This window comes from Klebsiella sp. A-Nf5, assembly GCF_002810545.1.
Lineage (GTDB): Bacteria > Pseudomonadota > Gammaproteobacteria > Enterobacterales > Enterobacteriaceae > Klebsiella > Klebsiella variicola.
Map to the genome: position 1 here is coordinate 1 of NZ_PIOG01000165.1, position 49,567 is coordinate 49,567.

The 49,567-nt window shown below is 58.8% G+C and carries 47 protein-coding genes, 2 tRNA genes and 2 pseudogenes; 29 read left to right on the forward strand and 22 right to left on the reverse strand.

Features of this window, described 5'->3' with window-relative positions; all coding sequences use genetic code 11:
* Positions 1-251 (forward strand): hypothetical protein (locus CWM53_RS31720; RefSeq protein ID WP_206062628.1); only part of this gene is annotated, 251 nt, incomplete at its 5' end.
* Here the strand turns inward: CWM53_RS31720 and CWM53_RS17925 are convergent.
* The 5 genes from CWM53_RS17925 to nifH are packed head-to-tail and all read right to left on the reverse strand — an operon-like array spanning position 248 to position 5,143.
* Positions 248-910, reverse strand: a complete 663-nt coding sequence (locus CWM53_RS17925; protein WP_100630818.1) for a NifB/NifX family molybdenum-iron cluster-binding protein — start codon at positions 908-910, stop codon at positions 248-250. The genes CWM53_RS31720 and CWM53_RS17925 overlap by 4 nt on opposite strands.
* A gap of 10 nt (positions 911-920) precedes the next feature.
* A complete protein-coding gene (gene nifT / locus CWM53_RS17930; RefSeq protein WP_100630817.1) occupies positions 921-1,139 on the reverse strand; it encodes a putative nitrogen fixation protein NifT in 219 nt (72 codons plus the stop codon).
* Positions 1,140-1,178: 39 nt separating this feature from the next.
* Positions 1,179-2,741 (reverse strand): nitrogenase molybdenum-iron protein subunit beta, encoded by a 1,563-nt coding sequence (nifK, locus tag CWM53_RS17935; protein WP_008804133.1) that lies wholly within the window; start codon positions 2,739-2,741, stop codon positions 1,179-1,181.
* Between the two features lie 55 nt (positions 2,742-2,796).
* Positions 2,797-4,245, reverse strand: coding sequence for a nitrogenase molybdenum-iron protein alpha chain (nifD, locus tag CWM53_RS17940; RefSeq protein WP_061153957.1), 1,449 nt, complete (start codon positions 4,243-4,245; stop codon positions 2,797-2,799).
* Positions 4,246-4,261: 16 nt separating this feature from the next.
* Entirely contained in the window at positions 4,262-5,143 is an 882-nt protein-coding gene (gene nifH, locus CWM53_RS17945) for a nitrogenase iron protein (protein ID WP_004203553.1), read from the reverse strand.
* 403 nt (positions 5,144-5,546) lie between these two features.
* Between nifH and nifJ the strand changes: the two genes are divergently transcribed.
* Positions 5,547-9,062 (forward strand): pyruvate:ferredoxin (flavodoxin) oxidoreductase, encoded by a 3,516-nt coding sequence (gene nifJ, locus CWM53_RS17950; protein WP_100730336.1) that lies wholly within the window; start codon positions 5,547-5,549, stop codon positions 9,060-9,062.
* A 16-nt stretch (positions 9,063-9,078) separates the two neighbouring features.
* Here nifJ and CWM53_RS17955 read toward each other — a convergent pair whose 3' ends face one another.
* Complete coding sequence (locus CWM53_RS17955) at positions 9,079-9,387, reverse strand: ArsR/SmtB family transcription factor (protein WP_008804136.1); 309 nt, start codon at positions 9,385-9,387, stop codon at positions 9,079-9,081.
* Between the two features lie 240 nt (positions 9,388-9,627).
* On the opposite strand from CWM53_RS17955, the gene fusA reads away from it, so the two are divergent.
* Positions 9,628-11,730, forward strand: a complete 2,103-nt coding sequence (gene fusA, locus CWM53_RS17960; protein ID WP_004203548.1) for an elongation factor G — start codon at positions 9,628-9,630, stop codon at positions 11,728-11,730.
* A 223-nt stretch (positions 11,731-11,953) separates the two neighbouring features.
* On the opposite strand, the gene sbcB is transcribed toward fusA, so the two are convergent.
* Positions 11,954-13,378 carry an exodeoxyribonuclease I gene (gene sbcB, locus CWM53_RS17965; RefSeq protein ID WP_100730335.1) on the reverse strand — a complete coding sequence of 475 codons (1,425 nt, stop codon included), beginning with the start codon at positions 13,376-13,378 and terminating at the stop codon, positions 11,954-11,956.
* Between the two features lie 180 nt (positions 13,379-13,558).
* Here sbcB and dacD point away from each other — a divergent pair, with 180 nt between their 5' ends.
* The 6 genes from dacD to cobT all read left to right on the forward strand — a co-directional run bounded on the left by dacD (position 13,559) and on the right by cobT (position 19,169).
* Positions 13,559-14,722, forward strand: a complete 1,164-nt coding sequence (gene dacD, locus CWM53_RS17970; protein ID WP_165785095.1) for a serine-type D-Ala-D-Ala carboxypeptidase DacD — start codon at positions 13,559-13,561, stop codon at positions 14,720-14,722.
* Between the two features lie 177 nt (positions 14,723-14,899).
* The gene (sbmC, locus tag CWM53_RS17975; protein ID WP_074385348.1) at positions 14,900-15,373 is read left to right on the forward strand and encodes a DNA gyrase inhibitor SbmC; all 474 of its coding nucleotides are present in this window, start codon (positions 14,900-14,902) and stop codon (positions 15,371-15,373) included.
* 98 nt (positions 15,374-15,471) lie between these two features.
* A complete protein-coding gene (locus CWM53_RS17980; protein ID WP_004203544.1) occupies positions 15,472-16,530 on the forward strand; it encodes an FUSC family protein in 1,059 nt (352 codons plus the stop codon).
* 167 nt (positions 16,531-16,697) lie between these two features.
* Positions 16,698-17,021, forward strand: a complete 324-nt coding sequence (locus tag CWM53_RS17985) for a DUF496 family protein (RefSeq protein WP_002911883.1) — start codon at positions 16,698-16,700, stop codon at positions 17,019-17,021.
* Between the two features lie 312 nt (positions 17,022-17,333).
* A complete protein-coding gene (cobS, locus tag CWM53_RS17990; protein WP_100681265.1) occupies positions 17,334-18,074 on the forward strand; it encodes an adenosylcobinamide-GDP ribazoletransferase in 741 nt (246 codons plus the stop codon).
* A 27-nt stretch (positions 18,075-18,101) separates the two neighbouring features.
* Positions 18,102-19,169, forward strand: a complete 1,068-nt coding sequence (cobT, locus tag CWM53_RS17995) for a nicotinate-nucleotide--dimethylbenzimidazole phosphoribosyltransferase (protein ID WP_100730333.1) — start codon at positions 18,102-18,104, stop codon at positions 19,167-19,169.
* Between the two features lie 45 nt (positions 19,170-19,214).
* On the opposite strand, the gene CWM53_RS18000 is transcribed toward cobT, so the two are convergent.
* Positions 19,215-20,324 carry an adenosylhomocysteinase gene (locus CWM53_RS18000; RefSeq protein WP_074385350.1) on the reverse strand — a complete coding sequence of 370 codons (1,110 nt, stop codon included), beginning with the start codon at positions 20,322-20,324 and terminating at the stop codon, positions 19,215-19,217.
* 195 nt (positions 20,325-20,519) lie between these two features.
* Between CWM53_RS18000 and CWM53_RS18005 the strand changes: the two genes are divergently transcribed.
* Positions 20,520-21,251, forward strand: a complete 732-nt coding sequence (locus CWM53_RS18005) for an HPP family protein (RefSeq protein ID WP_100730332.1) — start codon at positions 20,520-20,522, stop codon at positions 21,249-21,251.
* A gap of 22 nt (positions 21,252-21,273) precedes the next feature.
* Here CWM53_RS18005 and CWM53_RS18010 read toward each other — a convergent pair whose 3' ends face one another.
* On the reverse strand, positions 21,274-21,663 hold the full coding sequence (locus CWM53_RS18010) for a tautomerase family protein (protein ID WP_008804146.1): 390 nt from the start codon (positions 21,661-21,663) through the stop codon (positions 21,274-21,276).
* A gap of 115 nt (positions 21,664-21,778) precedes the next feature.
* Between CWM53_RS18010 and CWM53_RS18015 the strand changes: the two genes are divergently transcribed.
* On the forward strand, positions 21,779-22,735 hold the full coding sequence (locus CWM53_RS18015; protein WP_100730331.1) for a LysR family transcriptional regulator: 957 nt from the start codon (positions 21,779-21,781) through the stop codon (positions 22,733-22,735).
* On the opposite strand, the gene CWM53_RS18020 is transcribed toward CWM53_RS18015, so the two are convergent.
* Positions 22,695-23,435, reverse strand: coding sequence for a lipoyl protein ligase domain-containing protein (locus CWM53_RS18020; RefSeq protein ID WP_100730330.1), 741 nt, complete (start codon positions 23,433-23,435; stop codon positions 22,695-22,697). The genes CWM53_RS18015 and CWM53_RS18020 overlap by 41 nt on opposite strands.
* Positions 23,436-23,481: 46 nt before the next feature.
* Positions 23,482-24,801, reverse strand: coding sequence for a shikimate transporter (gene shiA, locus CWM53_RS18025; protein ID WP_100730329.1), 1,320 nt, complete (start codon positions 24,799-24,801; stop codon positions 23,482-23,484).
* Positions 24,802-25,107: 306 nt separating this feature from the next.
* Here shiA and CWM53_RS18035 point away from each other — a divergent pair, with 306 nt between their 5' ends.
* Both CWM53_RS18035 and CWM53_RS18040 read left to right on the forward strand, forming a co-directional pair.
* Positions 25,108-25,605, forward strand: a complete 498-nt coding sequence (locus CWM53_RS18035; RefSeq protein WP_061153970.1) for a molybdopterin-dependent oxidoreductase — start codon at positions 25,108-25,110, stop codon at positions 25,603-25,605.
* A 10-nt stretch (positions 25,606-25,615) separates the two neighbouring features.
* Entirely contained in the window at positions 25,616-27,526 is a 1,911-nt protein-coding gene (locus CWM53_RS18040; RefSeq protein ID WP_012967625.1) for a putative bifunctional diguanylate cyclase/phosphodiesterase, read from the forward strand.
* On the opposite strand, the pseudogene CWM53_RS31725 reads toward CWM53_RS18040, so the two are convergent.
* Positions 27,523-27,651: pseudogene (locus CWM53_RS31725) on the reverse strand (hypothetical protein). The gene CWM53_RS18040 and the pseudogene CWM53_RS31725 sit on opposite strands and share 4 nt — an antisense overlap.
* Before the next feature lie 97 nt (positions 27,652-27,748).
* Between CWM53_RS31725 and CWM53_RS18045 the strand changes: the two are divergent.
* Complete coding sequence (locus CWM53_RS18045; RefSeq protein ID WP_061153971.1) at positions 27,749-28,081, forward strand: DUF1971 domain-containing protein; 333 nt, start codon at positions 27,749-27,751, stop codon at positions 28,079-28,081.
* Positions 28,082-28,087: 6 nt separating this feature from the next.
* A complete protein-coding gene (locus CWM53_RS18050) occupies positions 28,088-28,423 on the forward strand; it encodes a DUF1869 domain-containing protein (protein ID WP_074385354.1) in 336 nt (111 codons plus the stop codon).
* Between the two features lie 5 nt (positions 28,424-28,428).
* Here CWM53_RS18050 and CWM53_RS18055 read toward each other — a convergent pair whose 3' ends face one another.
* Complete coding sequence (locus tag CWM53_RS18055; protein WP_100730328.1) at positions 28,429-29,343, reverse strand: LysR substrate-binding domain-containing protein; 915 nt, start codon at positions 29,341-29,343, stop codon at positions 28,429-28,431.
* Positions 29,344-29,474: 131 nt separating this feature from the next.
* On the opposite strand from CWM53_RS18055, the gene CWM53_RS18060 reads away from it, so the two are divergent.
* The 3 genes from CWM53_RS18060 (at position 29,475) to CWM53_RS18070 (ending at position 32,248) form a co-directional block, all read left to right on the forward strand.
* Positions 29,475-30,056, forward strand: a complete 582-nt coding sequence (locus CWM53_RS18060; protein ID WP_100730327.1) for a hypothetical protein — start codon at positions 29,475-29,477, stop codon at positions 30,054-30,056.
* Positions 30,057-30,234: 178 nt separating this feature from the next.
* Positions 30,235-31,071 carry an alpha/beta fold hydrolase gene (locus tag CWM53_RS18065; RefSeq protein ID WP_064323654.1) on the forward strand — a complete coding sequence of 279 codons (837 nt, stop codon included), beginning with the start codon at positions 30,235-30,237 and terminating at the stop codon, positions 31,069-31,071.
* A gap of 205 nt (positions 31,072-31,276) precedes the next feature.
* Positions 31,277-32,248, forward strand: a complete 972-nt coding sequence (locus tag CWM53_RS18070; protein ID WP_061153976.1) for a sensor domain-containing diguanylate cyclase — start codon at positions 31,277-31,279, stop codon at positions 32,246-32,248.
* On the opposite strand, the gene CWM53_RS18075 is transcribed toward CWM53_RS18070, so the two are convergent.
* Positions 32,245-33,345, reverse strand: a complete 1,101-nt coding sequence (locus CWM53_RS18075; RefSeq protein WP_100730326.1) for an AarF/UbiB family protein — start codon at positions 33,343-33,345, stop codon at positions 32,245-32,247. The genes CWM53_RS18070 and CWM53_RS18075 overlap by 4 nt on opposite strands.
* Before the next feature lie 528 nt (positions 33,346-33,873).
* Between CWM53_RS18075 and CWM53_RS18085 the strand changes: the two genes are divergently transcribed.
* Together CWM53_RS18085 and CWM53_RS18090 are read left to right on the forward strand one after the other, a co-directional pair.
* Entirely contained in the window at positions 33,874-34,131 is a 258-nt protein-coding gene (locus tag CWM53_RS18085; RefSeq protein ID WP_074385359.1) for an antitoxin, read from the forward strand.
* Complete coding sequence (locus CWM53_RS18090) at positions 34,132-34,464, forward strand: type II toxin-antitoxin system PemK/MazF family toxin (RefSeq protein ID WP_074385360.1); 333 nt, start codon at positions 34,132-34,134, stop codon at positions 34,462-34,464. It abuts the gene before it with no gap.
* A gap of 53 nt (positions 34,465-34,517) precedes the next feature.
* Here the strand turns inward: CWM53_RS18090 and CWM53_RS18095 are convergent.
* Positions 34,518-34,593 (reverse strand) — tRNA-Asn (locus CWM53_RS18095).
* Positions 34,594-34,598: 5 nt separating this feature from the next.
* Here CWM53_RS18095 and CWM53_RS32405 point away from each other — a divergent pair.
* The 3 genes from CWM53_RS32405 to CWM53_RS18105 all read left to right on the forward strand — a co-directional run bounded on the left by CWM53_RS32405 (position 34,599) and on the right by CWM53_RS18105 (position 36,427).
* Positions 34,599-34,778 carry a DUF5951 family protein gene (locus CWM53_RS32405; protein ID WP_219163281.1) on the forward strand — a complete coding sequence of 60 codons (180 nt, stop codon included), beginning with the start codon at positions 34,599-34,601 and terminating at the stop codon, positions 34,776-34,778.
* 8 nt (positions 34,779-34,786) lie between these two features.
* A complete protein-coding gene (locus tag CWM53_RS18100) occupies positions 34,787-36,223 on the forward strand; it encodes an EmmdR/YeeO family multidrug/toxin efflux MATE transporter (protein ID WP_165784170.1) in 1,437 nt (478 codons plus the stop codon).
* Between the two features lie 128 nt (positions 36,224-36,351).
* Positions 36,352-36,427: transfer RNA gene (locus tag CWM53_RS18105), tRNA-Asn, on the forward strand.
* 301 nt (positions 36,428-36,728) lie between these two features.
* On the opposite strand, the gene CWM53_RS18110 is transcribed toward CWM53_RS18105, so the two are convergent.
* Both CWM53_RS18110 and CWM53_RS18115 read right to left on the reverse strand, forming a co-directional pair.
* Positions 36,729-37,031 (reverse strand): helix-turn-helix domain-containing protein, encoded by a 303-nt coding sequence (locus CWM53_RS18110; protein ID WP_061153979.1) that lies wholly within the window; start codon positions 37,029-37,031, stop codon positions 36,729-36,731.
* Positions 37,032-37,035: 4 nt separating this feature from the next.
* Complete coding sequence (locus tag CWM53_RS18115; RefSeq protein ID WP_074385362.1) at positions 37,036-37,389, reverse strand: type II toxin-antitoxin system RelE/ParE family toxin; 354 nt, start codon at positions 37,387-37,389, stop codon at positions 37,036-37,038.
* A gap of 605 nt (positions 37,390-37,994) precedes the next feature.
* Here CWM53_RS18115 and CWM53_RS31205 point away from each other — a divergent pair.
* Positions 37,995-38,153, forward strand: a complete 159-nt coding sequence (locus CWM53_RS31205; protein ID WP_165784169.1) for a hypothetical protein — start codon at positions 37,995-37,997, stop codon at positions 38,151-38,153.
* Between the two features lie 88 nt (positions 38,154-38,241).
* Here CWM53_RS31205 and CWM53_RS18120 read toward each other — a convergent pair whose 3' ends face one another.
* Positions 38,242-39,696 (reverse strand): AMP nucleosidase, encoded by a 1,455-nt coding sequence (locus CWM53_RS18120; protein WP_061153980.1) that lies wholly within the window; start codon positions 39,694-39,696, stop codon positions 38,242-38,244.
* A gap of 129 nt (positions 39,697-39,825) precedes the next feature.
* Complete coding sequence (gene pmrD, locus CWM53_RS18125; RefSeq protein WP_074385364.1) at positions 39,826-40,071, reverse strand: signal transduction protein PmrD; 246 nt, start codon at positions 40,069-40,071, stop codon at positions 39,826-39,828.
* Between the two features lie 270 nt (positions 40,072-40,341).
* On the opposite strand from pmrD, the gene CWM53_RS18130 reads away from it, so the two are divergent.
* Positions 40,342-41,964 (forward strand): alpha/beta hydrolase, encoded by a 1,623-nt coding sequence (locus CWM53_RS18130; RefSeq protein WP_100730325.1) that lies wholly within the window; start codon positions 40,342-40,344, stop codon positions 41,962-41,964.
* On the opposite strand, the gene CWM53_RS18135 is transcribed toward CWM53_RS18130, so the two are convergent.
* The 3 genes and pseudogenes from CWM53_RS18135 to CWM53_RS18145 all read right to left on the reverse strand — a co-directional run bounded on the left by CWM53_RS18135 (position 41,875) and on the right by CWM53_RS18145 (position 44,604).
* Positions 41,875-42,807: a nucleoside recognition domain-containing protein gene (locus CWM53_RS18135; protein WP_012967638.1), complete on the reverse strand. Its 933-nt coding sequence runs from the start codon at positions 42,805-42,807 to the stop codon at positions 41,875-41,877. The genes CWM53_RS18130 and CWM53_RS18135 overlap by 90 nt on opposite strands.
* A gap of 118 nt (positions 42,808-42,925) precedes the next feature.
* The gene (locus tag CWM53_RS18140; RefSeq protein WP_226682286.1) at positions 42,926-43,888 is read right to left on the reverse strand and encodes an MDR family oxidoreductase; all 963 of its coding nucleotides are present in this window, start codon (positions 43,886-43,888) and stop codon (positions 42,926-42,928) included.
* A pseudogene (locus CWM53_RS18145) lies at positions 43,779-44,604 on the reverse strand (TetR/AcrR family transcriptional regulator). The gene CWM53_RS18140 and the pseudogene CWM53_RS18145 overlap by 110 nt, the downstream one beginning before the upstream one ends.
* A 561-nt stretch (positions 44,605-45,165) precedes the next feature.
* On the opposite strand from CWM53_RS18145, the gene CWM53_RS18150 reads away from it, so the two are divergent.
* The 4 genes from CWM53_RS18150 to CWM53_RS18165 all read left to right on the forward strand — a co-directional run.
* A complete protein-coding gene (locus CWM53_RS18150) occupies positions 45,166-46,800 on the forward strand; it encodes a Na+/H+ antiporter (RefSeq protein ID WP_061153985.1) in 1,635 nt (544 codons plus the stop codon).
* Positions 46,801-47,255: 455 nt separating this feature from the next.
* Entirely contained in the window at positions 47,256-48,185 is a 930-nt protein-coding gene (gene epsC, locus CWM53_RS18155) for a serine O-acetyltransferase EpsC (RefSeq protein WP_008804177.1), read from the forward strand.
* A 64-nt stretch (positions 48,186-48,249) separates the two neighbouring features.
* A complete protein-coding gene (locus CWM53_RS18160; protein WP_100730347.1) occupies positions 48,250-49,155 on the forward strand; it encodes a PLP-dependent cysteine synthase family protein in 906 nt (301 codons plus the stop codon).
* Positions 49,148-49,567 (forward strand): Mov34/MPN/PAD-1 family protein (locus CWM53_RS18165; RefSeq protein ID WP_100750820.1); only part of this gene is annotated, 420 nt, incomplete at its 3' end. The genes CWM53_RS18160 and CWM53_RS18165, both read left to right, overlap by 8 nt.

Genomic DNA, 49,567 nt, shown 5'->3' on the forward strand with positions numbered 1-49,567 from the left:
ACCCCCCGCTGTTACTTTTGTCCCTGTCCTGCGGCGCTTGCCTTGCTGAAAGAAAGGATGCCCCTGCGGGGGCAAAAAAAGCCCGCGGGGTCGGCGGGGAGCAAGCTCAACATTTCCTGATGCGCCCAACCCCCGGCTGTTACTTTTGTCCCTGTCCTGCGGCGCTTGCCTTGCTGAAAGAAAGGATGCCCCTGCGGGGGCAAAAAAAAGCCCGCGGGGTCGGCGGGCAACAAGTAAAACGCAACGATTAAAAAACACGTTCCTCCAGAGGGTTATCCCGGTTGAGGCGCTTCGCCAGCCACGGCGGCAGCCGGCCGGCCAGCATCGCGCTCACCGCCTCGCACTGCGCCTGAATCGTCGTGCCCGGCGGCGCTTTCATCGGATGGATCTGATGGCGGATCAACCTCGCGGCGGCAGGCCCGCCAATCTCCTGACAAAACAGCAGATGGCAATCCTCCAGCAGCCTGGCGCGCATCTCGCTGGCGTCCGACGCCGCAGAAGAAGAGGCATAGCGGCGCAGATCCGCCAGCCAGCCGCCCTGGTCATCGAAGGCATAGATAAAAAACAGCCGGTTCTGGCCAAAATGACCATTGATGGCCAGACCATCCTGCGAGCAAAAAGCGACCCGCAGCTGCGGCGTTCGCTGAGGGTGGCGGGCGATGCGCAAATGGCCGGGCAGCACCCCCTGCAGGCAGGCGATGACCCGCGCCCAGCGGGCCGGGGACATCACCGCCGTCGCCGAAGGAAAGCTGGCGGCCAGCTGAGGCTGCGTCAGGGTGGTTAACCGTGCCGGGGTCAACGTTTCGCCGCACTCCTGCGCCAGCCAGTCGACGACTTGCACCGGCTGCAGCTCCGGCAGCGTCTGGAACAGCGCCAGCAGACGCCAGAAAAGGGTATCGTTGTCGGACATTTCCAGCTCCTTATAGCAGCGTGCTGCGGGTGGCGCGCAGGCTTATCGGGAAGACGGGGCGCCCCGGCTGCGGATTGACGTAGTAGCGACGTCCCCCTTCAAGGGCAATCGCGCCGCCCCAGCGCTCCGTCTCGTCATGTTCGACCTGGAGCACCCGGGCCTCCAGATCCTGTTTGGCGATATAGGCATACAGCGCCTCGCCGCGCTCACGGAAAATCACGATGGGCATACTCCCTCCTGGCCCCGCCTGCGGCGGGGCGCCTGATGGTTAACGAACGAGGTCGAAGCTGTAATCGGTTTTGCCCAACTGGCTGGTGTCGTGGTCCAGTTTTTCCAGCACGGCGTTCACCAGCGTCGTGACGATGTTCATTGCGCCTTCATAGCCCCATGTAGTCTGGCGGTGCAGGTGATGGCGGTCGAACAGCGGAAAGCCAAGACGGATCAGCGGTACTTCGAAGGCTTTGCCCTTCGCCAGGGTATCGCGCTGGATAAACTTGCCGTAGGAGTTACCGATCATAAAGTCCGGCTGACGGGTGAACATCAGCGACCGGAAGTGCCACAGGTCGCAGTTGATGAACACTTCGCTTTCCTGACCGTACGGCGAGGCATCAAGCATTTTCTTCATCGCTTTTTGCCAGCGTTTATTGGCGTTATGGCTGAGGATCACCGTCGGCTCGCAGCCCAGCTCCAGCAGGAAGCGCGTCAGCCCCATCACGAAATCCGGATCGCCGTAGAGACCGAATTTTTTGCCATGCAGCCAGGTGTGGGAGTCCAGCATCATGTCGACCAGCCGGCCGCGCTCCAGGGTCAGGGCATCGGCAATCGGTTTGCCGGTCAGCTGACTGACGGTCATTAGCAGCGCATCGGTGGCGGCCAGGCCCAGCGGAACGGCCACCTCGGTGGCGGGCTGGTTCCACATCTCCTGAACCACCTTTTTGCTTTTCACCAGTTGCCACGGCTGCAGCAGCAGGGTGTCAATGGCGTCCGGCGCGGTTTTGATCTCCTGCTGGCTGGTGCCGCCGGCATACATCCGGTAATGGCCGTCGGCGGGGGTGTCGAGTACCTCTGAAGGGTCGGAGAGCAAGCTGCACGGGACATCCATCTGCGCCATCATCCGCTTCAGCACGCGGAAGTTGCCGAGATAGGTCTCAAATCCGGTCACCAGATTGAGCTTTTGCTGTTTGCCCGGCTGCCCGGCGTAGTCAGCGGTAAAGGTCTTCGCGAATCCTTCAAACATATTGTCCCAGCCGGTGACATGGCTGCCGATAAAGCTGGGGGTATGGGCGTAAGGAATGGCGATGCTGTCGTCAACAAATCCCTCTTTTTTGGCGTTGGCGATAAACGCCTGCAGATCGTCACCGATCACCTCGGCCATGCAGGTGGTGGAGACGGCGATAATCTCGGGTTTATACAGCGCGCTGGCATTCTGCAGGCCCAGATTCATGTTGTTGTTGCCGCCGAACACCGCCGCGTCCTCGGTCATGGAGTCGGAGACGCAGGCGACCGGCTCTTTAAAATGGCGGTTAAAGTAGGTGCGAAAATAGGCGACGCAGCCCTGGGAGCCGTGCACGTAGGGCAGGGTGCCGGCGAACCCCAGCGCGCAGAGTACGGCGCCGAGCGGCTGGCAGGCTTTGGCCGGGTCGACGGTCAGCGCCTCGCGCTGGAAGTTTAGCGCTTCATACTCGGCGGTGGTGGTCCAGGCAAAAACCTCCTGCACACGCTGCGCGTCGTGCGCCTCTTCAAGGGTCTTTTTATTCTGGAACAGGGTCTGGTATTCATCCTGTTCAAACAGCGGATAACAGCTGTGAATTTTATCGATCGTTTGGCTCATGGTGTTCTCCTCCCGCGCCACAAATCGGTGGACTGACGGGACAGTGAAGGGGCAATCACGCAGACTTCAGCCACGGGGCAGTCAGTTCGTTCCACGCCGGATTGTTCAGGGTCATATCCATATCGCGGGCAAAGATGGCGAAGCCGTCATAGCCGTGATAGGGGCCGGAATAGTCCCAGGAGTGCATCTGGCGGAACGGCACCCCCATTTTCTGAAAGATATATTTCTCTTTGATCCCGGAGCCGATGAGGTCAGGTTTCAGCGCTTTGACGAAGGCCTCCAGCTCATAGCTGCTGGCATCGTCAAACAGCAGGGTGCCCTCTTTCAGGTCCGGCAGGGTGCGGTCGTAATCATCGTTATGGGCAAACTCGTAGCCGGCGGCGATGATCTCCATCCCGAGATCCTCATAGGCGCCGATGACGTGACGCGGCCGCAGCCCCCCCATGTACAGCAGCACTTTGCGTCCCTCCAGCCGCGGGCGATATTTGGCGATGATGGCCGCCATCTGCCCCTCATATTTGGCGATCACCGCTTCCGCATTGGCGCGAATGGTGTCATCAAATTGATCGGCGATCTTGCGCAGCGATTCGGCGATTTTGGTCGGGCCGAAGAAGTTATATTCCATCCACGGGATCTGATGTTTCTCCTCCATATGGCGGGCGATATAGTTCATCGAACGGTAGCAGTGGACGAGGTTGAGCTTAACGAATGGGGTGTTCTCCATCTCCACCAGGGTGCCGTCGCCGGACCACTGCGCCACTACGCGCAGCCCCATCTCTTCCAGCAGAATGCGCGAGGCCCAGGCGTCGCCGCCAATGTTGTAATCGCCAATGATGGCAACATCGTACGGGGTGCTGGCAAACGGCTGCCCTTCGCGATTGTTCAGCACCCAGTCGCGCACCACGTCGTTGGCGATATGGTGGCCCAACGATTGCGATACGCCGCGAAAGCCTTCGCAGCGCACCGGGATCACCGGTTTATCCAGCGCCTTGCTGCTGGTGTTGGCCACGGCGCTGATGTCATCGCCGATCAGGCCCACCGGGCACTCCGACTGGATGGTGATCCCTTTGGTCAGCGGGAACAGCAGCTCCATCTCTTCGATCAGTTTGGTCAGCTTTTTATCGCCGCCGAAAACAATGTCGCGCTCCTGAAAATCAGAGGTGAAGTTCAGGGTGCCGAAGCTGTCGACACCGCTGACGCCGGTAAAGTAGTTGCGTCGTCCGGCGCGCGAGTACTGGCCGCAGCCGATGGGGCCGTGCGAGATATGGGCCATGTCTTTGATTGGCCCAAACACCACCCCTTTCGAGCCCGCGTAGGCGCAGCCACGTACGGTCATCACCCCGGGCTGCGATTTACGGTTCGAGATAATGCACTTGCCGACGCTCTCCATCTGCGGATCGCTGATCATCATGTGCTTTCTGCGCTCTTTGCGCGCGGTTTCGGGAAACACCTCCAGGACTTCCTGGATGAGCGCAAGGTTACGTTCGCCTGTTGCGTTGGTCATGGTGAGGATCCTGTGCTCAGGCCGCGTTTTCTTCAGCGGCGGTTTTACCAATGATGCTGGTGTCTTCTTCTTCCATGATGCCGAACTCCATCAGCAGCGATTCCAGCTCGTCCATGGTGCACGGCGTCGGCACCACTTTTTTGGTGTTATTGACGATCTTCTGCGCCAGTTGACGATATTCGTTGGCCTGCTGACAGGTCGGGTCGTACTCGATCACCGTCATCCGGCGGATCTCCGCGCGCTGCACAATGTTGTCGCGGGGAACGAAGTGGATCATCTGCGTGCCAAGCTTCTCCGCCAGGGCGATGATCAGTTCGTCTTCCCGGTCGGTTTTGCGCGAGTTACAGATCAGGCCGCCGAGGCGCACCTTGCCGGATTTGGCGTACTTCACGATCCCTTTGGAGATATTGTTGGCGGCATACATCGCCATCATCTCGCCGGAGCAGACGATGTAGATCTCCTGAGCTTTGTTTTCGCGGATCGGCATAGCGAAGCCGCCGCAGACCACGTCGCCGAGGACGTCATAGAAGACGAAATCCAAATCTTCTTCATAGGCGCCTTCTTCCTCGAGGAAGTTGATGGCGGTGATCACCCCGCGTCCGGCGCAGCCGACGCCTGGCTCCGGGCCGCCGGATTCGGCGCAACGGACATCGCCATAGCCGATTTGCAGAACGTCTTCGAGCTCCAGATCCTCGACCGAGCCCACTTCCGCCGCCATCTCCATGATGGTGTTCTGGGCTTTAGCGTGAAGGATCAGACGGGTGGAGTCCGCTTTCGGATCGCAGCCGACGATCATCACTTTCTTACCCATCTCGGCGAGGGCCGCGACGAGATTCTGGGTGGTGGTGGATTTACCGATACCGCCTTTACCGTAGATAGCGCATTGACGCATGGTCATGGTGACTTCTCCTGTTGTTGAGTGTTTGCCAGCAGAGAAGTGCAGGGAACGTACCAGCTGCGAATTTTTGATCAGTTATTTGATAAATAAATGTTTTTTGTAAACCGGCCGCGCCGGGAGGCTGAGCAAACGGCACAATAACGCCACCAAATGTGCGAAACAGAACAATTTCCCCCCACGGGCCCGGCGCGGCGCTTTGTCACCTGTTCAACAGCTTGTCGCGCACAGTGTCTTATTCCCCGCAATCCCGCCGGACGGGCCTGCGCGTTTCTTCCCTTAACCTGTTGAATTGATGAGTGACAGGCGGCAATTTGCGAGCTGGCACAGGCTGTGCTTGGAGAGGTGACAGGGTTTGCCGCGGGCTGCCGCGGTAAAGAGAACGCTCACCTTTGAGGATTGAACGATGTCCGGAAACATGAAAACAATGGATGGCAACACGGCGGCGGCCTGGATCTCCTACGCCTTTACCGACGTGGCGGCCATCTACCCCATCACCCCCTCCACGCCGATGGCGGAAAATGTCGATGAATGGGCTGCCAAGGGAAAAAAGAACCTGTTTGGCCAGCCGGTGCGCCTGATGGAGATGCAATCCGAAGCCGGTGCCGCCGGGGCGGTCCACGGCGCGCTGCAGGCGGGAGCGCTCACCACCACCTACACCGCGTCGCAGGGGCTGCTGCTGATGATCCCCAATTTGTACAAAATTGCCGGTGAACTGCTACCAGGCGTTTTTCACGTCAGCGCGCGGGCGCTGGCGACCAATTCGCTGAATATTTTTGGCGACCATCAGGACGTGATGGCGGTGCGCCAGACCGGCTGCGCCATGCTGGTGGAGAATAACGTTCAGCAGGTGATGGACCTGTCGGCAGTGGCGCACCTGACGGCGATCGCCGGGCGGATCCCGTTTATCAATTTCTTCGACGGCTTTCGCACCTCGCACGAAATACAGAAGATTGAGGTGCTGGCGTATGAGCAACTGGCGACGCTGCTGGACCGCTCGGCGCTGGAGCGCTTTCGTCGGCAGGCGCTGCACCCGGATCATCCGGTGATCCGCGGCACCGCGCAAAATCCGGATATCTACTTCCAGGAGCGGGAGGCCGGTAACCGCTTCTACCTCGCACTGCCCGATCTGGTGGAAAGCTATATGGCGAAGATCACCGCGCTGACCGGGCGGGAATATCACCTGTTTAATTACCACGGCGCGCCGGATGCCGAGCGGGTAATTATCGCCATGGGCTCAGTGTGCGACACCGTCCAGGAGGTGGTGGAGACGCTGAATGCGGCGGGGGAGAAGGTGGGGCTGCTCAGCGTCCATCTCTATCGGCCCTTCTCGCTGGCGCACTTTTTCGCGCAACTGCCCGCCAGCGTGCAGCGTATTGCCGTCCTTGACCGCACCAAGGAGCCGGGGGCGCAGGCGGAACCGCTGTGCCTCGACGTCAAGAACGCCTTCTATCAACGCGACGATGCGCCGCTGATTGTCGGCGGCCGCTACGCGCTCGGCGGTAAGGACGTGCTGCCCAACGATATCGCCGCGGTGTTTGACAACCTCAGACAGCCGCTGCCGAAGGACGGCTTTACCCTGGGTATTGTCGATGATGTCACTTTTACCTCGCTGCCCGCCCGGCAGGAACCGCTGGCGGTCTCCCATGCCGGGATCACCGCCTGTAAATTCTGGGGCATGGGCTCGGATGGCACCGTCGGGGCGAACAAAAGCGCCATCAAGATCATCGGCGATAACACGCCACTCTACGCCCAGGCCTACTTTTCCTACGACTCGAAAAAGTCCGGGGGGATCACCGTTTCGCACCTGCGCTTTGGCGACCGGCCGATCACCTCGCCCTACCTGATCCACCGGGCCGATTTTATCGCCTGCTCTCAGCAATCCTATGTCGACCGCTACGACCTGCTGGAGGGGCTGAAGCCGGGAGGCACTTTTCTGCTCAACTGCAGCTGGTCCGAGGCAGAGCTGGAGCAGCACCTGCCGGTCAGCGTCCGGCGCTATCTGGCGCAGGAAAAGATCGACTTTTATACCCTTAATGCGGTGGACATTGCCCGCGAGCTGGGCCTCGGTGGGCGCTTTAACATGCTGATGCAGGCGGCGTTCTTTAAGCTGACGGCGATTATCGATCCGCAAACGGCGGCGGACTATCTCAAGCAGGCGGTGGAGAAAAGCTATGGCAGCAAAGGGGCGAGCGTCATTGAGATGAACCAGCGGGCTATCGAGCTGGGGATGGCAGCGCTGCACCGGGTGACGGTTCCCGCTCACTGGGCGACCCTCGAGGTGCCGGCACCGCAGGCGAGCGCCCTGATGCCGGACTTCATCCGCGATATCCTGCAGCCCATGAACCGCCAGCGTGGCGACCTGCTGCCGGTGAGCGCCTTCGCCGGGATGGAAGACGGCACCTTTCCCTCCGGCACCGCCGCCTGGGAGAAGCGCGGCATCGCGCTGGAGGTGCCGGTCTGGCAGCCTGACGGCTGTACCCAGTGTAACCAGTGCGCCTTTGTCTGCCCGCATGCGGCGATCCGCCCGGCGTTACTGAGCGCTGAAGAGCAAGACACGGCTCCCGCCGGGCTGCTGAGTAAACCCGCCCAGGGGGCCAAAGACTATCACTATCATCTGGCTATCTCGCCGCTGGACTGCTCCGGTTGCGGCAACTGCGTGGAGAGCTGCCCGTCGCGCGGTAAGGCGCTGCAGATGGTCTCCCTCGACAGCCAGCGGGCGATGGCTCCGGTCTGGGATTACGCCCTGGGGCTGGCGCCAAAAGATAACCCGTTTCGTAAAACGACGGTCAAAGGCAGCCAGTTCGAAACGCCGCTGCTGGAGTTTTCCGGCGCCTGCGCGGGCTGTGGAGAAACGCCCTATGCCCGGCTTATTACCCAGCTGTTTGGCGACCGGATGCTGATCGCCAACGCCACCGGCTGCTCTTCGATCTGGGGCGCCAGCGCGCCTTCGATGCCCTATACCACCAACCATCGCGGCCACGGCCCGGCGTGGGCAAACTCGCTGTTTGAGGATAACGCCGAGTTCGGTCTCGGCATGATGCTTGGCGGCCAGGCTATCCGCCAACAGATCGCCGAGGAGCTGACCACCGCGCTGGCGCTGCCGGTCAGCGACGCGCTTCACGCCGCGATGCAGCAGTGGCTGGCGCAGCAGGATGAGGGGGAGGGGACCCGCGAGCGCGCGGACCGCCTCAGTGCGTTGCTGGCGGTGGAAAAAGAGGGCGTCCCGCTGCTGGAGCAGCTCTGGCAGAACCGCGACTATTTCGTCCGGCGTTCGCAGTGGATCTTCGGCGGCGACGGCTGGGCCTACGATATCGGCTTTGGCGGCCTCGATCATGTGCTGGCCAGTGGGGAAGACGTCAATATTCTGGTGTTTGATACCGAGGTCTACTCCAACACCGGCGGCCAGTCGTCCAAGTCGACCCCGGTGGCGGCGATCGCCAAATTTGCCGCTCAGGGGAAACGCACGCGTAAAAAAGATCTCGGCATGATGGCGATGAGCTACGGCAATGTTTACGTCGCCCAGATCGCCATGGGCGCCGATAAAGATCAGACCCTGCGGGCCATCGCCGAGGCCGAGGCCTGGCCGGGACCGTCGCTGGTGATCGCCTATGCCGCCTGTATCAACCACGGCCTGAAAGCCGGGATGCGCTGCAGTCAGCGCGAGGCGAAGCGGGCGGTGGAGGCGGGATACTGGCACCTGTGGCGCTATCATCCGCAGCGGGAAGCCGAGGGCAAAACGCCGTTTATACTGGACTCCGAAGAGCCGGAAGAGAGTTTCCGCGACTTTTTACTCGGCGAGGTGCGCTACGCCGCGCTGCACAAAACCACGCCGGATCTGGCGGACGCGCTGTTCCGGAAAACGGAGGACGATGCCCGGGCGCGTTTCAGACAGTATCAGCGGCTGGCGGGGGAGGAGTAGGCTGTCGGTTAGCGATTCACGGCTGCTGCATCACGTTCAGCAGCGTATCCAGCAGGCCGGGAAAACGGGCGTCCAGATCTTCCCGGCGCAGCGAAATCATGTTCTCCCGTCCCTGAGGCCGTTGCCAGATCACACCGCTGTCGCGCAGGACGCGCCAGTGGTGGGTCATGGTGGACTTGGCCACCTCTTCCTGGCGCAGAGCGTTGCAGCTCAGCTCGCTGCCGTCGGCCAGCGTGCGGATGATCTCCAGTCGCAGTGGGTTACCGAGCGCGGAAAGGACATTTTCCAGGCGAATTTGTTCTCGTTCGGGGTGATTGGCGATCATAATAATCCTGTGTCGGCGGTGGCGCGGCGCATGGTAGCCGCAGCCCATATCGGCGGCTGGCGGCTACTATACCCAAACTCCAGTTCTGATACCACGCGCGCCGCCGCAACCTGACCAATCGTAATAATAGCAAAAATAGTTCGAATATACTCGTACAGTTGTACTATGATAGGCGGCAGTTAAATGAACTGCGGATCATTCCGACCGCAGACTGACAGTCAAAATGACTAAGGACGCATCATGCCCCGACCCATCCCCCTCGAACGTTATCGCAACATCGGTATCTCCGCGCATATCGATGCCGGTAAAACCACCACCACCGAGCGCATCCTGTTTTATACCGGGATGAGCCATAAGCTGGGTGAAGTACACGATGGCGCGGCAACCACCGACTGGATGGCGCAGGAGCAGGAGCGCGGGATCACCATTACCTCGGCGGCGGTAAGCTGCTTCTGGCCGGGTATGGACCGCAGCTTCGAGCCGCACCGGATCAATATCATCGACACCCCGGGGCACGTGGATTTCACCATTGAGGTGGAACGTTCCATGCGCGTGCTCGACGGCGCGGTGATGGTGTATGACTCCGTCGGCGGGGTGCAGCCCCAGTCGGAGACCGTCTGGCGCCAGGCGAATAAATACCACGTTCCGCGGCTGGCCTTCGTCAACAAGATGGACCGCCCCGGCGCGGACTTCTTCCGCGTGGTGCAGATGATGATCGACCGCCTGAAGGCTAACCCGGTGCCGATTGTGATCCCCATTGGCGCCGAAGAGCATTTCACCGGCGTCGTCGATCTGGTGAAAATGCGCGCCATCCTGTGGGATGACGCCACCCAGGGCATGACCTTCAGCTATGGGCCTGTCCCTGACGATCTGCTGGCGACGGCCCGCGAGTGGCGGGAGAAAATGGTCTCGGCGGCGGCGGAAGCCAGCGACGCGCTGATGGATAAATACCTGGAAACCGGCGAGCTGGACGAGGCGGAGATCGTTGCCGGTCTGCGCCAGCGCACGGTGAAGGGGGAAATCCAGGCGGTGCTCTGCGGTAGCGCCTTTAAAAACAAAGGCGTGCAGCGCATGCTCGATGCGGTGGTGGAGCTGATGCCGTCGCCGCTGGATATTCCGGCGATACAGGGCGTTGATGAGAAAGGCCAGCCGGCGGAACGCCATCCGAGCGACGATGAGCCGCTGTCGGCGCTGGCGTTCAAACTGATGACCGACCCCTACGTCGGCCAGCTGACCTTTATCCGCGTCTACTCCGGGACGCTGAAGAAAGGCGATGCGGTGTGGAACCCGGTGAAGGGCAAGAAAGAGCGCATCGGGCGTATCGTGCTGATGCAGGCCAACGATCGCCACGAAGTTGACGAACTGCACGCCGGGGATATCGCGGCCTGCGTTGGGCTGAAGGATGTGACCACCGGTGATACGCTGTGCGATCCGGATGCGATCATTACCCTCGAACGGATGGAATTTCCGGAGCCGGTGATTTCGCTGGCCATCGAGCCGAAGACCAAAGCGGATCAGGAGAAAATGGGCATCGCGCTGCAGCGGCTGGCGGCGGAAGATCCGTCGTTCCGTCTGCATACCGATGAAGAGTCCGGCCAGACGATTATCTCCGGTATGGGCGAGCTGCATCTGGAGATCATTGTCGACCGGATGAAGCGCGAGTTTGGCGTTGAGGCCAACATTGGTCGTCCGCAGGTCACCTACCGCGAAACCCTGCGCAAGAAAGTGACGGACGTGGAAGGCAAATTTGTGCGCCAGTCCGGCGGCAAAGGGCAGTACGGGCACGTCGTGCTGACCCTGGAGCCGCTGGAGCCGGGCAGCGGTTTCGTCTTCGAGGACGCCACCAAAGGCGGCGTGGTGCCGCGCGAGTACATCCCTTCCGTGGAGAAAGGGCTGCGCGAAGCGATGGGCACCGGCGTGCTGGCGGGTTATCCGGTGGTTGACGTGAAAGCGACCCTGACCTTTGGGTCGTACCACGACGTGGACTCCTCGGAGATGGCGTTCCGCATGGCGGCGATATTTGGCTTCCGGGAAGGCGCGCGCAAAGCGGATCCGGTGATCCTTGAGCCGGTGATGCACGTCGAGGTGGAGACGCCGGAAGAGTACGCCGGGAATATTATGGGCGATCTTTCTTCCCGTCGCGGGATGGTGCAGGGGATGGAAGAGCGCTTCGGCAGCCAGATCATCCGCGCCGACGTGCCGCTGGCGGAGATGTTTGGTTATTCCACCACGCTGCGTTCGATGTCTCAGGGACGGGCAACCTACAGCATGGAGTTCCACCATTACGCGGAAGCGCCGCGCAATGTGGCGGATGAAATCATCGCCAGCCGCGCGAAAAGTTAAGCAACGTTCCCGGGTGCGACGCGAGGCGTCTTACCCGGGCTACTCTGGTACCAGCGCCCAGGCCCAGTAAGGCGAAGCCGCCACCGGGCAAAAAGGTAAGCACGAACTGGGGACGCAATGCCCGGCGGCGCTGCGCTTGCGCGGGCCTACGGTCAGGCGTCCTCCCCGGTCATCGTTTGTCGCCCGGGTAAGGCGTTAGCCGCAACCCGGGAATGTCAGCCAATCAGACAATATCCTGTGCGTACTGCCACAGCGCCTTCAGCTGCGCCAGCTTCTCTTTATCATCCGCATACTGCTGATACAGCATCTGCAGCTCATCGGCATAGGCTTGCAAAAACTCAGGCGTAAACACCTGACGACGGTGCTCTAACCAGCGCTGCTGCTCATGTTCATCGAGCGTGCCGGGGAAGTTGCGCGCCCGGTAGTTAAACAGCAGGCGTTCGATACGTTTGTCGGCGAAGGTAATATCCAGCGCCGGCAGATTGCGCGGTTCGGTTTCCAGCACGATTTTCATCGCCGCGCGGTCGGCATCGCTAAAGAACCCATTGTAAAGCTGGGCGTCGACGTTTTCGGACGGCACGAACGGCTCGGCTTCGGTATAGACCGCCACCACTTTCTCGCGCACCTGCGGATTCGCCCGCAGCAGCTGGGCATTCTCCAGACAGCGTTGAATAGAGATCCCCAGCCGGTCGGCATCCTGCGGGCGCAGGGTATTGGCCTGAGCCAGCACCGGGCATTTATTGAGATGCACCAGCTTGATCGGCGCCGCCGGCAGATCGCCAAGCTCGGCGCGCGGGGTGTAAAGCCGCTCGCGCAGGGCATCGGCATCGAGCTCCAGCAGCGGCGCCATATCGCCCGCCAGATCGACCATAATCACCGCATTGCGGTTTTCCGGATGCCAGGCCAGGGGCGCCACCAGGCTGGTGTTGCCGCGCGCGGCGCCAAACATGCCGGAGACATGCACCAGCGGTTTCATCTGCGGCACGTCGATGAGCGTCGCCAGCTTGCGCTTATTGCGGTGGCTGTAGAGATAATCAAACAGCCGCGGCTGCTGGGTTTTCACCAGCTTCGCCATGGCGATGGTGGCGTACACATCGGCCATCGCATCATGAGCGTTCTGGTGTTCAATACCGTTGGCGACGGTCAGATGTTCAAGCCGGAAGCTGGGCAAACCCTCGTCATTCTCCGGCCAGGTGATCCCTTCCGGGCGCAGGGCATAGCAAGCGCGCATCACGTCGAGCAGATCCCAGCGCGAGTTATCGTGCTGCCAGCTCCAGGCATAAGGGTCATAGAAGTTGCGATAAAAGATATTCCGCGTCACTTCGTCATCAAAGCGCACGTTGTTATAGCCGACGATACAGGTTTGCGGCACTGTGAACAGATCGTGGATGCGGCGGGCAAACGCGGCCTCGTTATCCCCTTTGGCCAGCGCTTCCTGCGGGGTGATCCCGGTGATCATCACCGCCTGCGGCTGCGGCAGGTAATCGTCAGCAGGCTTGCAGTAAAACACCTCGGGCTCGCCCAGCACGTTCAGCTCCGCGTCGGTGCGGATGGAGGCGAACTGCGCCGGCCGGTCGAGGGAAGGGCTGGTGCCGAAGGTTTCATAATCGTGGAATAAAAATCCGGGCTGGTTGACGCTATCTTGCATAGTCTGTTCATTATCCGTGGTGGCGTGCGACGGGTATGGTAAACGATTTGCCCGGGCATCAGAAGGGTAACGGCAAGCAACATCCTCTGCTGTGTCATATTTTCTTGCAATTAAACCCTGATATGAAACGCGAAGTTCCGTAAAAAGGACGGCGGATCTGTAAATCTAGAGGATATGCCGTTGAAAGGCCGTTTGTTTATTGCTGTATCTTTGCTCGCTTCGAGCGTTTCATGCGCATTTGCCGTCGACTTCCCTGCTACGGTCGCGCCACCGCCTATTCAGGCTGGCTCCTGGGTGCTGATGGATTACACCACCGGTCAGGTCCTGACCGCGGGTAACGAACATCAGCAGCGCAATCCTGCCAGTCTGACCAAACTGATGACCGGCTACGTGGTCGATCGCGCCATCGACAGCCATCGTATCACCTTTGACGACATCGTCACCGTAGGTAAAGACGCCTGGGCGAAGGGCAACCCGGTGTTCGACGGGTCATCCCTGATGTTCTTAAAGCCTGGGGATCGCGTCAGCGTCCGCGACCTCAGCCGTGGGCTGATTGTCGACTCCGGTAACGACGCCTGCGTCGCGCTGGCCGACTATGTCGCCGGCGGCCAGCCGCAGTTTGTCGCCCTGATGAATCAGTATGTCGAAAAACTGCACCTGCGGGACACCCATTTCGAAACCGTCCACGGCCTCGACGCCCCGGGCCAGCACAGTTCGGCCTATGACCTCGCGGTGCTGTCGCGGGCGATTATTCATGGCGAACCTGACGTCTACCATATGTACAGCCAGAAAAGCCTGACGTGGAACGGGATCACCCAGCAAAACCGGAACGGTCTGCTGTGGGATAAAACCATGAACGTCGATGGCCTGAAAACGGGCCACACTTCGGGCGCCGGGTTCAACCTGATCGCCTCGGCGGTGGATGGCCAGCGCCGGCTGATCGCCGTGGTGATGGGGGCGGACAGTCCGAAGGGCCGCGAGCAGCAGGCCGCGAAACTGCTGCACTGGGGGCAGCAGAACTTTGACACCGTGCAGGTGCTGCAGAAAGGCCAGAAGGTCGGCACCGAACGCATCTGGTACGGCGATAAAGAGCAGATTAAGCTCGGCACCGATCAGGATTTCTGGTTAGCGCTGCCGAAGGCGGAAGTGTCGCGGATTAAAGCGAAATATGTGCTGGATAAGAAGGATCTTGAGGCGCCAATCGCCGCCAACCAGCGGGTTGGTGAGATTTCGCTGTATGACGGCGACAAGGTGGTGGGGCACTATCCGCTGGTCACCCTGGAAAGCATCAATAAAGGCGGGGTGTTCTCGCGAATGAGCGATTACCTGCACCACGAGCTGTAACCACGCCAACCGCCTCTTTGCAGGCGGTTTTTTTTCGCCTGTCGCTCATGCTGGCGAGGTGTCTGTTTTTTCAGCAGTGGTGATGGCGACTCTGTGAATTCGCGCACATACTGAGGGGGGATCTCCTGCTAAATTAACTGTATATTCATACAGTCATTTATCCACGAAGGAGGCAAGATGAACTACAGCGTCACCACCCTCGGCAAGAAAACCATTGCCGGTTTCCATCTGGTCGGGCCCTGGGATCAAACGGTCAAGCAGGGGTTTGAGCAACTGATGATGTGGGTTGAGAACCATCAGGTGCCCGCCCGCGAATGGGTTGCCGTGTACTACGATAACCCGGAGGAAGTGCCGGCGGAAAAACTGCGCTGCGCGACGGCGGTCACCGTGGATGAGGATTATGTCATTCCCGCCAACAGCGAAGGGGTGATACTGGCGGCGATTGCCGACGGGGATTACGCCTGCGCCCGCGCGCGGGTGGTGGATTACGATTTCGCCACCCCGTGGATGCAGTTTTTCGACAGCCTGCTGCAGAGCACGACGTATCGCGTGGCCCCCAGGCCCTGTTTTGAGATCTATCTCAACGACGGCAACCACGACGGCTACTGGGATATCGACATGTATGTCCCCGTTGAGCGCGTCGCGTCGTAGCGGTTTACCCCTGTTCCGGACAAGGATTTTTACATTCCCGGCACGCTCCGGGCGAAAAAGCAGTTACAATTGGCCTTTTCGTTTTGCCGGAGAGGGTTGTGCGCGCTGATAAATCACTCAAGCCATTTGAGATCCGCTTGTATCGCCATTATCGGGTGGTGCATGGCGTGCGGATTGCGCTGGCCTTTGTGCTCACTTTTTTGCTGGTGCGGCTGCTGAACGTGCCTGAGGGGACCTGGCCTCTCATCACCCTGGTGGTGGTGATGGGGCCGATCTCCTTCTGGGGCAACGTCGTGCCGCGGGCGTTTCAGCGCATCGGCGGCACGATCCTCGGCTCGGCGCTGGGGCTGGTGGCGCTGAAGCTTGAGCTCATCTCCCTGCCGCTGATGGTCCTCTGGTGCGCGGCGGCGATGTTCCTCTGCGGCTGGCTGGCGCTGGGCAAGAAACCCTATCAGGCCCTGCTGATCGGCATTACCCTGTCGGTGGTGGTAGGGGCGCCGCCCGGCGATATGCATACCGCGCTGTGGCGAAGCGGCGACGTGATCTTCGGCTCGCTGCTGGCGATGCTGTTTACCGGTATCTGGCCGCAGCGGGCGTTCATCCACTGGCGCATCCAGATGGCCAGCTATGTCACCAACTTTAACCGCCTCTACCAGGCCGGCTTCTCGCCAAATCTGGTGGATCGGCCGCGGCTGGAAAAGCATCTCCAGCAGGCGCTGAACGACGTCGTCAAAATGCGCGGGCTGATCACCCCCGCCAGCAAAGAGACGCACATCCAGAAGGCGATCTTCGAGGCTATCCAGACCGTCAGCCGCAACCTCGTCTGCATGCTGGAGCTGCAGATCAACGCCTGGTGGGCCACCCGTCCGGGTCATTTTGTGATGCTCAATGCGCACACCCTGCGGGAGACGCAGCAGATGACCCAGCAGACGCTGTTGGCCATCGCCCACGCCTTGTATGAAGGGAACCCTCAGCCTGTGCGCGCCAACAATGAAAAGCTGAATGAGATCGTCCTCGAACTGCGCCAGCTGATGAAAGAGCAGGGTGACGACAGCCTGGCGGAAACCCCAATTCATGGCTATGTTTGGCTCTCGATTGAACTGGCGCGTCAGCTGGAGCTGCTGTCGCATCTGATCTGCCGCGCGTTGCGCAAATAAGCACCAGATGCACCGGGTAACTGCATGGGTTGTTTCGATTCAGCAGCGTTTAGGGTTATGATAAACGCAAAGGAAAAAACATTGTCATCAGCGACTGCTAGCAGTTATGTTAGCCCTATAACGCAGTCGCTTTACGAATCCGAATCTCAATTATTAGGGGTGTAAAAATGGAAACAACTAAGCCTTCTTTCCAGGACGTACTGGAGTTTGTTCGTCTGTACCGTCGTAAGAACAAACTGCAGCGTGAAATTCAGGACGTTGAGAAAAAGATCCGTGATAACCAGAAGCGCGTTCTGCTGCTGGACAACCTCAGCGACTACATCAAACCGGGCATGAGCGTGGAAGCTATCCAGGGCATCATCGCCAGCATGAAGAGCGATTACGAAGATCGCGTTGATGATTACATCATCAAAAATGCCGAGCTGTCCAAAGAGCGCCGCGACATCTCCAAAAAACTGAAAGTGATGGGCGAAGCCAAAGTCGAAGGCTAATCCCTGCCGGTCCGGCGGCGATCGACGTCGCCGGGCTGTTCTGCTCTACCTCCCCATTCGTCTCTTTTTCTGCAAAACTTTGTCCCGGCAACTGACTCTCCTCACCGACTCTTTGCTATACTGCCCCGCGAAAACGTATTGATATCGGAAGGGTTTCTCTCATCCTGGCCGGGCATCTGACGCAGCGGCGTCAGAGCGATATCTCAACACCTCTCACCTCTCCGACGATCGATTCGCCAGAAGACAAACTCAGGTGCTGACCGGGCGCGACCGAACTCTTCCGCTGCTTTCGCCGACAGGAGTCAACCTCACGTGATTAAGTCATTCTTTGCTGCACTCTCGTTTATCAGCCGCCTGCCGGTTCCGGCGCGGTTATCTCAGGGCCTGGAGATCGAACAGTACCAGCGCAGTATCGTTACCTTTCCGCTGGTCGGTTTACTGCTCGGCGCCATCGCCGGCGCGGTGGTGCTCCTCCTGCAGCCGTGGTGCGGCGTCCCGCTGGCGGCGCTGTTCGGCGTGCTGGCGCTGGCGCTGCTCACCGGCGGATTTCACCTTGACGGGCTGGCTGATACCTGCGACGGCATCTTCTCGGCCCGTACCCGCGATCGGATGCTGGAGATCATGCGCGACAGCCGGCTGGGCACCCACGGCGGACTGGCGCTGATCTTCGTGCTGGTGGCGAAAGTGCTGGTGGTCGGCGAGCTGTTGCTGCGCGATATCCACCCCATTGCCGCGCTGGCGGCGGCCTGCGCCGTCGGTCGCGGAATGGCGGTGCTGCTGATGTATCGTCATCGCTACGCGCGGGAAAAGGGGCTGGGCAATCTGTTTATTGGCAAAGTTAGCCTGCAGCAGACGCTGGTGACGATGGCGATGGGCGTAGCGCTGGCCACCGTCCTGCTGGGGCTACAGGGTCTGCGCGCCGCGCTGATCACCCTGGTGCTGATCTGGGGTCTGGGATGGGCGCTGAAGCGAACCCTCGGTGGGCAGACCGGGGATACTCTCGGGGCAGCGATTGAGCTGGGTGAATTACTCTTTTTACTGGCGCTGCTGTAAGGCCTGGCGCCAACGGTGAGGAACAGAATGGAAACACTTTCTGCGTTACTGGCTGCCATTCCGCAGCCCGATGTGGCGGGCATGGCGCGCGCTCAGCAGCATATTGATGGCCTGCTAAAGCCGCCCGGTAGCCTTGGCCGTCTGGAGACGCTGGCCGTGCAGCTGGCTGGTTTGCCGGGGCTGCAGGGGCAGCTGGCGCTGGCGGAGAAGGCGATAGTGGTCATGTGCGCCGACCATGGCGTCTGGCATGAAGGCGTGACGCCTTCGCCGCAGGTGGTGACGGCCATTCATGCCGGCAATATGGTGCGGGGAAACACCGGCGTCTGCGTGCTGGCGGCGCAGGCCGGGGCCAGGGTGCAGGTGGTGGATGTCGGCATCGATGCCGACCCGCTGCCGGGCCTGATTAACCTCAAGGTGGCCCGCGGTAGCGGGAATATCGCCCGGACGGCGGCGATGAGTCGCCAGCAGGCGGAGCAGGTGCTGCTGGCCAGCATGCATCTCACCCGCCAGCTCGCCGCCGACGGGGTGAAAGTTTTTGGCGTCGGCGAACTGGGAATGGCCAATACCACCCCGGCCGCAGCGGTGATCAGTGTCCTGACGGGCAGCGATCCTGACGCAGTGGTGGGCTGTGGGGCCAATCTGCCGCTGGCGCAGCGGGGCCATAAGGTGGCGGTGGTGCGCCAGGCGATAGCCCTTAACCAGCCGAACCTGGAGGAGGGGCTGGATGTCCTGGCGAAGGTGGGCGGTTACGATCTGGTGGGCATGACCGGGGTGATCCTCGGGGCGGCCTCCTGTGGCCTGCCGGTGGTGCTGGATGGCTTCCTCTCCTATGCCTCTGCCCTGGCGGCGTGTCGCATGGCCCCGACGGCGCATCCTTATCTTATCCCTTCGCACTTGTCGGCGGAGAAAGGGGCGCAGATCGCCCTGGACGCGCTGGGTCTGCGGCCGTATCTCGATATGGACATGCGCCTGGGAGAGGGCAGCGGCGCCGCGCTGGCGATGCACCTGCTGGATGCCGCCAGCGTGATGTACAACCAGATGGGAACGCTGGCGCAGAGCAACATTGTGCTGCCCGATACCGCGCCGTCGTCCTGATGGTAGAGCGCATCGTCTCCACGATGGGGGGACGATGCGCTGCGTTTACAGCGCCTGCTGCCAGACCGCCTGGGGCAGGAGGTAAACCTGCGCCGGGGCGCGCATGCCGTCGGTGACAATATGGCGGATGCCGCTGGCCATCACCGCCAGGGTGACGTCAAAAGCGTTCAGGCTGTCGCCGAAGCCCGCTGTCAGGTTGAGCATCGAACCATTGGCCAGCAGATAGAGGGTTTTGTCGGCCATGCGGTAGGCGTTGATATACGGCATCACCTCTTCCTGAGGGTACTGGCGCAGGTACTCGCCGTCGATCTCTTCCGCCACGTGGCCGACGTTAAGGATAAATACGCCCGCTTTCGCGCGGTCCAGCGCCTGGCGATTAACCACGTTTTTCCCGCCTGTCGCCGTGGCCACCACGTCCGCTGAGGCGATAGCCTCCTGCAAATCCACCACGTGCCAGCCGTCGTAGGCCGCCTGCAGACGACGGGCAGGATCGATCTCCGCCACCATCACCTGGCCGCCAAAGGCTTTTGCCGCCGCCGCGACGCCCTGGCCGACCAGGCCGTAGCCGATCACCAGCACTTTTTTCTCATGCAGGGTGAGATGAGTGGTCTGGAAGAAGGTGTGCCAGGCGGTGAGACCGACCATATGGCGGTTGTGCAGCCCCTCTTTGACCGGCAGATCGTCCCAGTTAAAGATCGGATAGCCTGGCTGAATATCGCCCAGCCGATTGACGCCCGAGCCAGTGGCTTCCAGACCCGCCACGATGTTACCGAACTCGCCGCGCTGGTGGAGCAGGGTGGTGATATCGGCGCCCATCTCGCACAGGTGAGTGGGCTGCCAGGCAATCGCTTTTTCCCATGACTGCTGCCAGTCGGCATCGCTCATATTGCGCCACGCGCAGGCCTCGGCGCCGCGCTCCACCAGCCAGGCCACCACGTCGTCCTGCACGGTGGTGGGGTTACAGGTGGTTAAAAAGACCTGAGCGCCCTTGTCGAGGATCCCCTGCACCAGCGGGATCATTTTCATGTCGAGGTGCATACAGCAGGCCAGGCGCACGCCGCTGAGGTCGGGCAGGGCGGCGACCTGACGCAGGGTACGCGGCATATTCTGGCTGGCCCATGCCACTTCTTTCGCTAAAGAGATTTTATTATTCACTGGGTTATGACCTTCAGTTCGCAAAAGGGGTATCCCCCTGACAGAAAAGGGATTCTATCAGTCCACGCGAGAATTCACAGCCCTGTGCCCTCTGGACGAGATTGCCCACGCTATCCCCCTGTGAAATACAGGGTTGTTAATGTAAGGTTAAAAAAAGAAAATATAAGTAATTCCTATGACCTAAGCGATAAAGCGATGTTGAGTGTCATTTCTGCGGGGCTGTTTTCACGGCTGCGGATTTTCCTTGGGCGCCTGAAGCCGCACGCGCTACCGGTGGCCCGCCGGCATATCGTGCTGGGATCCATTGGCGCCGGCACCGGGCTGGCGGTAACCAGCATGTTCAGCCACTGGCTGCTCGGCGAAGTCAATTTGTGGTTTATTGCCCCCATGGGCGCGTCGGCGGTGCTGTTATTTGGCGTGCCGAGCAGCCCGCTGGCGCAGCCGTGGTCGATTGTCGGCGGTAATGTGCTGTCGGCGCTGATCGGCGTCACGGTGGGCATGCTGGTTCCCCATCCGGCGCTGGCCTGCGGGCTGGCGGCCGCGCTGGCGATCGCCGGGATGTATTTTCTGCGCTGTCTGCATCCCCCCGGCGGCGCGGTGGCTCTGACGGCGATCCTCGGCGGCGCCGGGGTGCACAGCGAAGGCTATCACTTTGTGCTGACGCCGGTGCTGCTCAACTCGCTGATGCTGGCGCTGCTGGCCATCGTGTTTAATAACCTGGTTGGCCGCCGCTATCCGCATCCGCTGGCGGCGGAGGAGGTCAAGCCCCGGGCGGTGCCGCTGGGCATCTCGGTCACCCGGGAGGATATTCACGCCGCGCTGCTGGAAGGCCAGTTCCTCGATATTGATGAAGATGATGTCCAGGAACTGCTGGAGAATATTGAGCAGCAGGCGCGCCAGCGCATCGCGACGGCAGCCTGCCGCTAAAGGGCGCTCTTCGGGCGGCGGGTTACAGATCGCCGGTAAGATACTGCGCGACCCCGCGGCCAAAGCTCCAGTCACCTTTCTGATTACTGATAATCGACACCATCACATCATCGCCGCTCAGACCGCAGTGCTCCGCCAGCTCCTCCTGCAATAGAGCGAAGAAGCGCTGCTTCTGCGCCTCGCTGCGCGGGCTGGTATAGACCCGCACCACCACCAGATCCCGCGTGCGGGTCAGTCCGAGGCCGGTATCGTCAATCACCATATGGTGGGCTTTGTTTTCGTGAACAATCTGGTAGCGGTCGCGTTCCGGTACCTCGAAGGCGCGCAGCACGGCGCGATGGGCGGCATCCAGCAGGGTTCTGATCTCCTGTTCCGTACGGCCTTCAATCAGGTCAAATGTCAGTAATGGCATGCAGGTGTTCCTTATCGTTAGGGAATAATGACGAACTGAACAGGATGCTAGCCGATGCCGTCGCGGGCAAAAACCGCTATAGTTGAATACATTGTTTTTACTGGTGAACAATCACATGAGCGAGAGTCGTCCGGAGAGTTACTGGGCTCATCTGTACTGGCTGACGGTGCTGGAAGAGCAAAAAAGCTATACCCGGGCCGCGGAAAAGCTGGGGATCAGCAAGTCGGCCATCAGCCAGAAAATCAGCGAGCTGGAGCGGGTGACCGGGAAAACCCTGGTCCATCGCACCACCCGCAGCGTCAACCTCAGCGACGACGGACTGCGGCTGGTGGCGGAGCTCAACGAGCCGTTTGGTCAGCTGCGGGAAATTTTCACCGGCGCCTGCGATGAGGGCGGGCCGCTGCGGGGAACGCTGCGCCTGACCGCGCCGGTGGCCTTTTCCCGCCAGCAGCTGGTCCCGGCGATTGCGCCGTTTTTGCATCAGCATCCCCAGCTGCATCTGCAGCTTGAGGTCACCGACCGGCTGGTCTCTCTGGCCAGCGAAGGGTTCGACCTCGCCATCCGCCACTGTCGGCGCGAGGCGCTGCCGGACACCCACGTCGCCTGGCCGCTGTGTCACACCGCGACGCTGATCGTCGCGTCCGCTGACTATATTCGCCGCCATGGCCGCCCGGAGACCCCCGACGATCTGCGCCACCACCAGTGCCTGACCTATCCCCGTGGGCCACAGCGTCCGCAGTGGACGTTCGCCTCCCGCCAGACGCCCGATGAACGGGTGACCATCAACGTGCAGGGGCCCTTCGCCACGAATAACAGCGAGTCGCTACGCGATGCCGTGCTGGCGGGGCTTGGGGTGGCGCTGCTGCCGGATTTCAGCGCCCGGGAGGCCATTGGCCGCGGGCTGGTGCAGGAGCTGCTGCCGGCGTGGCAGCCGGTGGAGGTGTTCGCCGATCGGCTGTATGTCATCCGGCCATATACTCCGCGCGTGTCGCGCGCGGTGGAAACCTTCAGCCGCTACCTGAAAGCGACCTTCAGCGAGCCGCGTCCAGCTCTCGCGCCAGCGCCTCGCTAAAACGGGGAAGCAGATGGCGCTCGCCGGGAAGACGCAGCGCAAGGGTGACGGTTTTGTCGGCGCAATAGACCCGCTCGCTGCCGAGCTGCGCTTCGAAGGCGTTCGCCGCCTGATGTGCCGCGGTAAGATCAGCGTCAATAAGGATCACCGCATGGGCCAGCACCACATGGCCGCGGCCTGCCGCCAGCGGCCGCCAGTACTGGGCGGTGCCAACAATCTTGCGCGCCGCCTCGCCCTCCCCGCAGGCGAGGTTATACCTGCCATCGCAAAAGGAACCGTTTACCGCCCGGGCGTGGCTGGCAACGCCGAAGCGCGCCAGGGTACGCTGCAGCACCGCGCACAGCGAGAGGTAGATGGGTTCGGCGGCCTCGCCGAGCGACTGCTGCACCGGCCAGGCGAGACTAAGGTTGATAATGCCCGGCCCCTGGGGCACCAGACCGCCCCCGGAGCGGCGAAGCCATACCGGCCAGCCGCGCGCGGCAAAATGCGCGCTGACCGCCGGCAGGTCCGCAAACTGACGATAGCTCCCGGGCACCACAAATCCCTGCGGCGCCTGCCAGAGTTGGGCGACGGCCTCCCCGGCGCTGGCTTTGGCAAACAGCGGCTGTTCCGCTTGGGTGGGGTCCTCGCAAAACTGCAGCGCCAGCGAGGAGGGGGTAAAACGGCGAGGCCAGCAGTCGGCCAGGGACAACAGAGACATGCATTCTCCTTACCGGAGGGCGCGGGTCACGCCCCCCGCAGGTGGGTCAGTGGACGGTCTGTTTTTTCATCAGCAGGGCGGTGAGCGCCGACAGCAGGCATCCCGCGGTCAGATAGAGGGCCACGCTGTGCCATGAACCGCCGGAGAAGGTGACCAGCGCCGCGGCGATAAACGGCGTAAAGCCGCCGCCGACCACGCTCGCCACCTGGTAGCCGACGCCGGCGCCGCTATAGCGATAGCTGGCGCCGAACAGCTCGGTAAACATCGGCTGCTGGACGCAGACCACCATATCATGGGCGATATTGGCCAGCATCAGGGCGAAGAACAGGATCCAGAAGACGGACTGACTCTCCATCGCCATAAAGAAAGGAAACCCGCTCAGGGTACCGATCAGCGCCCCGGTGATATAGATCCGCCGACGGCCATAGCGGTCAGCCAGCCAGGCGAAGCAGGGGATAGTCAGGCAGCTAAGCCCGCCCACCAGCAGGCCGATGTTGAGAAACAGTTCGCGCGGCAGACCGAGGTTTTGCGTGGAGTAACTGAGGGCGAAGGCGGTGACGATATACATCGTCAGCAGCTCGCACAGCCGCAGCGCAATAATCAATAAAAACGCCCCCGGATGGCGGAGCAGCGCTTCCACCACCGGCAATCGCTTCTTCTTTGGCTGAAGGTTGGCCTGGCTCTGCTGTGCTTCAAATTCCTGCGATTCCGCCATGCCGTTACGGATCCATAGCGCAATAAGGACCAGCACCACGCTGAACAGGAACGGTAAGCGCCAGCCCCAGCTGAGGAACTGCTCGTCGGTGGTCAGGCTGCTGATCAGCGAGACCAGCCCGGTCGAGAGCAGCAGGCCGACGCCGTAGCCCACCTGCACCCCACTGCTGTAAAAGGCTTTTTTTCCCTTCGGGGCGTTCTCCACCGAAAGCAGTGCCGCGCCGCCCCATTCCCCGCCGACGGCAAACCCCTGAACCGCCCGCAGGAACACCAGCAGCGCCGGCGCCCACCAGCCGATCTGGCTGAACGAGGGGAGCAGGCCGATGCAGGCGGTGGCGATACCCATCATCCAGACGGTCATCATCAGCATCCGTTTGCGCCCGAGGCGGTCGCCAAAGTGGCCAAAGATAATCCCGCCGAGCGGGCGAAAAAGAAACCCGACGCCGAAAGTGGCAAAGGCGGCAAGTGTTCCCATCGCCGGGCCGATCTGCGGGAAAAATTCGCGGTTGAACACCAGCGCGGCGGTAATGCCGTAGAGAAGAAAATCGTACCAGTCGACCACCGCGCCGGCAAAACTGCCCCATGCCGCCCGCCGGGCGCGAAGCAATGAATCTGGCGCCTCGACGGTCTGCACGCTTATTGTTGAATCCATACCCTGTCCTGTCAGTCACGTAATTTGTCGTTATTGGAATGAGACGCTTTTACTATTGCGTCTGCTCTGAGACTACCGCGCAGCGGCCCAGGAGGAAAGTAGTTTGCCTGCTAAGCGGGGAGATGGTGCAAAAAAGAAGCGACGAGAAAGGCGGGCTAAATCACACCCTGTACTAAACATTCTGGCAATTTGCCAGCCAGCTTATACTTTTAATTAAATCAACGGATAACAAAGAGGGACACCTTTTAAGAATTGACGTAAATGGTTTACACTTAACATGTCTCCTTCTCTGGAATGGTGAGTTAAATGCGTCTACTTCTTGCAGTGTTATTTTGTTCTGTCATGTTGCCTTCTGCTTATGCTGAAAAACTGCCTGCGCCGACAGGAAAACCTGTACTGACCATTTCCGGAAAAATCGGGAATACGAACGTCGGTGACAAGGCCGTTTTTGACCTCGCGGCGCTGGAAAAACTGGGGATGAAGACGGTGGAAACCACCACACCCTGGTACACCGGTAAGGTTCGTTTTGAGGGTATTCCCCTTAATAAACTCATGGATTTAGTCGGTGCTAAGGGCAAATCCGCCCGCGTGTTGGCGCTTAACGACTATACCACCATTATTCCGATTGATGATTTTTATAAATTCCCGGTCATTATGGCGTTAAAAATGAACGGCGAATATATGCGTGTTCGCGATAAAGGTCCATTATTTATCGTCTACCCTTACGACAGCAGCGCTGAATTACAAAACCAGATCTATTATTCCCGATCGGCCTGGCAAGTTTCTAAGATTATTATAGAGTAAGGGTTGGATCTTGAATCGAATACTCACGGCTATTATTTTGTCGTTATTTATTGTTACCGGATATATTACTTATCTGGTGCATGAGCGACAGAGTGAGTTGCAAAAATTTACCCGCTATACAGACTCGTGGTCAATGTCGCAGATGGTGTCGGAATATATGCGACTGGAGTCTCGTCTGGCGGGAATGGCGATCGGGGCCGAAGGGGCGGACCACGATGAGGTGCGCCTGCGCCTGGAGATCATGATGAGCCAGATCGAACTCCTGCAGCAGGGCGATCTGGGTAAATTTATTAATAAAAGCGAACAGCGGAAGACGGTAGTCGCGACGCTGATTCGTAATCTTCATCTGCTTGATAAACAAGTTGATACCATGACGCCGGAGCAGGTCAAACAGATCCTGCCGGTGTTGAGTGAACTGGATGGCCCCCTGACCTCAATGGCCGCCGCTACCCTGACGCAAGATATTAATATTGTTAATATCACGCATGATAAAATCCAGCATCTTTATTATATCTATTCGGTGATCTCCATTCTGCTGATCGCCATGTGTATTACTCTCGGTCTGCTGATGCTCCGGCAGAATAATAACCTGCGTCGCGCCCATGTGCGCATGAAGACGCTGGCCAACGATTTGCAGGCCTCGAAAGAGAAGCTGCAGGTGCAGAACCGCCGACTGCAGTACGATGCCTACCATGATTCGCTGACCGGTATGCCGAATCGTCTCTCTTTCTGGCAGCGGCTGCAGGAGATTGTCAACCAGGTGCGTCCCTATCAGGGTTGCGCGGTGGTGATGCTGTTCGACCTCGACAGCTTTAAGGATGTGAACGATACCCTCGGCCATGATGCTGGCGATAAGCTGCTGCAGGATCTGGCCAGCCGTCTCTCTTTTTTCCGCAAAACCTCCGAGACGCTGTATCGCCTTGGCGGCGATGAGTTCGCGATGCTCTCTTACGATCTGACAGAAGAGATGGCTCTCGAGCGCGCCAATGTTATCCGGGAGAAGATCAGCCAGCCCTATCAGATCTACGATGCGCAGATTAATATCGACGCCTGCATCGGGATCGTTATCTCTGACGGCGAAAGCCGGACCGATTATCTGTACAAGTGTGCCGACCTTGCGCTGTACGAGGCAAAAAAAGAGGGTAGCGGTCATGTGCAAATTTTCCGGCCGGGCATGCTGCAGCGCCTGCAGGAGAATAAATCGTTCGAAGATGACCTGCTGCAGGCGCTGGCCCATGACGAATTTAAAGTCTACTACCAGCCGATCGCCGACACCGTCACGCGTGAAATCTACGGCTATGAAGCGCTGGTTCGCTGGTTCCATCCCGTGCGCGGCGCTGTGCCGCCGACGGTGTTTATTCCCGTCGCGGAGAAAATCGGCCTGATCAATACCCTCGGCGAGTGGGTGCTGAAAACCGCCTGCGCCGAAGCGGCCAGTTGGGCGACGCCGCTAAAAGTCTCGGTCAACGTTTCGCCGATTCAACTGATGAACACGTCGTTGACCGATACCATTATCGGCGTGCTGCAGCAGACCGGCCTCGATCCGCGACGCCTGGATCTGGAGATCACCGAGTCGGACGTGTTCAATGAGAATACCCGTTCGCTGGAAATTCTCAGCCAGCTGCGCGAGCAGGGCATTCAGATTTCCATTGATGACTTTGGTACCGGCTATTCTTCTCTGTCGCGTTTAAGCTACTTCCCGTTCGATAAAATCAAAATTGACCGCTCGTTTGTTATCAATATTCCGGAGCAAAAAGACGATTTGGATATCGTTCGCCTGATTATCAGTATGGGAAAGAGTCTGCATATGCGTATTGTGGCGGAAGGCGTGGAAACCGAAGAGCAGTTGACCTCGCTGCAGGCGCTGGGGTGCGACCTAGTCCAGGGGTATTTAATCGGCAAGCCGAGTCCGCTGCGCTAACAAATTTTTAACGCGTTTATTTTTATTCTCCCGGGCGATTTCAGGATCCTGAAATCGCCTTTTTTATTTTACCGCGTCGCTAATCCCTGAGAGGTATAAAAAGGAGTAGACGGTAAAATCAGCAACAAAATAATATCCTTAGCCTTTAAAAGGGGTATATGATATGCATCATAAAGGCTATTTCTGACCGTCGCATTTGAGACGGTAAAGTGAGGCACAATCATGCAGCGAATCATTATTCCCACCCATTACGTTCACACCCGCAGCACGCCGCTGTGGACCAAAGAGACCGCCCCGGCCTCTATCTGGCGTCGCCATCTGGATGCTGGCACCCGGCAGGGCGTCTATCCTCGTCTCTCGGTGATGCAGGGGGCGATCCGCTATCTCGGCTATGCAGATGAAACCAGCCCTGATCCTGTTGAAACCCTGACCATTGAAGCCGGGCAGTTTGGCGTTTTTCCGCCGGAGAAATGGCACTGTATTGAGGCGCTCAGCGAGGACACGGTTTTTAATGTCGACTTTTACGTTGATCCGAAAATTCTCATCGAGGGATAACCAGAGATGAACAGTGAAAATAAAGGCTATGCCTTGGCGGTAGAGAACGGCCAGCTTCACGAAAAACGTGAAAAAATATATCTCAAACCGATGGCGCTTTATATTCCGCAGCACGCGGTGGAGGCGGTAAATAGTCTACTGAATGATCTGCCGGGTGGTAACGAAGAAGGGGAGTGGGTGTTAACCGTCACCAATAATAATAACGGCGTCTCGGTTGATAAAACCTTTTCCTCACTGGCGGCGCTGCGCGACCCGCTCACCGCCGCTGATGCGGTGAAGGATCTGATCAATATCGTTCGCGGCTACGAGTCCGATGAAGAGACCAACGTTTGCGGCTGGTAAGCCCGCTACTCTTCCGCCGGATGGCGACCGTCACCTAATATCATCTGGCCGACCAGCCACTCCCGCAGAGCGATAATATCCGCGCGCTGCGCCGCTGCCTCGGTGGTGACCAGGTAGTAGCAGGCGCCCGGTAATGCACAGCTAAACGGCGCGGACAACACCCCGCGCTGCAGCAGATCCCGCGCCAGCAGTTCGCTGGCGATCACCACCCCCTGGCCGGCCACCGCCGCCTGCAGGGCATGGGTCTCATCGCTGAAGGTTAACCCCGCATCAATATTCAGCGTCGACGGCCCATAGCGGCGGCGCCAGTTCTCCCAGTTTGGCGAGTCGGCCGGCACGCGGCGGTTGGCGACGTGAAACAACGTCACCCGCTGCAGATCTTCATGCCGGGCGAGGCCCAGCGACGGGCTGGCGACCACGATAAAACGATCTTCATACAGCAGCGTGCAGCACAGGTTCGGCTCCGGCGTTTCACGATAGCGAATCGCGGCGTCCACGGTACCCAGTTGCAGATCCACCCGTTCGACGCTGGTGTGCAGACGCAGGTCGATAGCCGGAAAGCGGGCGGTAAAGTCCGCCAGCCGTGGCACCAGCCAGTGGGTGAGAAAATTGGAGGTGGTGGTGACAGTTAAGGATGGCGGCTGACGGGCATGAGCGATCTGGACGACGGCTTGCTCCAGGGCGCTAAAGGCGCGCTGCGTGGCGGCGTAGAGGATCTCGCCATCGGCAGTCAGGCTAACGCCCTGTGCGCTGCGTTCGCACACCCGGCACGCCAGCACCGACTCCAGCAGTTTAATCTGATGGCTGACTGCCGTCGCGCTGACGCCGAGCGCCTCGGCGGCCTGTTTAAAACTGCGGTGGCGGGCGACGGCATGAAAGGCGCGCAGCGCCCCCAGCGGCGGTAGACGGGGTGTTCTCATGGCTGAGTTTTTCTCATCTATGGCTGAAAACTATGCGTTTGTGTAAGGCAATATAGTGGCGCTAGGCTACGGGCATGTAAAGACAATGGCATGAATTAAATTCATGCTAGCTGGCATGTCAGGAGTCAATTATGCACGTTGTAAGCCGCTACACCGCCGCGGACGCGGCGGGGATGATCGAGCCTCGTGGCCGCGCCATCGCCCTGAGCGTGGCTTTTGCCGCCGGAGTCTTGCTGTTAAACATGGTTCCCGTTATCGGAGTGACCGGCGCGCTGAGTCTGCTGACGGCGCTAATCGCCGCCTTCGGCGCCGGGTGGGGATCCACACGCGGGCAGTCCTGGCTTTATCGCTCGCCCCTGGCGGCGACGCGCTGGGCCTTTCTGCTATCAGCGGCCGGCTGGCTGCTGGCGCTGGTGGCCTGGTATGGCGGGCAGGACTGGTCCGCCATGCTGCCGGGCGTGGCGTGCGGCGGGGCGGGGGCGGCTGTCGCCTGGCGGATTGCGGCGGGACGGTCGGTGCAGTGTGGGCCCAGAGTCGATGGCGCAACGGTGCTGAGCGTGGTCGTGGTCATCGTGGCGACGCTATTGGCCCAACACACTGCCGGGGCCGGGGCCGGGCGCAGCGGCGTGTGCTTCGCCTTCGCCGTGCTGCTGGACCTGTCGCTGCTCGGCGCGCTGATCGTGCGTATCAGACAGCAGGAGAGTGCAGCGTAAGTGAGTCCGGGAGGCAAATGAAACGAGACGGGGTAACTCACCCGGCGTGGTGACAAATTTCTTCTACACTGTTACAGGCATCACATTCCTGTGCGGTCGGCACTCCTGCCGGCCGCCGTCGGCATTCAGCCCAGGCTCGGGCCTGCAGGCTGGTTATCCTGAAAGAGGAGTCTGTAATATGGCATTTGTCACCACCCAAGACGGCGTCAACATTTACTTCAAAGACTGGGGTCCAAAGGAAGCTCAGCCGATTGTCTTTCATCACGGCTGGCCCCTGAGCGCCGACGACTGGGATAACCAGATGTTGTTTTTCCTTGCCGAAGGTTTTCGGGTCATTGCTATCGACCGTCGGGGGCATGGCCGCTCCGATCAGGTTAGCGAGGGGCACGATATGGACCATTACGCGGCGGACGTTTCGGCGGTAGTGGAACATCTGGATCTGCACAATGCGGTCCACGTCGGGCACTCCACCGGCGGCGGCCAGGTCGCCCGCTACGTCGCCCGCTACGGCCAGCCGCAGGGCCGGGTGGCAAAAGCGGTATTGATCAGCGCCGTCCCGCCGCTGATGGTGAAAACCGAGCAGAATCCGGGCGGTACGCCGATCGAGGTATTTGACGGTTTCCGCAAAGCGCTGGCGGCGAACCGCGCCCAGTTCTATCTCGACGTCGCCTCTGGCCCGTTCTATGGCTTCAATCGTGACGGGGCAGAAGTGTCGCAGGGGACGATCCAGAATTGGTGGCGACAGGGAATGATCGGCAGCGCCAAGGCCCATTATGAAGGCATCAAGGCGTTTTCAGAGACCGACCAGACGGAAGACCTTAAGTCGATCACCTTGCCGGTGCTGGTGTTGCAGGGGGATGACGACCAGGTGGTTCCCTATAAAAATGCGGCCATCCTGCAGGACAAGCTGCTGCCAAACAGCCAGCTGATCATTTATCCTGGCTTCCCGCACGGGATGCATACCACCCACGCCGATACCATCAACGCCGATCTGCTGGCGTTTATCCGCGCCTGATCTTCCCCCTTTGCCGGGCAGAATGCCGTTAATGGCATTCCGCCAGCGCCCTGGCCGCCAGTCGCCGGGGGGCGCTGGTTGACGAGCAGGGGAAATCTGCTTAACTCATGGGATACCTGACGACTATTTTCCCCTGGCAGGATAAAACGCCGGGTTTCTCTGTAGAAACCCGGCGGAATTCTGCGCAAGAGACAAGAGAGAGACAATGAAATTAGCCGGACTTCATCCCGACGAGCAGCGTCGCCTGCAATCGCTACGCTCTTCCGGGCTGTTGAATAGCGGAAAAGAAGAACGCTTCGATCGCCTGACCAGGCTTGCCCGTTCGCTGTATAACCTGCCGGTGGCGTCCATCAGTCTGGTGGGGGAAGATCTCCTGCATATTAAGTCCTGTGCCGGTCTCGATGTGGACACGGTGCCGAGAGATATTTCATTTTGCGCCCATACCATCCTGCAAACCGACCCGCTTATCGTCAACGACATGCAGCAGGACGAGCGCTTTCACGATAACCCGCTGGTCATTGCGGCGCCGTTTATCCGCTTTTACGCCGGGTATCCGGTGCAACTGCCGGATGGCGCGACCGTTGGATCGTTCTGTCTGATGGATCACCAGCCGCGTTCATTTTCCGCCCATGAAATGCAGATCTTAAGCGATCTGGCGGCGATCGTGGAGGATGAGTTCAAGGTGCTGGATGCGGCAACCTCGGATGAGCTGACGGGACTGTTTAATCGCCGGGGATTCCTCACCCTGGCCGAGTATGCCCTGCTGACGGCCCAGCGCCGCCATGAGCCGGTAAGCCTTGCCTTTGTCGACCTCGATCGCTTCAAGCACATCAACGATACCTGGGGACATGAAGAGGGCGACCGCGCGCTGATCGCCATCGCCGATTTGATGAAAGCGGCCTTCCGTGAGTCCGATATCCTCGCCAGGCAGGGTGGGGACGAATTTATCATTCTGTTCGCCAATACCAGCCGCCACGACGCCGCGACAGCGATGGAGACGCTCAGTCACAACGTGGCCCGTTTCAATCAGCAGGCGGCCAACCCCTGGCAGCTGGCGTTCTCCTGGGGCTGCGTCGAGTACGATCCCGCCAGCCACCCCAGTCTCAACGCGCTGGTGGCCACCGCTGACCGGCTGATGTACCAGGCGAAGCAGAAGCAGGGTCGCGAGCGTCGCTAACCTGGCGTGGAGGTGTTCTGCAGGTACCGCTGCGCCTGCTGCCGCTTCTGCGCATAGCTGCTGAGCAGCGCCTGCTGTGATTTGCCTTCGTTATCGTAAAACAGACCGCCTTCGTCGGCGATAAAGCGATAATGCTGTTCCAGTTGGTTTAGCACCCAGTCGATGCGTTGCAGGGTGAGTAAGGTACACGACTGGCCATGCAGATCGTCTTCGATATCCAGCACGTGGGAGCGGAAAGCCTCCACGGCAAATAACCGGCTCAGCGCGGCTGGGTCCGCCAGCGCCGACGCCCAGCGCGCCGTTATCTGCTGAAAATGGGCCTGCACCTGCGGGGCGGCCCGCCGGGCGCGGAGCCAGGCGAGCTTGCGCTGGTAGCTTTCGAGCGCCAGCCGCTTTAGATCGCGATAGTGCGCCAGCTGCTGCTCCGCGCCGGGAACCTGGGTCATCAGCCAGCTAAAAAAGAAGCGGGTCTCAAAGCGCTCGACAAAGTGGAACAGCGGATCGGCCAGACCGTTGCTGTTGAATTCCCTGAGCGGATCGAAGGGATACATGTAGCCAAAATCGAACAGCCACAGCTGCTCCTGATGGTCCACCAGCAGATTTCCACGACAGAGATCCCACTCCATCAGCCCCTGTTCCTCACAGGCTTCCAGGGTCGTAAATAGCTGGGCGATCAGCGGCGGGGTCAACTGGTGGATCAGCTCGCCATCGATCCACGGTGAGAGCAGGATGCCGAGGCGATAATCGGCATACAGCGTCGGAACGATGTGGGTGAAGCGCGGGGCGGTGACCGGGTTATCCTTCAGCCGCTGCAACGCCTGCCGGCGCTGCACTTCATTTAAAAACGACAGCTGGCCGTTGAGGTTGGCGACGCCGGCGACGGCGCGTCGTTTTTTTAAATTGTACTCCTTGCCGGCGATGCGCAGCCGGTAAACCTCGCCGGTCAGTCCCGAGCCGTATACCTGCACTACATAGGGTGAATCGGGGCCCAGCGCGGCGAGGGTTTCGGGTGGCAGCGGGCAGTGGCTGACGTCGCCGACGATAAGGGGTTCTCCGCTGCGATCGAACGCCTGCTGTTGCTGTTGTCTGAGGTTCATGGTGCCTCCGGGTATAACGTTAGACAGCGTGGATAATCCACGCTATCTCACCCGCAAGCGGCAGAGAATTCATCCTACTGGCGGGGGCTTTTTCAGGCTGAGCTGGGAGGCGTTCACGGAGGATACTCGGGGCGTAGGAAGGCGGCAGGGAAGGGCGTTGCACCTGAGCAAATCTGGCCTTCGCGCTACCGCTGATATCCCTCCGGCGCAACCCGGATACGGAAGCTGCGCCGCATTTTGTTTATCTGATTCGCCATAATCTTTTGAACCACAAAAAACGTTTTCTATCATCGGTCTTCTTACGACGAAATCAGTTCTCGCCTACACACAATGCTTCCTGACCTGCGAGAAGTATCCGATGTATCAGGATGGTTGCCGTTTTACAGGTCATCACACCGCTGAAAACTGGGATCTGTCCTTCGATGGATGACGGTTTATTACGCTAAGGAAATCACCATGAATCTGATGAGGAATTGTGCACAATCCACCCTGAATGTTATATTAAAATATAATATTCGGAGGTCCTCTATGTACAAAACTCGCCTGAAAAGGGTTGGCGGATCCATCATGCTGGCGGTTCCTCCCGCCGTGCTGAAAGCGCTGGAGCTGTCGACAGACAGCGAAGTGGGTATGACTATAGATAATGGCTGCCTGATTATTGAACCGCAGAAACGGCCCCATTATTCGCTTGAGGAACTGTTGGCGCAGTGTGATCCGCGCGCCGAAATGAGCGAAGAGGATCGGGAATGGATTGATGCGCCTGCGGTGGGCAAGGAGATCATGTAAATGGACAGAGGGGAAATCTGGCTTGTTTCACTGGATCCGATTGCTGGCCACGAGCAAAGTGGAAAACGTCCGGTACTCATTGTATCGAAGGCATCGTTTAACAAGCTGACCCGACTACCGGTCGTGGTTCCCGTCACCAGCGGCGGACACTTTGCACGTACAGCAGGTTTCACGGTTTCACTGGAAGAAGCGGGGACCAAAACAACAGGTGTTATTCGCTGCGACCAGCCCAGAACTATCGATATGGCGGCCCGGAACGGCAAGCGTCTGGAACGCATACCTGACGCCGTTATCAATGAGGTGCTTGCCAGGCTGGATGCGATTCTCAGTTAACGTCAGCGACGCAAAAAAGCAAAAAGCCTGCTTGAAAGCAGGCTTTTTAAATGTGGCTCCTCTGACTGGACTCGAACCAGTGACATACGGATTAACAGTCCGCCGTTCTACCGACTGAACTACAGAGGAATCGTGTGGAGTCGTATCTTAGCGGCGAAAAATCTTTTGTCAAACATCAATTCGCCTGTTCAGGTGCAACTGCCGCTTCCATCAACAATTTGTTGTCATTTCCGACAATTATTCAGGAAAAATACTTTGCAGGATATCCATTTCTCAATCATCATTTGAAATGTTGTTTCAACATCTCTCACTAAGGTCTCTCTTGAACGTCACCTCCGCCGTACGCCAGGCTGTCGAACGGACATCCTGGTTTAAAAAACGTCAGCGTTATCGTGTGCTGTACTGGCGCGAAATCAGCCCTCTCGCTGTCCCCATTTTGCTGGAAAATGCCTGTGTGCTGTTGATGGGGGTATTGAGCACCTTCCTTGTCAGCTGGCTGGGAAAAGAGGCCATGGCCGGGGTGGGGCTGGCCGATAGCTTTAACATGGTGATCATGTCGTTCTTTGCCGCCATCGATCTTGGTACCACGGTGGTGGTGGCTTTTAGCCTTGGCAAGCGCGATCGGCGGCGGGCGAGAGCGGCCGCGCGTCAGTCGCTGGCCATTATGACGCTGTTTTCCATTTTACTGGCGGGAGTGATCCATGCCTTTGGTCAGGAGATTATTGATTTTGTTGCCGGTGACGCCACTGCGCAGGTCAAGGCGCTCGCGCTGACCTATCTGGAGCTGACGGCGCTGAGCTATCCGGCGGCGGCGATAGCGCTGATCGGTAGCGGTGCACTGCGCGGCGCCGGAACCACCAAAATCCCGCTGCTGATCAACGGCGGGATGAATATCCTCAACATCTTAATCAGCAGCGTGCTCATCTATGGCATCTTCTCCTGGCCGGGGCTGGGGTTTGTCGGCGCCGGTCTTGGGCTGACCATTGCCCGCTATATTGGCGCCGTGGCGACTATATGGGTGCTGATGGTGGGACTCAATCCGGCGCTGCGGTTGTCGCTGAAGAGCTACTTTAAACCCTTTAACTTCGCCATTATCTGGGAGGTGATGGGGATCGGCATCCCGGCCAGTATCGAATCGGTCCTGTTCAATGGCGGCAAGCTGCTGACCCAGATGTTTGTCGCCGGGATGGGCACCAACGTTATCGCCGGCAACTTTATCGCTTTTTCAGTGGCCTCGCTGATTAACCTGCCGGGCAACGCCCTCGGCTCCGCCTCGACGATCATCACCGGCAAGCGACTGGGGAAAGGGCAGATTGGTCAGGCTGAATTCCAGGCCTGGCACGTGTTCTGGCTGTCGACGATCATTCTGACGCTGATCGCCTGGGGTAGCGCCCCGTTCGCCGGTCTTATTGCCTCGTTCTATACCCATGAAGATGACGTGAAAGAGGTGGTGAAGCAGTTGCTGTGGCTCAACGCCCTGTTTATGCCAATCTGGTCGCTGTCGTGGACCTTACCCTGCGCGTTTAAGGGGGCCCGCGACGTACGCTATACCATGTGGGTGTCGATGCTGGGGATGTGGGGCTGCCGGGTGGTGGCGGGCTATACGCTGGGTATCGTGCTGGGGATGGGCGTGATTGGCGTGTGGTTAGGGATGGTGCTCGACTGGGCGGTGCGCGGCGTACTGTTTTACTTCCGCATGGTGAGCGGTCGCTGGCTGTGGAAGTACCCGCGCGTGAAGGCCACGTCGGAGGAAACCTGAGCCGTTTGCGGGGATGAACGCCATTTTTTGCGCAAAGTGAAGAATAATTCGGCAAACGATTCATTTTATTGAAAACAGGCTTTGACAGCGCCGGGCGTCATCGATAATATGCGCCCCGTTCACACGATTCCTCTGTAGTTCAGTCGGTAGAACGGCGGACTGTTAATCCGTATGTCACTGGTTCGAGTCCAGTCAGAGGAGCCAAATTTAAGAAGCCTGCTTTCGAGCAGGCTTTTTGCTTTTCAGCATCTTTTGGCCGTATAAAAAGTATCAGCTCATAATGGCTTCCAGTCGGGTCAGCACTTCATTCACAATATCGTTCATTCATTGCAAAAATTGAAAGTGGGGAGCGTAGGCTGGACATCATCGAGTTGGTCTATGTGGCACAGCTGTTGGATATCGATCCGGCTCCATTGCTGGAAAAAGTGATAAAAAAGGTGCGGGCACTTTAAGCAGTGGCTGTATATTATCTTTTTGGATTGTTACACCGCCGTTCTACCCTACGCTACAAAACAAACTCATAGTGCGACCCGTCCGGGAGCTCAACATCAAGCCGCAGCTTACCACCCGCCGCTTCAACATAACGCTTAAGGGTAGAGAGCTTCAGGTCGCGGCCCGGTTTTTCCATTCCTGCAACGGTAGGCTGTTTTATGCCTAAATCCTGAGCCATTTCTACCTGGGTCTTCTGCACCTTCTCACGTAGTTCGGCAAGATGAATATTAAGCAGGATATCCTTAGCAATAGCCTGAGCTTCGGCAACGACATCCGGTTTTTCATCTATAAGAAGCTGTTCCAGCGTTCTGCCCATCGCGTTACTCCTTCTCTTTCAATCTGTTAAGCCAGTTCGTGAATTCCCGATCTGCGACCGCGAGCATCTCATGGTAAAACCGTTTTTCATTGCCGACCTTATTTCCGGCACAAAGCACAATGCCGGTACGGGCCGGGTCAAAAGCAAAAAACGCCCGTATTGGAATGCCCCGGCTCTGAACACGCAACTCTTTCATGTTGCTGTAGCGGGAACCTCTGATCGTATCGGCATAAGGTCTGGACAAACCCGGCCCCTTTTCCCGCAAGACCAACAGCGCTGCCAGCACGCTGGCCCGATCGATATCATTGAGCGAGGTAAACCAGCGATCAAACATATCCGTTGTTTTAATCGTCCACACGGGACCTCCAGGTTAATATAGGTTAAATACTATATAGTTGTAAAGCTATAAGGGTAATAATGAAGCGATGGAATGAGGGATTCATGCGCCGTTACTGCAATGCTGAAGACGCATTCGGGTATTTCTGTGCATAACATGCAAGGTGTTCACCGTTTTACGAGCTGTGCCGAGAAACCCGATCAGGGATTGATGCAGTGTGAAGAGTGACCTTAGCTGCAACGCAGCCTGACATTTTCAAAGGTATTGTCGGTAACGGGACGACCAGCCTGGAATCAGGCCGCTTCTTGCAGGTCATGAAGCGTAAGGGCAACCCCGGGGGCCATTTGTTGCGTGGGCAAAATCACTCGATGAACGCAAAAAAGAAGCCAGCGACAGGAATAAAGTGCTTCCTTACCCTCTGGAAGTCAGTTGTATGTGTCACTATGTCTTTGACTATCCCAGTGCCCCACAAAAAGCCGGTACAAATTTTGTTATTACATTGCGCTTAACCAAAGCCGAACGTGAATCTGGAAGTTACAGAAGGACCGCGCCGGAACAAAGAGAGGGCGTCGCACAGCAGTGTTACGATGTCCCTGTTTTCAGTCGCGACGGCAAAGGGAAAAATAATGATGAGTGTGAATGGTCGCACCATACTCAAAAACCAGGACATTATTGGCTATGAATCGACCGAGTCTTCTTCAGTAGATCGCCTTGAAAAGGCCCAGAATAATATTGTCCGGTTTATGGCTTACAAAATAAAAATGAGCATCTTCAGCGCTAAATGACTCTGCTCGCCGGTGGGTATATCGCTACACACTGACGATCCCCTGCGGGGAACGCCAGCGTGTTTCCTTTCTATCCCTGCATCACCGGTTAACGGAACGGCGGCTCGTTGAAGGTGCGTAGCTTACGCGAGTGCATGTGATCCCCCTCGGCGCGCAGCAGGTCGATCGCCCGGATGCCTATCTGCAGATGCTCGGAGATGGCGCCCTCGTAGAAGCGGTTGGCCTGGCCCGGTAGCTTGATTTCACCGTGCAGCGGTTTGTCCGAGACGCAGAGCAGCGTGCCGTAGGGCACGCGGAAGCGATACCCCTGGGCGGCGATGGTCGCGCTCTCCATATCGATAGCCACCGCGCGGCTGAGATTAAAGCGCAGCGCCGAAGCAGAATAGCGCAGCTCCCAGTTACGGTCGTCGGTGGTCACCACCGTTCCGGTACGCAGCCGCTGCTTCACTTCCTCGCCGGGCATCCCGCTCACCTGCTTGGTGGCGTCATACAGCGCACGCTGCACTTCGGCAATGCTGGGGATCGGAATATCCGGCGGCAGTACCGCATCCAGCACATGATCGTCACGCAGATAGGCGTGGGCCAGCACATAGTCGCCGATAGTCTGGCTTTCGCGCAGGCCGCCGCAGTGGCCAATCATCAGCCAGACATCGGGGCGCAGTACCGCCAGATGGTCACAAATGGTTTTGGCGTTGGCCGGGCCGACGCCAATGTTAATCAGCGTGATCCCCTTGCCGTCGTGGGTGATCAAATGCCAGGCCGGCATCTGATGCTTTTTCCACGCCAGATCGGAAATAGCCTGTTCAGGCGCTTCCGTTTCCGCGGTGATCCAGATCCCGCCGGCGCAGGAGAGGGCGATATAGGGGCTGTCGGGATCGAGGATCTGGCTGCAGCCCCAGCTGACGAACTCATCCACATAGCGGGTATAGTTGGTGAACAGCACGTAGGGCTGGAAGTGTTCCGCCGGCGTGCCGGTGTAGTGTCGCAGACGCGCCAGCGAAAAATCGACGCGGCGGGCGTCAAAGTGTGACAGCGGATAGAACTCGGTAGGGTGGAACAGGCCATCCGCGGTCTCATCGCCAATCTGTGACAGCTCGGTGGTGGGAAAATAGCGCGTCAGACCAGCGCTCATCGAGCGGTCGAGGGTCAGGGTGGAGCCATCTATCACATAAGGATAGGGGATCTCATGCTGCGACAGCTCGACGCTGATATGCGCGCCATAATCCTGATACAGCAGGGTCAGCTGTTCCAGCAAATAGCTGCGGAACAGTTTCGGATTCGTAATGGTGGTGGTATAGCAACCGGCATGGGTAAAACGCCCCCAGGCGCGCGTTTTGAGGGCCTTATGGTCGGCGCCGTCCCAGGAGACCGACAGCTGCGGATAGACAAAAAGGCCTTCCGCACGGGCTTCGGTATCAGGGAGCGTATTATGGTCGATATAGTCGCCGATGGCCTTGCGTAACGCCGTGACCGAGGCTTCATAGCGCGCTTCCAGCTCGGCAAGCGCTTGTTCCGGGGTCAGACTGGCGGCCTTGTGATTCATTATTCGCTCCTTATTTCAGGTCTGCTGACATTCCCGATAGTATGTCACAGCGCGAAAAGGACGAAGGGGAATTTATATATCGGATGCGAAGATACTGAGACCATAACTGGCTAAGGCCTGACGTGCTCTTTATCCGCCGAGGTTGGCCCAGCGCTCACTGCTATAATGGGTGGCTTTGAGGATCTTCAACGTCTGCGCCGGGTTATTATTCAGACAATAACGAGCATTGGCCAGCGGAGTGAGTTTATCGCCTTCCTGCAGGAGGAGGCGACAGGCTTCAATTTCAGCAATCATCTCCAGCGCACCGCTCTGCAGCACGACGCAGCAGGGGCTGGTCATTGAATTTTTTCGTACTTTTTTTACCCACCACTCCATCTATATCTTCCTGTCCTGTTTATGTCCCTGCCGATAATTCATGTTTCCTCAAGGTCTGACAATAAGATTATCCCCTTGGTTTATACAGTGTTTAAAAATACGCGACCGAACGTTGATCTCATCGGTAGGTTTTTTTTCGCCAAACATGAATGATCTGCCGGGTTTAATTTCCCGGAACCGATGACTATGCTGAGAAGCAGACTGTGAAAATAGCCTGTCAGGAATAGGGCAGATGAGTTCGGCTACGCGAAAAATATAAGAGGGAGCGTCATGAAGCATGTTTTACGCCACTGGCGAACGTCGGGCGCCGTGATTGGCTCACTGCTAAAAAAAGGGATCATTGCGCTACTGGTGCTGCTGGTGGTCTTTCTCGCCGGGCGGATCTATGAGTCCCAGCGTGGCCCGGCCCTGCATCGCTGGCATACCTGGAGCGCCAACGAGATGTCGGCCGAAGCGATCGACCAGGCGACCTTTGCCCAGTATCTGGCGCGGGAGAAGACGATTTTCGCCGATCTCCAGCGCGAGGTGACAGAGGCTTTGCCGGAAGAAGATAAAACCCCGGTCAACCGCTTTTATCGTCACAGCCGGGTCTGGCCGGGGCAGTTTAAGCAGGACTGGAATCGTTCTTTTGTGCTGTTGCCGCAGGGCAAGCCGCGCGGCAGCGTGGTGTTGCTCCATGGCCTGACCGATTCGCCCTACAGCGTGCGCTATCTGGCGCAACTCTGGCAGCAGCGGGGTTATGTGGCGGTGGTGCCGCGTTTGCCGGGGCACGGCACCGCGCCGGGAGCATTAACGGCGGTGGACTGGGAGACCTGGCTGGCGGCGACGCGTCTGGCGGTGCGCGAAGCGACGCGCCTGGCCGGGGCGGACGTACCGCTGCATCTGGTCGGCTACTCTAACGGCGGCGCACTGGCGCTCAAGTATGCTCTCGATAGCCTGGAGGACAGTCACTTGCGCCAGCCCCAGCAGATTATTCTGCTGTCGCCGATGATCGGCGTGACCGCGTTTGCCCGTTTCGCTGGCCTCGCCGGGCTGCCGTCCATCTTCCCGGCGTTCGCCCGTGCGGCCTGGCTGAACGTGGCGCCTGAGTTTAATCCCTTCAAGTACAACTCCTTTCCGGTCAAGGCGGCAAGACAGTCCTGGTTATTGAGCCAGGCGCTGCAGCAGCAGATTATCCGCGCGTCCCGTCAGGGCGAGCTGAAAGCGCTGCCGCCGGTCCTGACCTTTCAGTCGGTGATGGATTCCACGGTCAGCACCCGCGCGGTGGTGGAGTCCCTGTATCGCTACCTGCCGGACAACGGCAGCGAGCTGGTGGTGTTCGACATTAACCAGGCGGCGGATCTCCGGGTCCTGTTTCGTCCCGCGCTCTATGCGGCAGTCAATACGCTGCTGCCCCCGGCGCCGCGGGCCTATACCACCACGGTGGTGACCAACGCGACGGCGCACACGCTGCAGACCATCGCCCGTACCACGCTGGCGCAGGAGCGGGATGAGCATCGTTATCCGTTGCATCTCGCCTGGCCGGCGGATATGTACTCTCTGTCGCATGTGGCGGTGCCGTTTCCCCTGAGCGACTCGCTGTATGGTCGCGAGCCGGACGAGAAGAACCGCTACGGCATCAGCCTGGGCACCATTTCACTGCGTGGGGAAACCGGAACGCTGAGCGTGGGGCTGGAGACGTTAATGCGCGTCACCTCCAATCCTTTCTTTCCGTGGATGCTGGCGCGCGTCGATGAGCACATCACCTGCGGCGAGCAGGCGGCGGTGACGGCCTGCCTGAAAGCGCAGGCCAGAGCAGAGGCGTTAAAACAGGATCAGGTGCAGAACGGTACGCAGCAGGATGCCGACGATCGCCGCGGGGACGACAAAGCGAAACAGGCGGACAAACCGTGAGCTGATGCCGAGAAAAATACCGATACCGGGGAGGTCAAAGGTCTGGATCAGCAGGCCTGCCGAGGCGTTGACCTGGCTGACGGTCACTTTGCCCTGCTGGATCAGCTCAGAAATGACGCCAAAGTAGGCGGTGCCCCCGGCGACGCACTTCACCAGCGCCGGCAGAACAAAGTTCTGCGGGATATGCAGCCAGCCAAGTACCGGCTTCAGCGCCTGCTGTAGCAGGTCAATAGCCCCGGCGCCCTGCAGCAGTCCGACAATGGTTAATGACAAGATCAGCATCGGGACTGCGCCGAGCGCCAGGCGGATGGCGTCGGAGCCGGCGCTGTTGATCACCGCCAGAATGCCCTGGCTGTTTTGCTCGGCGTTAGGTAACGCTTCCGCGCGGGGATTCTCGGCGACCGATAAGCGCCGTCCGGTGACGTGCCAGGCGACGGCCGCCGCGCACAGCCCGCCGATCACCGAGATAACGATCGAGGCCAGCCAGTGCAGACCAAAAGGGGTGAGGGGATAAAAGACGTTGCCTTGCCCCATGGCGAACACCATGGCCAGCGTGGCGGCCATTTGCCGGTCCGAGACGCCGCGTTTGTCCATAATCGACAGCGTCGCAAGCGGGGCGGCGAAGCTGACAAAGTTAATCTGGATCAGGGCGAAGGCGCTCATCCCGGTTAAGCCGAAGGGCTTCAGCAGCGGGGCAACCCAGCGAACAATCACATCGAGGATGCCGCGGACCTCCAGATATTTCATGATGATCAGCATGATCACCATAATCGGCAACAGCGTATACAGTGCAACGTCAACGGATGATTTACCCGCCGCCATAATGATGCTTATGACATCCATTTACTTTTTTACCACTCGCAAAGGCATCGGTTCGCGTCATCATAATCCCGTGGGGAAGGAAATGATATGCCTTGATCCTCTAGGGATCCGGCGCCGCACGGGCGCCGGGAGAAGAGGATTACTGGCCGATGCTGACCAGCGTGCGGCCGCGAATCGTGTTGCTGAGAAAATCTGCGGCATACGCTGGCGCCTGCTCCAGCGTGATTTCGGTGGCCGCCTGCTGGTAGTAGCTTTCCGGCAGAAGCTGGGCCAGACGCTGCCAGACGGCGTCGCGTTCAGCGGTAGGCACCATCACCGAGTCCACCCCCTGCAGGCGCACGTTGCGCAGAATAAACGGCATCACGGTGGTCGGCAGATCGAAGCCCCCGGCCAGACCGCAGGCGGCGACGCAGCCGCGGTATTGCGTCTGCGCCAGCACTTTGGCCAGCATCGTGCCGCCTACGGTATCCACCGCGCCCGCCCACAGCTGTTTCTCCAGCGGACGGGTCTCCGCGAAGTCGCTGCGCGGCAGGATCGCATCGGCGCCCAGCTGACGCAGGTAATCGTGCGTCGATTCCCGGCCCGATACCGCCGTCACCCGGTAGCCCAGCGCTTTCAGCAACACCACGGCGGTGGTGCCGACCCCGCCGCTGGCGCCGGTGACCAGGATATCCCCGCTTTCCGGAGTGACGCCCGCACTGACGAGGGCATCCACGCACAGCATTGCGGTAAAGCCGGCGGTGCCGATGATCATCGCCTGGCGCGCGCTGAGCGCCGCCGGCTGGGCAACCAGCCAGTCGCCTTTGACGCAGGCTTCGGTGGCCAGGCCACCCCAGTGATTTTCGCCTACGCCCCAGCCGGTGAGGATCACGGACTGACCGGGAACAAAGCGCGGATCGCGGCTTTCACTCACCCGTCCCGCAAAATCGATGCCAGGCACCATCGGGAACTGACGGATGATTTTGCCTTTGCCGGTGATCGCCAGGGCATCTTTATAGTTGAGACTCGACCAGTCGATAGCGACCCGAACGTCGCCTTCGGCAAGGGCGGGCAGGTCGATCGCTTTGACGGCGGCGACGGTGCGGTTGTCGATCTGGTCCAGAACTAATGCTTTCATGACAGAGTATTCCTCGTCGGAAGGGGGTTATCGGCGCTAACGCCGTCCTGTGCAGGTGTTTTTGTTGTCATACTGTGCGCAAAAAATTCCCAGTACTGGTGAAGCGGTGCGGCGGACTGGCACAGCCTGGCGCGCATCACCGCGCCTTCCCAGCCGATCCAGAACACCTGGGCTAGCGCGTCCGGTGAGGCGTCGCGGGCGATCGCTCCGGCAGCCTGCGCCTCGTGCAGGCAGCGGGCCACGCGCGACTCCCATGCCGTCAGGATCGCTTTTAATCGCCCGGGAAAGGTGTCGGGTAACAGCGGGGCTTCCTGCAGCAGGTTGCCCACCAGGCAGCCGCGGCGAAACTGGTATTTCTCCATCCCCTGGCCGGCATGACGCACAAAAGCCGCCATCCGTTCCAGCGGCGGCACGGCGTCGTCCAGCAGGCATTTATCTAATTTATGCGCAAAAAAGTCGCCATAGGCGCCAAGCACGGCCAGGCCAAAGGCCTCTTTGCTTTTAAAGCAGTGATAAAACGATCCCTTGGGCACATCAATATTCCTGATAACGGCCTCGATACCCGCCGCGAGATAGCCCGTTTCAGTCAGCACTTCAAGGCCTGAGCGAATCAGCGCCTGGCGCGTATCGTCAAACTGGCGATCGACCTTGGGTGGACGGCCGCGGCGGGGCTTCAGGATGGCGGAGGTATCGGGATTCATGATTTAGACCGTGTGGTTTAATTGTCGGTCAGGGTACGCCCAAACCCGGGATGGGGCAAGCGCAGCGTGGCGGAGGAGAGGGATGTCGAACAACCTGGGTCAGGAAGGCGGCCTGGCATGAACATTTTCTGGCACTGTACGGTTATCACCGTTGTTTTCGGCAGAGAAATATGACTCTGCGAATTCTATTAGGTTGCCTGGTAATATCCGTATTCGAAATACGATAAGAAGAACTAATAATATAAAGAATATATTGATCCGTGATCACGATGAGATGGCATAGACAAGCGCCAGAGATGCCTTCATTACGCTGCCGCAGACGCGGATTGTCAATTATTTGCAGACGATGGCGGATTGACAAAGGCGGTACGATAAAACACATTGTCACCCCTGGTTCGGCATGAGGCGCACCGTAGTTTAAATAACATCGCCATCATACCGAGATTGCTGACCTCTATTATCGGCGTCTGAATCAATAATCCGGCGATGAAACAACACCTGCAAGGAAAGGAATAAAAGCGTGATGTACAGAATGAGTATTGCCGTCAGAGGAGGGGGCGAATGTCGCTAATTACTATTGTGTTGGTCTTTATGATGGCCATCGTCGTGACCGTGTTCGTGTCTCATCTTCTGCCCGTTAAGGTGCCGCTGCCGCTGATCCAGATCGCCGCAGGCGCCGCGCTGGCCGCCGGCGGATTTCAGGTCGATTTCGATCCGCATATCTTTTTGCTGCTGTTTATCCCGCCGCTGCTTTTCCTCGACGGCTGGCGGATCCCCAAAGACGCCTTTTTCAGGGATATGAAGCCGATTCTGTCGCTGGCGATAGGCCTGGTGATGGTGACGATCCTCGGCATTGGCCTGTTTATACACTGGCTGATCCCGGCTATCACCGTGGCCGCGGGGTTCGCCCTTGCGGCTATTCTGTCACCCACCGATCCGGTGGCGGTATCGGCAATGACCGCCAGCTCGCCGCTTCCCTCAAGGATGGCGCATATTCTCGAAGGGGAGTCGCTGTTAAACGATGCTTCAGGCCTTGTCGCCTTTAACTTCGCCATCGCCGCGGTGCTGACCGGCAGCTTCTCCCCGGGAGACGCGGTGGTGAAGTTTTTCCTGATGGCGTTTGGGGGGATCCTAAGTGGCCTCGTGGTGGTGTGGGTCACCGGCAAGTGCAACAACTTTCTCGTGCGCCGCACCCGCGAGGAGCCGGCAATTCAGATCCTGATAAGCCTGCTTATCCCCTTCGCTGCCTATCTGCTGGCCGAGGCGTTCCATGTCTCAGGCATTCTTGCTGCGGTGGCCGCCGGCATTGCGATGCACTATGAGCAGCTGTCGGGTCCCCGACTACCGGCGACGCGTATGAAAAGCAGCGCGGTGTGGACCATGCTGCAGACGACCCTCAACGGCATGATTTTTCTCATGCTGGGCGAGCAGCTGCCGCGCATGCTGAAGACGCTTCCTGCGGTGGCCAGTCAGGCCGGCGTCTCGTCTCCCTGGTATCTGCTGCTGTACGCGGTGGCCATCACGCTGGCGCTTGGCCTGATGCGCTTTGCCTGGGTATGGCTGTCGATGACCCTGACGATTTTCCGCCGTAAGCGCCGGGGCAAGGCTATCACTATTCGTCCGCGATTCAGCATCATGGCCGTCATGGCGCTGGCGGGAGTAAAAGGTTCCGTCACCCTGGCCGGTATCCTGACGTTACCGGTGATGCTGGCGGATGGCTCGCCGTTTCCGGGGCGGGAACTGCTGATCTTTCTCTCAATGGCGGTGATCCTGATGTCGCTCATCGTGGCGGCTGTCGGCCTGCCGTACATGACCCAGTATCTTGCCGATGATTTACCCCATGACACCGGGAAGGACAATATCGGTGCGGTGATGACCGAAGTGGCGATTAACCGCCTGAATGCGCTGCTGGACGAGCCGGTGGACGATCCGAATGAGCAGGCTTTGCGGGTCGATGCGGGCAATATGCTGCTGGAAACGTACCAGCGGCGGCTGCACTATAACGACAGTGACGAGGAGCAGGACGTCGGGCTGGAGCTGGCGAAGCGCGCCAGGCTGGAGAAGTATATGCAAAGAGAGGTCATTATCGCCCAGCGCCAGGAGCTGTTCCGACTGCGGCGCGCCCATAACATCAGTGATACGACCTTTTATGAAGTGCTGCGGGAGATAGATCTGAAGGAAGAAAGCTTGCGCTAACAAACATGGGCTGTGGCCCCGAGCGTAAGCGCTGGAAAGGGGCTGGTTCGCCTTCCGGAAGAGGTGTTCTGCCGCCGTATAAAACAAAGCCTGCTGGGAAGCAGGCTTTTTTTATCTTGGCGGCCTGGACTGGCGAACAGTGGCGGATGGGGTGAGTTGCCCTGAAACCAAACCCTAGGCTCCATCTATCCGGGGAAGCCGCTTTTCGCCCGTCTTACTGAGGTGTGACACCTGCAATGCTTGACCTGGCGGGACGCGATGTCACGACTGAGTGAGGTGAGGGGGAGAGAATGCCTTGATTCTTAACTATTTATTCTTTTCAGCTATTGAAAGTCAATAAGGTTATTTGTTTTTAATGTGGGTAATGCATAAAAGTGAGGTAACGCCAAAAAGAATTTTATCGATGTGCTTTTATGAAGGATATTATTATGCCGGAAGCGGGTGAATTGTATCTCTTGCCGAAAAGAGAAAATAACTGGCATTTAAATAATGTCGTCAATGAATTGCGTCGCGTTCGCCAGGCGTGGCGCGATGAGCACGCGAAGAATAATTATCGTAATAAACGGAGTTTACCTTCCCGGGAAAGCGTTAATTCCGTCGCGGATACATTGATAAAAGTGCTTTATCCGATGCGCTTAGGCGACGTGGACTTACGCAAAGAGGGGGAGGATTATTACGTCGGCCATTTGCTCGGCACGGCGCTGGACAGGCTCACCGAAGAAGCGCTTCTGGAACTCTATTATCAGTCGGATGAGCAGGCGGAAAATGAGGTCCTGTTGCAGGAGGCGGTCAGACGCGTTCAGCAGTTTGCCAACCGTTTACCGGTGATTCGTCAGCGTCTTGACGGTGATATCCTCGCCGCTTATCAGGGCGATCCCTCCGCGCGCAGCATGGATGATGTGCTGCTCTGCTACCCGGGAATTCATGCGGTGATGCACTATCGGCTGGCCCATGAGCTGCATCAGCTCGACCTTCCGCTGCTGGCGCGCATCATCACGGAAAAGGCGCATAGCCAGACCGGTATCGATATTCATCCCGGTGCGCAGATTGATGATGGATTCTTTATCGATCACGGAACTGGCGTGGTTATTGGTGAAACCGCCATCGTCGGTAAACGAGTGCGTATTTATCAAGCCGTCACCCTGGGGGCCAAACGTTTTCTCGTCGGTGAGGATGGACAATTGCAAAAGAATTATCCTCGCCATCCTATTATTGAAGATGACGTTGTGATTTATGCCGGTGCGACAATACTTGGGAGAATTACCATCGGGGCGCGCTCCAGCATCGGAGGAAATATCTGGCTAACCCGTGATGTGCCACCGGACAGTAATGTCCAACAGGCGCGAATTCAGCAGAGGCATTTCAGCGACGGCGACGGTATTTAATCATTACAAGAATAAAAGAAACCTACCGTTCCCGTACCACTAAAATAGCAGCGTGATCATTATTATGAATTTACTTGAAACGATTGGCGCGACGCCTTTAATAGCCTTGCCCTCTTTTACTGCAGAATTATCGGGTGTCACACTGCTGGCGAAAGCTGAATTTATGAATCCCAGCGGCTCGGTGAAAGACCGCGCGGCAAAAGCGATGGTACTGGACGGTATTGCGCGGGGATTATTGACGCCGGATAAAACTATTATTGATGCGACCAGCGGTAATACCGGAATTGCTTACGCGATGATCGGCGCCGCGCTGGGGTATCACGTTCGGCTGTATCTCCCGCAGAATACCAGTCCGGAGCGTAAAAAAATAATTCGTCAGTATGGCGCCACGATTGTGGAGACTGATCCGCTTGAAGGTTCCGATGGCGCTCTTCTTGAAGTTCAGGCCCAGGTCGCCGCACACCCGGAGCGCTATTTTTATCCCGACCAGTATAACAATCCCGTTAATCCGCAAACGCATTTCGCGACCACCGGGAAAGAGATCTGGGAGCAGAGCGGAAAGCAAGTCACCCATTTTGTCGCCGGGATGGGTACGTCAGGCAGTTTTGTCGGCACCGCCCGACGGCTGAAATTCGAGGATCCGCGGGTGAAAACCCTCGCCGTGCAGCCCGCTTCGCCATTCCATGGCATTGAAGGGACTAAGCATATGGGCAGCAGCATTAAACCCGGCATTCTCGACGAAACCCTGTTTGATGATGTGATTTCCGTCACCACCGAGGAGGCCTATGCGAGCGCGCGACGCCTCGCCCGGCGGGACGGCATTTTTGTCGGTATTTCATCTGGCGCCAATGTTGCCGCCGCCGCACGGCTGGCCCGCACGCTGCCGGCTGGTTCGGTGGTGGTCACGCTGCTGTGCGATGTGGGCTCCCGCTATTTGACCGACCCTTTCTGGAATGAAACTCATGATTGAATTGACTCGCGAAATCGCCAGACAGATTGGCGCTGAAGGGGAAAAGACCTATCCCAATGAATGCTGTGGTGCGCTTTTTGGCCATTTATCTGCGCAGGGCGATGGCCGCGTGACGGCGATTTTCCCCATCGTCAACGCGCGGGAATCGGAAGAGCAGTACCACCGCTTTGTTATCACCGCCGACGACGCCTTGCGGGCGGAGCGTGCTGCGCTGGCGGACGGTGTGGATGTCATCGGCTATTACCATTCGCACCCCGATCATCCGGCCATTCCATCGGAATTTGACCGTGAACATGCGCTGCCGTTTTACGCCTACATCATCGTGGCGGTCGCGCAGCGGCAGGCGGGGGCGCTGACCAGCTGGCGGCTCACGCAGGACCGTCTGCGCTTTTTGCAGGAGGAAGTGCACATC

Bases quoted from the DNA above. Each gene is read 5' to 3' on its own strand.
- CWM53_RS17925 (WP_100630818.1), bottom strand. From the start codon at position 910: ATGTCCGACAACGATACCCTTTTCTGGCGTCTGCTGGCGCTGTTCCAG.
- nifT (WP_100630817.1), bottom strand. From the start codon at position 1,139: ATGCCCATCGTGATTTTCCGTGAGCGCGGCGAGGCGCTGTATGCCTAT.
- nifK (WP_008804133.1), bottom strand. From the start codon at position 2,741: ATGAGCCAAACGATCGATAAAATTCACAGCTGTTATCCGCTGTTTGAA.
- nifD (WP_061153957.1), bottom strand. From the start codon at position 4,245: ATGACCAACGCAACAGGCGAACGTAACCTTGCGCTCATCCAGGAAGTC.
- nifH (WP_004203553.1), bottom strand. From the start codon at position 5,143: ATGACCATGCGTCAATGCGCTATCTACGGTAAAGGCGGTATCGGTAAA.
- nifJ (WP_100730336.1), top strand. From the start codon at position 5,547: ATGTCCGGAAACATGAAAACAATGGATGGCAACACGGCGGCGGCCTGG.
- CWM53_RS17955 (WP_008804136.1), bottom strand. From the start codon at position 9,387: ATGATCGCCAATCACCCCGAACGAGAACAAATTCGCCTGGAAAATGTC.
- fusA (WP_004203548.1), top strand. From the start codon at position 9,628: ATGCCCCGACCCATCCCCCTCGAACGTTATCGCAACATCGGTATCTCC.
- sbcB (WP_100730335.1), bottom strand. From the start codon at position 13,378: ATGCAAGATAGCGTCAACCAGCCCGGATTTTTATTCCACGATTATGAA.
- sbmC (WP_074385348.1), top strand. From the start codon at position 14,900: ATGAACTACAGCGTCACCACCCTCGGCAAGAAAACCATTGCCGGTTTC.
- CWM53_RS17985 (WP_002911883.1), top strand. From the start codon at position 16,698: ATGGAAACAACTAAGCCTTCTTTCCAGGACGTACTGGAGTTTGTTCGT.
- cobT (WP_100730333.1), top strand. From the start codon at position 18,102: ATGGAAACACTTTCTGCGTTACTGGCTGCCATTCCGCAGCCCGATGTG.
- CWM53_RS18005 (WP_100730332.1), top strand. From the start codon at position 20,520: ATGTTGAGTGTCATTTCTGCGGGGCTGTTTTCACGGCTGCGGATTTTC.
- CWM53_RS18010 (WP_008804146.1), bottom strand. From the start codon at position 21,663: ATGCCATTACTGACATTTGACCTGATTGAAGGCCGTACGGAACAGGAG.
- CWM53_RS18015 (WP_100730331.1), top strand. From the start codon at position 21,779: ATGAGCGAGAGTCGTCCGGAGAGTTACTGGGCTCATCTGTACTGGCTG.
- CWM53_RS18020 (WP_100730330.1), bottom strand. From the start codon at position 23,435: ATGTCTCTGTTGTCCCTGGCCGACTGCTGGCCTCGCCGTTTTACCCCC.
- shiA (WP_100730329.1), bottom strand. From the start codon at position 24,801: ATGGATTCAACAATAAGCGTGCAGACCGTCGAGGCGCCAGATTCATTG.
- CWM53_RS18035 (WP_061153970.1), top strand. From the start codon at position 25,108: ATGCGTCTACTTCTTGCAGTGTTATTTTGTTCTGTCATGTTGCCTTCT.
- CWM53_RS18045 (WP_061153971.1), top strand. From the start codon at position 27,749: ATGCAGCGAATCATTATTCCCACCCATTACGTTCACACCCGCAGCACG.
- CWM53_RS18050 (WP_074385354.1), top strand. From the start codon at position 28,088: ATGAACAGTGAAAATAAAGGCTATGCCTTGGCGGTAGAGAACGGCCAG.
- CWM53_RS18055 (WP_100730328.1), bottom strand. From the start codon at position 29,343: ATGAGAACACCCCGTCTACCGCCGCTGGGGGCGCTGCGCGCCTTTCAT.
- CWM53_RS18060 (WP_100730327.1), top strand. From the start codon at position 29,475: ATGCACGTTGTAAGCCGCTACACCGCCGCGGACGCGGCGGGGATGATC.
- CWM53_RS18065 (WP_064323654.1), top strand. From the start codon at position 30,235: ATGGCATTTGTCACCACCCAAGACGGCGTCAACATTTACTTCAAAGAC.
- CWM53_RS18070 (WP_061153976.1), top strand. From the start codon at position 31,277: ATGAAATTAGCCGGACTTCATCCCGACGAGCAGCGTCGCCTGCAATCG.
- CWM53_RS18075 (WP_100730326.1), bottom strand. From the start codon at position 33,345: ATGAACCTCAGACAACAGCAACAGCAGGCGTTCGATCGCAGCGGAGAA.
- CWM53_RS18085 (WP_074385359.1), top strand. From the start codon at position 33,874: ATGTACAAAACTCGCCTGAAAAGGGTTGGCGGATCCATCATGCTGGCG.
- CWM53_RS18090 (WP_074385360.1), top strand. From the start codon at position 34,132: ATGGACAGAGGGGAAATCTGGCTTGTTTCACTGGATCCGATTGCTGGC.
- CWM53_RS18110 (WP_061153979.1), bottom strand. From the start codon at position 37,031: ATGGGCAGAACGCTGGAACAGCTTCTTATAGATGAAAAACCGGATGTC.
- CWM53_RS31205 (WP_165784169.1), top strand. From the start codon at position 37,995: ATGATGAGTGTGAATGGTCGCACCATACTCAAAAACCAGGACATTATT.
- CWM53_RS18120 (WP_061153980.1), bottom strand. From the start codon at position 39,696: ATGAATCACAAGGCCGCCAGTCTGACCCCGGAACAAGCGCTTGCCGAG.
- pmrD (WP_074385364.1), bottom strand. From the start codon at position 40,071: ATGGAGTGGTGGGTAAAAAAAGTACGAAAAAATTCAATGACCAGCCCC.
- CWM53_RS18130 (WP_100730325.1), top strand. From the start codon at position 40,342: ATGAAGCATGTTTTACGCCACTGGCGAACGTCGGGCGCCGTGATTGGC.
- CWM53_RS18135 (WP_012967638.1), bottom strand. From the start codon at position 42,807: ATGGATGTCATAAGCATCATTATGGCGGCGGGTAAATCATCCGTTGAC.
- CWM53_RS18150 (WP_061153985.1), top strand. From the start codon at position 45,166: ATGTCGCTAATTACTATTGTGTTGGTCTTTATGATGGCCATCGTCGTG.
- CWM53_RS18160 (WP_100730347.1), top strand. From the start codon at position 48,250: ATGAATTTACTTGAAACGATTGGCGCGACGCCTTTAATAGCCTTGCCC.